Origin of the sequence: Micromonospora phaseoli (genome assembly GCF_900109115.1) — a bacterium.
GTDB classification, from domain to species: Bacteria; Actinomycetota; Actinomycetes; order Mycobacteriales; family Micromonosporaceae; genus Micromonospora; species Micromonospora phaseoli.
In genome coordinates, this window is sequence record NZ_FNYV01000014.1 from 114,470 (window position 1) to 157,081 (window position 42,612).

Annotated in this window: 41 protein-coding genes and 1 pseudogene (1 of these 42 running past the window's edge); 13 read left to right on the forward strand and 29 right to left on the reverse strand. The window is 72.1% G+C overall.

Annotated elements, in window-relative coordinates; translation table 11 throughout:
* From BMY89_RS26615 to BMY89_RS26625, 3 genes are all read right to left on the reverse strand, one after another.
* A protein-coding gene (locus BMY89_RS26615) for a fumarate hydratase (RefSeq protein ID WP_092382819.1) crosses the window boundary here: on the reverse strand, nucleotides 1-1,545 show its 5' portion. Its footprint begins 120 nt before the window's first position; 1,545 of the gene's 1,665 nt are visible here — the first part of the coding sequence; the start codon lies at nucleotides 1,543-1,545; the stop codon falls past the left edge of the window.
* A 168-nt stretch (nucleotides 1,546-1,713) separates the two neighbouring features.
* Nucleotides 1,714-3,150 (reverse strand): outer membrane protein assembly factor BamB family protein, encoded by a 1,437-nt coding sequence (locus BMY89_RS26620; protein ID WP_092382862.1) that lies wholly within the window; start codon nucleotides 3,148-3,150, stop codon nucleotides 1,714-1,716.
* Nucleotides 3,151-3,290: 140 nt separating this feature from the next.
* Nucleotides 3,291-4,709 carry an MFS transporter gene (locus BMY89_RS26625; RefSeq protein ID WP_372433232.1) on the reverse strand — a complete coding sequence of 473 codons (1,419 nt, stop codon included), beginning with the start codon at nucleotides 4,707-4,709 and terminating at the stop codon, nucleotides 3,291-3,293.
* Nucleotides 4,710-4,763: 54 nt separating this feature from the next.
* Here BMY89_RS26625 and BMY89_RS26630 point away from each other — a divergent pair, with 54 nt between their 5' ends.
* The gene (locus BMY89_RS26630) at nucleotides 4,764-5,753 is read left to right on the forward strand and encodes an ArsR/SmtB family transcription factor (protein ID WP_092382820.1); all 990 of its coding nucleotides are present in this window, start codon (nucleotides 4,764-4,766) and stop codon (nucleotides 5,751-5,753) included.
* A 10-nt stretch (nucleotides 5,754-5,763) separates the two neighbouring features.
* On the opposite strand, the gene BMY89_RS26635 is transcribed toward BMY89_RS26630, so the two are convergent.
* Nucleotides 5,764-6,249: an Lrp/AsnC family transcriptional regulator gene (locus BMY89_RS26635; protein ID WP_092382821.1), complete on the reverse strand. Its 486-nt coding sequence runs from the start codon at nucleotides 6,247-6,249 to the stop codon at nucleotides 5,764-5,766.
* 142 nt (nucleotides 6,250-6,391) lie between these two features.
* On the opposite strand from BMY89_RS26635, the gene hppD reads away from it, so the two are divergent.
* The 4 genes from hppD to hisC all read left to right on the forward strand — a co-directional run bounded on the left by hppD (nucleotide 6,392) and on the right by hisC (nucleotide 10,413).
* Entirely contained in the window at nucleotides 6,392-7,597 is a 1,206-nt protein-coding gene (hppD, locus tag BMY89_RS26640; RefSeq protein ID WP_092382822.1) for a 4-hydroxyphenylpyruvate dioxygenase, read from the forward strand.
* 224 nt (nucleotides 7,598-7,821) lie between these two features.
* Nucleotides 7,822-8,349, forward strand: coding sequence for an RDD family protein (locus BMY89_RS26645; RefSeq protein ID WP_232521563.1), 528 nt, complete (start codon nucleotides 7,822-7,824; stop codon nucleotides 8,347-8,349).
* Nucleotides 8,350-8,371: 22 nt separating this feature from the next.
* The gene (locus tag BMY89_RS26650) at nucleotides 8,372-9,316 is read left to right on the forward strand and encodes an RDD family protein (RefSeq protein WP_092382824.1); all 945 of its coding nucleotides are present in this window, start codon (nucleotides 8,372-8,374) and stop codon (nucleotides 9,314-9,316) included.
* Nucleotides 9,313-10,413, forward strand: coding sequence for a histidinol-phosphate transaminase (gene hisC / locus BMY89_RS26655; protein WP_092382825.1), 1,101 nt, complete (start codon nucleotides 9,313-9,315; stop codon nucleotides 10,411-10,413). Before BMY89_RS26650 ends, hisC begins: the two co-directional genes overlap by 4 nt.
* Nucleotides 10,414-10,538: 125 nt before the next feature.
* Here the strand turns inward: hisC and BMY89_RS26660 are convergent, their stop codons facing one another.
* From BMY89_RS26660 to BMY89_RS26680, 5 genes are all read right to left on the reverse strand, one after another.
* A complete protein-coding gene (locus BMY89_RS26660) occupies nucleotides 10,539-11,792 on the reverse strand; it encodes an outer membrane protein assembly factor BamB family protein (protein WP_092382826.1) in 1,254 nt (417 codons plus the stop codon).
* A 114-nt stretch (nucleotides 11,793-11,906) separates the two neighbouring features.
* On the reverse strand, nucleotides 11,907-12,371 hold the full coding sequence (locus BMY89_RS26665; RefSeq protein WP_092382827.1) for an SRPBCC family protein: 465 nt from the start codon (nucleotides 12,369-12,371) through the stop codon (nucleotides 11,907-11,909).
* A 92-nt stretch (nucleotides 12,372-12,463) separates the two neighbouring features.
* Nucleotides 12,464-12,673: a DUF397 domain-containing protein gene (locus BMY89_RS26670; protein WP_092382864.1), complete on the reverse strand. Its 210-nt coding sequence runs from the start codon at nucleotides 12,671-12,673 to the stop codon at nucleotides 12,464-12,466.
* Nucleotides 12,674-12,849: 176 nt separating this feature from the next.
* Nucleotides 12,850-14,058 (reverse strand): fumarylacetoacetase, encoded by a 1,209-nt coding sequence (gene fahA / locus BMY89_RS26675; RefSeq protein ID WP_092382828.1) that lies wholly within the window; start codon nucleotides 14,056-14,058, stop codon nucleotides 12,850-12,852.
* The gene (locus BMY89_RS26680; protein ID WP_092382829.1) at nucleotides 14,055-14,921 is read right to left on the reverse strand and encodes a hypothetical protein; all 867 of its coding nucleotides are present in this window, start codon (nucleotides 14,919-14,921) and stop codon (nucleotides 14,055-14,057) included. Before BMY89_RS26680 ends, fahA begins: the two co-directional genes overlap by 4 nt.
* Before the next feature lie 83 nt (nucleotides 14,922-15,004).
* Between BMY89_RS26680 and BMY89_RS26685 the strand changes: the two genes are divergently transcribed.
* Nucleotides 15,005-16,171 carry a homogentisate 1,2-dioxygenase gene (locus BMY89_RS26685; protein WP_092382830.1) on the forward strand — a complete coding sequence of 389 codons (1,167 nt, stop codon included), beginning with the start codon at nucleotides 15,005-15,007 and terminating at the stop codon, nucleotides 16,169-16,171.
* Nucleotides 16,172-16,818: 647 nt separating this feature from the next.
* Here BMY89_RS26685 and BMY89_RS31590 read toward each other — a convergent pair.
* The 4 genes and pseudogenes from BMY89_RS31590 to BMY89_RS26705 form a co-directional block, all read right to left on the reverse strand.
* A pseudogene (locus tag BMY89_RS31590) lies at nucleotides 16,819-17,457 on the reverse strand (tetratricopeptide repeat protein); the annotation flags it as partial.
* 10 nt (nucleotides 17,458-17,467) lie between these two features.
* On the reverse strand, nucleotides 17,468-17,950 hold the full coding sequence (ispF, locus tag BMY89_RS26695) for a 2-C-methyl-D-erythritol 2,4-cyclodiphosphate synthase (protein ID WP_092382832.1): 483 nt from the start codon (nucleotides 17,948-17,950) through the stop codon (nucleotides 17,468-17,470).
* A gap of 16 nt (nucleotides 17,951-17,966) precedes the next feature.
* On the reverse strand, nucleotides 17,967-18,662 hold the full coding sequence (gene ispD, locus BMY89_RS26700) for a 2-C-methyl-D-erythritol 4-phosphate cytidylyltransferase (protein ID WP_092382833.1): 696 nt from the start codon (nucleotides 18,660-18,662) through the stop codon (nucleotides 17,967-17,969).
* A gap of 56 nt (nucleotides 18,663-18,718) precedes the next feature.
* On the reverse strand, nucleotides 18,719-19,204 hold the full coding sequence (locus BMY89_RS26705) for a CarD family transcriptional regulator (protein WP_007073334.1): 486 nt from the start codon (nucleotides 19,202-19,204) through the stop codon (nucleotides 18,719-18,721).
* 460 nt (nucleotides 19,205-19,664) lie between these two features.
* Between BMY89_RS26705 and BMY89_RS26710 the strand changes: the two genes are divergently transcribed.
* Nucleotides 19,665-20,342: a hypothetical protein gene (locus BMY89_RS26710; protein ID WP_092382834.1), complete on the forward strand. Its 678-nt coding sequence runs from the start codon at nucleotides 19,665-19,667 to the stop codon at nucleotides 20,340-20,342.
* Between the two features lie 67 nt (nucleotides 20,343-20,409).
* Here BMY89_RS26710 and BMY89_RS26715 read toward each other — a convergent pair whose 3' ends face one another.
* The 4 genes from BMY89_RS26715 to BMY89_RS26730 are packed head-to-tail and all read right to left on the reverse strand — an operon-like array spanning nucleotide 20,410 to nucleotide 23,084.
* On the reverse strand, nucleotides 20,410-21,015 hold the full coding sequence (locus tag BMY89_RS26715; protein ID WP_092382835.1) for a hypothetical protein: 606 nt from the start codon (nucleotides 21,013-21,015) through the stop codon (nucleotides 20,410-20,412).
* A gap of 26 nt (nucleotides 21,016-21,041) precedes the next feature.
* The gene (locus BMY89_RS26720; protein WP_092382836.1) at nucleotides 21,042-22,091 is read right to left on the reverse strand and encodes a type III polyketide synthase; all 1,050 of its coding nucleotides are present in this window, start codon (nucleotides 22,089-22,091) and stop codon (nucleotides 21,042-21,044) included.
* A 34-nt stretch (nucleotides 22,092-22,125) separates the two neighbouring features.
* Nucleotides 22,126-22,323, reverse strand: coding sequence for a hypothetical protein (locus tag BMY89_RS26725; protein WP_092382837.1), 198 nt, complete (start codon nucleotides 22,321-22,323; stop codon nucleotides 22,126-22,128).
* A gap of 23 nt (nucleotides 22,324-22,346) precedes the next feature.
* Nucleotides 22,347-23,084 (reverse strand): methyltransferase domain-containing protein, encoded by a 738-nt coding sequence (locus BMY89_RS26730; protein WP_092382838.1) that lies wholly within the window; start codon nucleotides 23,082-23,084, stop codon nucleotides 22,347-22,349.
* Between BMY89_RS26730 and BMY89_RS26735 the strand changes: the two genes are divergently transcribed.
* From BMY89_RS26735 to disA, 4 genes are all read left to right on the forward strand, one after another.
* Nucleotides 23,083-23,970 (forward strand): UbiA family prenyltransferase, encoded by an 888-nt coding sequence (locus tag BMY89_RS26735; protein ID WP_232521561.1) that lies wholly within the window; start codon nucleotides 23,083-23,085, stop codon nucleotides 23,968-23,970. The two genes, BMY89_RS26730 and BMY89_RS26735, sit on opposite strands and share 2 nt — an antisense overlap.
* Nucleotides 23,971-24,108: 138 nt before the next feature.
* Entirely contained in the window at nucleotides 24,109-24,849 is a 741-nt protein-coding gene (locus BMY89_RS26740; protein WP_092382840.1) for a hypothetical protein, read from the forward strand.
* A 45-nt stretch (nucleotides 24,850-24,894) separates the two neighbouring features.
* Entirely contained in the window at nucleotides 24,895-26,391 is a 1,497-nt protein-coding gene (radA, locus tag BMY89_RS26745) for a DNA repair protein RadA (protein WP_372433230.1), read from the forward strand.
* Between the two features lie 101 nt (nucleotides 26,392-26,492).
* On the forward strand, nucleotides 26,493-27,671 hold the full coding sequence (gene disA / locus BMY89_RS26750; RefSeq protein ID WP_092382841.1) for a DNA integrity scanning diadenylate cyclase DisA: 1,179 nt from the start codon (nucleotides 26,493-26,495) through the stop codon (nucleotides 27,669-27,671).
* Between the two features lie 42 nt (nucleotides 27,672-27,713).
* Here the strand turns inward: disA and BMY89_RS26755 are convergent, their stop codons facing one another.
* The 3 genes from BMY89_RS26755 to BMY89_RS26765 all read right to left on the reverse strand — a co-directional run bounded on the left by BMY89_RS26755 (nucleotide 27,714) and on the right by BMY89_RS26765 (nucleotide 29,679).
* Nucleotides 27,714-28,430 carry a hypothetical protein gene (locus tag BMY89_RS26755; protein WP_092382842.1) on the reverse strand — a complete coding sequence of 239 codons (717 nt, stop codon included), beginning with the start codon at nucleotides 28,428-28,430 and terminating at the stop codon, nucleotides 27,714-27,716.
* Between the two features lie 146 nt (nucleotides 28,431-28,576).
* Nucleotides 28,577-29,143 (reverse strand): peptide deformylase, encoded by a 567-nt coding sequence (locus tag BMY89_RS26760; RefSeq protein WP_092382867.1) that lies wholly within the window; start codon nucleotides 29,141-29,143, stop codon nucleotides 28,577-28,579.
* 23 nt (nucleotides 29,144-29,166) lie between these two features.
* A complete protein-coding gene (locus BMY89_RS26765) occupies nucleotides 29,167-29,679 on the reverse strand; it encodes a glycine cleavage system transcriptional repressor (protein WP_092382866.1) in 513 nt (170 codons plus the stop codon).
* A 97-nt stretch (nucleotides 29,680-29,776) separates the two neighbouring features.
* Here BMY89_RS26765 and BMY89_RS26770 point away from each other — a divergent pair, with 97 nt between their 5' ends.
* Nucleotides 29,777-30,679: an HhH-GPD family protein gene (locus BMY89_RS26770; RefSeq protein ID WP_092382843.1), complete on the forward strand. Its 903-nt coding sequence runs from the start codon at nucleotides 29,777-29,779 to the stop codon at nucleotides 30,677-30,679.
* A gap of 52 nt (nucleotides 30,680-30,731) precedes the next feature.
* On the opposite strand, the gene BMY89_RS26775 is transcribed toward BMY89_RS26770, so the two are convergent.
* The 4 genes from BMY89_RS26775 to lysS all read right to left on the reverse strand — a co-directional run bounded on the left by BMY89_RS26775 (nucleotide 30,732) and on the right by lysS (nucleotide 36,742).
* A complete protein-coding gene (locus BMY89_RS26775; RefSeq protein ID WP_092382844.1) occupies nucleotides 30,732-31,385 on the reverse strand; it encodes a C39 family peptidase in 654 nt (217 codons plus the stop codon).
* A gap of 406 nt (nucleotides 31,386-31,791) precedes the next feature.
* Entirely contained in the window at nucleotides 31,792-34,326 is a 2,535-nt protein-coding gene (locus tag BMY89_RS26780) for an ATP-dependent Clp protease ATP-binding subunit (RefSeq protein WP_092382868.1), read from the reverse strand.
* Between the two features lie 438 nt (nucleotides 34,327-34,764).
* Nucleotides 34,765-35,115, reverse strand: coding sequence for a histone-like nucleoid-structuring protein Lsr2 (locus BMY89_RS26785; protein ID WP_170147633.1), 351 nt, complete (start codon nucleotides 35,113-35,115; stop codon nucleotides 34,765-34,767).
* 118 nt (nucleotides 35,116-35,233) lie between these two features.
* Nucleotides 35,234-36,742 (reverse strand): lysine--tRNA ligase, encoded by a 1,509-nt coding sequence (lysS, locus tag BMY89_RS26790; protein ID WP_092382846.1) that lies wholly within the window; start codon nucleotides 36,740-36,742, stop codon nucleotides 35,234-35,236.
* 91 nt (nucleotides 36,743-36,833) lie between these two features.
* Here lysS and BMY89_RS26795 point away from each other — a divergent pair, with 91 nt between their 5' ends.
* Nucleotides 36,834-37,571 (forward strand): class I SAM-dependent methyltransferase, encoded by a 738-nt coding sequence (locus BMY89_RS26795; RefSeq protein WP_092382847.1) that lies wholly within the window; start codon nucleotides 36,834-36,836, stop codon nucleotides 37,569-37,571.
* Between the two features lie 190 nt (nucleotides 37,572-37,761).
* Here BMY89_RS26795 and BMY89_RS26800 read toward each other — a convergent pair whose 3' ends face one another.
* From BMY89_RS26800 to BMY89_RS26820, 5 genes are all read right to left on the reverse strand, one after another.
* Nucleotides 37,762-38,520 (reverse strand): type III pantothenate kinase, encoded by a 759-nt coding sequence (locus BMY89_RS26800; RefSeq protein WP_092382848.1) that lies wholly within the window; start codon nucleotides 38,518-38,520, stop codon nucleotides 37,762-37,764.
* Nucleotides 38,521-38,539: 19 nt separating this feature from the next.
* Entirely contained in the window at nucleotides 38,540-39,436 is an 897-nt protein-coding gene (gene nadC / locus BMY89_RS26805; protein ID WP_092382869.1) for a carboxylating nicotinate-nucleotide diphosphorylase, read from the reverse strand.
* A 26-nt stretch (nucleotides 39,437-39,462) separates the two neighbouring features.
* Entirely contained in the window at nucleotides 39,463-41,157 is a 1,695-nt protein-coding gene (locus BMY89_RS26810; protein ID WP_092382849.1) for an L-aspartate oxidase, read from the reverse strand.
* Between the two features lie 61 nt (nucleotides 41,158-41,218).
* On the reverse strand, nucleotides 41,219-42,115 hold the full coding sequence (locus BMY89_RS26815; protein ID WP_092382850.1) for a septum formation family protein: 897 nt from the start codon (nucleotides 42,113-42,115) through the stop codon (nucleotides 41,219-41,221).
* A 146-nt stretch (nucleotides 42,116-42,261) separates the two neighbouring features.
* Nucleotides 42,262-42,612: transposase (locus BMY89_RS26820; RefSeq protein WP_139218016.1), on the reverse strand; the 351-nt coding region annotated here is incomplete at its 5' end.

Here is a 42,612-nt window from a genome sequence, read left to right on the forward strand (position 1 = left end):
GCCCAGCTCCGCGTACTCCAGGACCTCGACGTGCTTGATGCAGTCCTGGGCGAGCCGGGCGGCGGGGCCGCCGATCGAGCCGAGGTAGAAACCGCCGTGCTGCTCGCAGGAGCGGGTCACCTGCGCCGACCGGTTGCCCTTGGCCAGCATCACCATCGAACCGCCCGCGGCCTGGAACTTCTCCACGTACGCGTCCATCCGGCCGGCGGTGGTCGGGCCGAACGAGCCGGAGGCGTAGCCCTCCGGGGTCTTCGCCGGGCCGGCGTAGTAGACGGCGTGGTCGCGCAGGTACTGCGGCATCGACTCACCCGCGTCCAGCCGTTCGGCGATCTTGGCGTGGGCGATGTCCCGGGCCACCACCAGCGGACCGTTGAGCGACAGCCGGGTCTTCACCGGATACTTCGACAGCTCGGCGCGGATCTCGTCCATCGGCCGGTTGAGGTCGACGCGTACCACCTCGGTGGCGTCCAACTGCGCCTCGGTGACCTCGGGCAGGAAGCGGGCCGGGTCGGTTTCGAGTCGTTCCAGCCACACACCCGACGGGGTGATCTTGGCAACCGCCTGCCGGTCCGCCGAGCAGGACACGGCGATCGCCACCGGGCACGACGCGCCGTGCCGGGGCAGCCGCACCACCCGTACGTCGTGGCAGAAGTAGCGCCCGCCGAACTGCGCGCCGATGCCGAAGTTGCGGGTCAACTCCAGCACCTCGGCCTCGAGCTCCAGGTCCCGGAAGCCGTGCGCGGTCATCGAGCCGGTGGTGGGCAGCGTGTCGAGGTACTTGGCGGAGGCGTACTTGGCGGTCTTCAGGGCGTGCTCGGCGCTGGTGCCGCCGACCACCACGGCCAGGTGGTACGGCGGGCAGGCGGAGGTGCCGATCAGCCGCAGCTTCTCCTCCAGGAACTGCATCATCCGCGTCGGGTTCAGCAGCGCCTTGGTCTCCTGGTAGAGGTAGGACTTGTTGGCCGAGCCGCCTCCCTTGGCCATGAAGAGGAACTTGTAGGCGTCCGGGTGGCCGTCCGGGTCCTCCGCGTACAGCTCGACCTGGGCGGGCAGGTTGCTGCCGGTGTTGCGCTCCTCCCACATGGTCAGCGGGGCGAGCTGGGAGTAGCGCAGGTTGAGCCGGGTGTACGCCTGCCACACGCCGCGCGAGATCGCCTCGGCGTCGCCGCCGTCGGTGAGCACGTGCCGGCCGCGCTTGCCCATCACGATCGCGGTGCCGGTGTCCTGGCACATCGGCAGCACCCCGCCGGCCGCGATGTTCGCGTTACGCAACAGGTCCAGCGCGACGAAACGATCGTTCGGGGAGGCCGCCGGGTCGTCGATGATCGACCGCAGCTGGGCCAGGTGCGCGGGGCGCAGGTAGTGCGCGATGTCGTGCATCGCCTCGGCGGTCAGGGCGGTGAGCGCCGCCGGTTCCACGGTGAGGAAGCGGCGCCCGCCCGGACCGTTCACGACGTCCACGCCCTCGTCGGTGACCAGGCGGTACTCCGTCTGGTCGGGTCCGGTCGGCAGCAGGGGGGCGTACGAGAAGTCAGCACCGCTCATGACTGCACTCCGCTTCGCTGCGTGCCGCCATGAGGCATCACCGCACTGACTTGATGATTCGCTCGCTGGCGCTCGCTCATGACGGCAAAGCCTAGGGCAGACGGGTCGATCAGTCCCACCCGCCGGGTGGGGTACCGCGGCGGCGCTCCCATCCACCCCGGTGAGGGGTCACTTGCCGGGATCGGGGGCGGCGCACAACTCGTTCTTCGGACCGCAGCTGTCCTGCGGTGCCGGGGTGTTCCCGGCACCGGGGGCGGTGCCGTTGCTCCCGTTGTCGCCGCCCGCCGGGTCTGCGCCGGTCCCGCCGAACCGGAGGTAACCGATCTCCCGCCCCTCCCCGATCACCATCCCGGCCGGGCCGACCGCGAGGGCGTTCGCCGAGGTGCGCAGCATGGCCAACTCCCGTCCGGTGCGCGGGTCGAGGGCGACCAGCCGGTTGGGCTTCTGGTCGGCGACGATCGCGGCGTACGGGGTCAGGGCGGCGCCCGCCTTCTCCCCGACCGGCCGCTTCCAGCGGACCCGGCCGGAGCCGAGTTCACGGGCGGAGACGGTGGCACCGTCGGCGGCGCGCACCACCGCGTAGCGGTCGTCGACGGCCAGCACCCGCTCACCGTTGGCGGCGACCAGCAGCAGCCGTCCGTCGTAGGAGTCGAGCACCGCCTCCCGGCCGTCGGGGGAGACGCCGAGCAGTACGTTGCGGGCGCCGTACGGGTCCTCGCGCTGCACACAGCCGGCGCTGTCGGCGGTCCGCAGGTTGATTCCCGCCTGCTGCCACGCCTCCTGACCGGTGGCCGAGTCCCGACCGGAGATCGCGAAGTAGCAGTTGCCGTCCTGCGAACGGGCCGTGATGCGCAGCAGCCGTCCACCGACCACGGTGAGTCGCTCGTCGCGGCCGGGCTCGACGTTCTGGAGCACCCGCCCCGTCGCGGTGTCGACCACGTGCACCCGGCCGTCGACCGGGAAGCCGAGCAGCGGCGGTACCGCCTCCGGACCGGCCACCTCGCCGTCGACCCGGGCGGTGGTGAGCCGGCGGGTGCCGAGCAGGTTCGGGTTGTCGGCGAACAGGCCGGCGCTGACCCCCGGCAGGAAGGCCGTCCACAGCGGCGCCGTCCCGCGCGGATCCCAGGCGCTCAGGGTGCAGTCGGTGGCCGCCACGCAGCGCGCGTCGAGCAGCAGGTTGCGGTACGTCCAGACGGCCACCGCGTCGCCGTCGCGCCGGCGGGTCACCCCGGTGGTCGGGTCGAGTACCTCGTACCCCTTGACCAGCAGCCGGCCCACGACGACCACGGCTTCCGGCCCGGCCCCGGTCACCGCGCTCCAGTCCGCCTTGCGCTCCCAGAGTTGGGTGCCGGCGGCCAGACTGCGGGCCTCGACCCGGGTGCGCTGCTCGATGACCACGGCCTCGCCGGCGATCGTGACGCTGCGTGGGGTGCCGCCGATACGCTGCTGCCAGGCCACGTCCGGCTCGGAGATCGGCTGACGCCGGTTGACCCACTCCCACATCCCAGGAAACGGGTTCCAGACTCCGGCCGCGGCGAGCACTACGACGGTGATCAGGCCGAGCAGCAGCCAGCCACGTACGCCGAGGCCGCTCCCCTTCGCCACCGGGACACGGTAGCCATCCCCGCCCGCCACCGCCCGCACCGCCCCGCGTGTCGCGCAAGGAAGGGCCCCCTGTTAACGCCTGACGTACCAGAAGGGGCCCCGCTTAACACTCGGAGGTACCAGACGGCAGGCGGGCACGATCAGGCGCCGGGCCGGGCGTGAGCAGCCGACGCGCTCGGGCGGCCGGGCGTGAGGATCGGCCACAGGAGCAGCGTCGCGACCGCCGACGCGGCACCCGCGATCGCCATCACCAACCCCGGGGCCAACACCTCGCTCAGTGCGCCGGCACCCGCCGCGGCCAGCCCCTGCCCCGCCATCATGCCCGTGCTGACCAGTCCGAACGCCTGCCCCCGGCGCGCCTCGGGAACCGCATCGAGGAACCGTCGGGCCAGCCCCAACTGATAGGCGAAGCCCGCGGTGGCCACCGCGAACAGGGCCGCGGCGGGCAGCAGCGCCGGCCCGGCCACAAACGCCAGCATCGGTACGCCGAGCAGCAGCGCGAGCCACGGCGTCAAGCGCTCCCGGCGGGCCGGTGCCACGAAGCGGCCCACCAGCAGGTCGCCGACGAGCATGCCGCCCGCGCCGGCCATCAGAAGCACGCCGGCGCTGGCGCCCGGCCCCAGGTCGGCCGCGTACGGCACGGCCACCCCTTCCGCGCCGACCAGCAGCGAACCGGGTAGCCACTGGGCGAGCAGCAGCCCCCGGATCCGACGGTCGGCCAGCAGCGCGCGGTTGACCCGCAGGGTCTCCCGGACGGCACCGACCGGAGCCGCCGTCCCGTCCGGCACCGCCCCGGCCACTGCCGACGCAGACCCGGCCACTGCCGACGCAGACCCGGCCACTGCCGACGCAGACCTGGCCACTGCCGACGCAGACTCTGCGGGCACCGGCACCGAGCGGGCGGCGGCCTGTGCTGTCCGGGCGCGGGCCGGACGTCGGGCCAGACCCAGGCGCGCCAACAGCGCGGCGAGGCCACAGGTAACCGCCGTCAGCCAGAGCGCGCCGTACGGGCCGACCAACCCGAGCAGCAGGCCACCGACGGCGAACCCGGCCACCTGGGTGCCGCCGGCGGCCACGCTGAGCAGCGAGCGTCCCAGCACGTACGCGTCGCCGTGCAGCACCTCGGGCAGCAAGGCGGTCCGTGAGGCGCTGCTGACCGGGCCGAACAGGGCCACGACGGCGACCAGCCCGAGCATCGCCGGCGGGGACAGCACGCCGGTGGCGAGCACCGCCACCGTGGCGAGCCGCACCAGGTCGTAGCCGACGATCACCGCCCGGGCCGGCCAGCGGTCGGCCAACGCCAACAGGAACAGCCCGCCCAGGGCGTGCGGCAGGAAACCGGTCACGTAGGCCAGCGCGGCGAGCAGGCCGGATCCGGTCCGCTCGTAGACCAGCACGGAGAGCGCGAGCATCTTCACCGTCTCGCCGATCATGAAGACCCCGAAGCTGGCGAAGATCACCCGGAACTCGACGACTGCGAAGACGTCCCGGAAGGTGGCCGGCCGGTCGGCCAGCACGGGAGACGCGTTCATGCTGGTGTTGTCCACGGCGGCCAGCATGGGGCGTACCCTCGATCGGCACTATCCTTTCGCCACGGAACGAAAGGTCACGTGATGCGGATCGAGGTCACCCCGGCCGACGTGGCAGCCAGCCGGTACGCCATCTCGCCGCTGGGCGAGGCGGTCTCCGCGCTGCGGCTGCACGCCGGCCAGCGCGCCACGGTCGGCCTGGCCCCGTGGGTGGCCCGGACCCGACCGGCCTACGAGCGGCTGCGGCGGGAGTTGCCGGCGGTGGGCGCACTGCTGGCCCTGCTGCGCCGGGGTGGCTACAACGCCGACTTCATCCAGCCGCCACCGGACGGCACCGCGCGGGACTTCGCCGGCGAGCTGGCCGTGGTCCGGGCGACCCCACTCGCCCAGGCCCGCGACGAACTGGCCCGCAACCTCGCCGGACCCCGCCCCACACCACCGGCGTACGCCCGCCGGATCTACCAGTCACCGACCGTGGTCGATCAGCTCGCCGACGCGATCGAGGCGGCCTGGACGACACTGGTCCAGCCCGACTGGCCACGCCTGCGGGCGGTACTGGAACGGGATCTGCTGCATCGGGCCGGACGGCTGCTCGCGTACGGCTGGGGGGCCGCCATCGCGGACCTGGACCAGCGGCTGCGCTGGCTTCCCGGCGGTGACGTCGGCGCGATCGAGGTCACCAACAACGACCCGCAGACCCACGCGCTGGCCGGCCGAGGACTGCTCTTCGTCCCCACCGTGTTCGGCGCCCTGATCACCTACGTCGAAAGGCCCTGGCCGTTCGCGATCGTCTACCCGGCCTCCGGGGTGGCCGAACTGCTCGGGCCGCCCGACCCCGGCCGCACCGACGACGCGCTGGATCGCCTGGTCGGGCGTGCCCGGGCGGCGGTACTGCGGTCGCTGGCGGTGCCCGCCACCACCAGCCAGCTCGTCGCCCAGCTGGGACTGAGTCTGGGTGGCGTCGGCGACCACCTGTCGGTGCTGCGCGACGCCGGCCTGGTCACCCGCGTCCGGGCCGGCCGGTCCGTCCGCTACCGGCGTACCCCGCTCGGCGACGCCCTCACCGAGAGCTGAAACGCCCGCCCTACCGCACGGCGGAGCGTAGGAGAGGCAGGACGCGGTAGGGGATCTGCTCGGCGAGGGCGATGATCGTCGAGGCCCGGGTGATCCCCTCGTACGCGACGATCTGGTCGATCACCCGCTGGAGGTCGGTGTTGGAGCGCGCCACGATCCGGCAGAGCAGGTCACCTGAGCCGGTGATGGTGTGCGCCTCCAGTACCTCCGGGATCGCCGCCAGATGGCGGGTGACCGGGTCGTGCCCGTGCCGCTGGCTGATCTCCAGGGTGACGAAGCTGGTCACTGTGAAGCCGAGCGCGGCGGGGCCGAGATCCGGCCCGAACCCGGCGATGACGCCCCGCCCGACCAGCTTGTCGAGCCGGGCCTGGATGGTGCCCCTGGCCACCTGGAGCCGGCGCGAGCACTCCAGCACCCCGATCCGGGGTTCCTCGGCGAGTAGCTCGATGAGTCTCGCGTCCAGCTCGTCGAGCTGTACAACCTGACCAGTGCTCATGCGCAAACACCATACCGTTTGTGCAACCTGACCAGCGTAGGTGGAGTGTGTTGCTCAGTGAGGCCGCTCACCGCGATGCTCGGCGCAGCAACACACGATCCCGTCGGCCCACCAGGCCGGCCGGTACGCGAGGGAGGCCACCATGACCCAGGCGATCGACCGACCCCAACCGGCCGAGGAGGTCGACGTGGACGCCCTCATCGGCGCCGTCGACCACGACACCAGCAGTGATCCCTTCCCGGTCAAGGGCCTCGACCACGTGCGTTTCCTGGTCGGGAACGCCAAGCAGGCCGCGCACTACTACTCCACCGCGTTCGGCATGACCTGCGTGGCCTACCGGGGCCCGGAGCAGGGCTACCGGGACCACGCCGAGTACGTGCTGACCAGCGGCTCCGCCCGCTTCGTACTCACCGGCGCGGTCCGGCCGGACGCCGACGGCACCGATCACGTCGCCCGGCACAGCGACGGCGTCAGCGACATCGCGCTGGAGGTGCCGGACGTGGACGCCGCGTACACCCACGCCACCGCGCAGGGCGCCACCGGCCTCGCCGAGCCGCACGACGTCACCGACGAGCACGGCACGGTACGGCTGGCCGCCATCGCCACCTACGGCGACACCCGGCACACGCTGGTGGACCGGTCCGGCTACCGCGGGCCGTTCCTACCCGGCTTCGTCTCCCGGGGACCGATCGTGGACCGGCGGCCGATGATCGACGCCGGGGTGCAGCCGAAGCGCTTCTTCCAGGCGGTCGACCACGTCGTCGGCAACGTGGAGCTGGGCCGGATGGACGACTGGGTCGAGTTCTACCGCCGGGTCATGGGCTTCACGAACATGGCGGAGTTCATCGGTGACGACATCGCCACCGACTACTCGGCGTTGATGAGCAAGGTCGTCGCGAACGGCACCCGCAAGGTGAAGTTCCCGCTCAACGAGCCGGCCATCGCCAAGAAGAAGTCGCAGATCGACGAGTACCTGGAGTTCTACCAGGGCCCGGGCGCCCAGCACATCGCGGTGGCCACCAACGACATCCTGGCCAGCGTGGACGCGATGCGGGCCGCGGGTGTCGACTTCCTGGACACGCCGGACTCGTACTACGACGACCCGGAGCTGCGCTCCCGCATCGGTGAGGTGCGGGTGCCGATCGAGGAGCTGAAGGCCCGCAAGATCCTGGTCGACCGGGACGAGGACGGATACCTGCTGCAGATCTTCACCAAGCCGGTACAGGACCGCCCGACCGTCTTCTTCGAGCTCATCGAGCGGCACGGTTCGCTCGGCTTCGGCAAGGGCAACTTCAAGGCTCTCTTCGAGGCGATCGAGCGGGAGCAGGAACAGCGCGGCAACCTGTAACACTGTCGGGCGTGACCCAGCCTCCAGCGCACCCGACACCGCCGGCCGGCGGGCCCCCGGCCGGCGGTGTCGCGCCGCCCACCGGCCCACCCCCGGTTCCGTCACGGTGGGCCCCGCCCGTCCAGACGCCTCCGGGACAGCCGGGCCCGCTGGGGCAGACTCCCCCAGCGGGCTGGCCGCCGGGGCCTCCCCCGCCCGGATGGGCTGCCGGTCCGCCACCACCGGTGCTGGGTCCGGGCGGCCAGCCGCTGGCGAGCTTCAGCGACCGGCTGCTGGCGTACCTGATCGACACGGCCATCGCGACCGGCATCATGATGGTGCTGTTCGTGCCGCCGATTCTGATCATCTGGTTCCGGATGTTCGACGAGATGACCCGGGCCAACCCGGACGGCACGTTCGGCCCGACCGAGCCGGAGGTGTTCGGGGAGTTCTTCGTGCTGATCGTGTTGCTGCAACTCGGGCTGTTCGCGCTGATGCTGGGGCTCTACTGGCTCTACCACGTGGAGTACCTCAAGCGGACCGGGCAGACCCTCGGCAAGAAGGTGATGAACCTGCGCGTGGTCCCGCTCGATCCGACAAGCACGCTCGACCGGCGCACGGCCGGGAAGCGGTACCTCGTGCAGTTCGTCGGCGGGTCCCTGGTGCCCGGCGGCAGCTACGTCGACGGACTCTGGCAGCTGTGGGACAAACCCTGGCAGCAGTGCCTCCACGACAAGTTCGCCGGAACCGTCGTCGTTAAGGTGTCGAGGTGAATGAGCGCAGCGAGGCCACGTCATGAGCGTGGCACCCGGTTGGTACGTCGACCCCGCCGACCCGCAGACCCGCAGGTACTGGGACGGCGAGGGTTGGCTCGGCGCGCCCATCCCGGTCGACGCCACACCGCCCGACGGCCCACCGCCACCCGAGCCCGAGCCGACGCCCGAGCCCGAGCCGACGCCCGAGCCGACACCCCAGGCCGAGCCGACACCCCAGGCCGCCGGGCCGGCCTCCGCGCCCCCCGCCGCCGGTCTCCCGCCCGGCAGCACCCCGCCGACTGACTGGCGCCAGGGCCCACCGCCCGGCTGGCAGGCCGGCGACGCACCGCAGGGCCCGCCGCCCGGCTGGCCGTACCCGACCTGGCCCGGGCGCCCGCCCGCGCCTCGGCCGCACGGAATGCCGCTGGCCTCGTTCGGTACCCGGCTGGGCGCCCGCCTGATCGACTTCGGCGTTGTCTTCGCGCTCAACGCACTGGTGAACGGCTGGTTCGTCTGGCGCTACCTGCAGGAACTCTCCCCCGCCTTCAACGAGTTCTGGCGCCGGGTCCAGGAGCAGGACCGCACCACCGATCCGCTGCCGGCGGCGGGCGACCAGGCCGGCGCGCTCATCGTGGTGATCCTGCTGATCGCCACCGCACTCTGGCTGGCGTACGAGGTGCCGTCGATGGCGGCCAGTGGGCAGACCTTCGGCAAGCGGCTGCTGCGCGTCAAGGCGGTGCCGGTCGAGGCGGACGCGCCGCTGGGCTTCGGCCGGGCGCTGCGCCGGTGGAACACCCTCGGCCTGCCCACCCTGCTCTGGTACTGCTGCGGCCTCGGGCTGCTGCTCCAGCTGGTCGATGCGCTCTCCCCACTCTTCGACCACCCGATGCGGCAGGCCCTGCACGACAAGCGGGCGCAGACCGTGGTGGTCCAGCTTCCCCACACCCCCGACGATCGCGCCAACCCCCCGGGAGAGACCCCATGACCGATGGACCACGGCGGCCGACAGTGCGACTGACCCGCGCCGACCTGGACGCGTTGCCGAACTACGTGCCCGGCCGCAGCCCGGCCGACCTGGCCCGTGAGCTGGGCCTGCCGCAGGCGATCAAGTTGGCCAGCAACGAGGTGCCGTACGGCCCGCTGCCCGGCGTGGTGGAGGCGGTCGCCGAGGCCGCGGCCGGAGTGCACCGATACCCCGACATGGGCGTCGTCGCGCTCCGCCAGGCGCTCGCCGAGCGGTACGGGGTGGACCTCGACCGGGTGGCCACCGGCTGTGGCTCGGTGGCGCTGGCCGAGCACCTGGTGCGGGCCACCTGCCTGCCCGGCGACGAACTGGTCTACTCGTGGCGGTCGTTCGAGGCGTACCCGATCATCGCGGCGACCAGCGGCGCGACCAGCGTGCAGGTGCCCAACGACGCCGGGCACGGGCACGACCTGGCGGCGATGGCCGCCGCGGTGACCGATCGCACGCGGATGATTCTGGTCTGCAACCCGAACAACCCGACCGGCACCGCCGTACGCCGGGCCGAGCTGGACCGTTTCCTCGATGCCGTGCCGGACGACGTGCTGGTGGTCATCGACGAGGCGTACCGGGAGTTCGTCACCGACCCCGAGGTGCCGGACGGGCTGAGCTACGCCGACCGGCCCAACGTGGCGGTGCTGCGCACCCTTTCCAAGGCGTGGGGTCTGGCTGGTCTGCGGATCGGCTTCCTGGTCGCGCAGCCGGCGGTGGCGGCGGCGGTACGCAAGGTCGTCACCCCGTTCTCCACCAGCATGGCCGCCCAGGCCGGGGCGCTGGCCGCGCTGGCCCAGGCGGACGAGGTGCACCGGCGGTGTGCGCTGGTGGTGGCCGAGCGGGAGCGGGTCAGCCAGGCGCTCGGCAAGCTCGTCCCGGATGTGCCGGCCAGTCAGGCGAACTTCCTCTGGCTGCCGCTGCGGGACCAGGCGGTGGAGTTCGGCAAGGTGTGCGAGTCGCGCGGCGTGATCGTCCGTCCGTTCGCCGGCGACGGGGTACGGGTCACCATCGGCACGCCGGCCGAGAACGACGCCTTCCTGGCCGCGGCCGAGGCGGCGCTGGGCTGAGCCGCCCCGGCGTCCACGGTCAAGCCGCTGATCGGTACCGGGCCGGTCCACCATCCCCCAGTGGACCGGCCCGGAAGCTCTCCGCAAGATTACGTCGCTTTTGTCCGCATTTAGGGGACTTGCAGCTATCCGGTCGCGGCGATGATCAACGCCTCGGCGGTGAGGTAGTACCGCTGGTCGTCCCCGTCGAGGTCGACCGGGCGGCGCAGCCGCTCCACCACCACGTACCCGTCGGTCGCGTACGCGTCGCCCGGTGCCCATCCCGTGCCGTCGGACCCGATGTCCAGCACGAACCGGGACCGCTGCGCACCGGTCGTCGAATCCAGCGTGACCAGCTCGTTCTCCTCGGTCAGGACGTGCACCCGGCCGGGCTGGACGGCGATCACCTGGCCCGGGCCGACCACCGTCCGCCAACGCTGCGTGCCGTCAGCGGCTGAACGACCGACGAGCACTCCGTCGGCCATGCCCACCGCCGTCCGGTCGACCAGCTCGGTACCCGGGCCGTCCAGCGCCGGCGCCGGGACCGGGCCGCCCGGGCCGAGCAGCCAGCCCTGCGCCGCCACGTCACCCGACCCGGCGGTGCGCAGCGCGGCGCAGCCAGCGCCGGCCGATCCGCAGCCGAGCGGTGTCGCCGCCAGCTCGTCACCGGCGCCCGGGGGACGCCACCGGGCGTCCACCACCCCGGTCGCCGCGTCACGGAGTTCGACCACCGTCGGCCCGTCACAGCCGTCCATGGTGAGCAGTTGGCCGAGGGAGCTTGTGCCCACCGGCTCACGGCAGCCGGAGTCCACCTCGGCGCGCCACAGCTGCCCGCCGTCGGTCAGGTCGAGCGCCCGCACCTCATCGGTGCCGGCGGTGACCACCACCTCACGACCGTCGGCGACCCTGCTCACCGAGAGCTCCCTCGGCTGCCAGACGGTGGCCGTGCCGGTGCGCCGCACCGCGCGCTCGCGGCCCGGTTCCGGCCCGTCCGCCCGCCAGGCGACCTGACCGGTACGCGCGTCGAGCGCCACCAGTTGCCCGTCGGACCACCGGCTGACCACCGTGGTGCCACTCGCCACCACCGCGTCCAACGTCGCCGGCCAGCGCCGGTAGGACCAGAACGGCGTGCTCCGGTACCGGCTGTCGACCGGGCGGTCGGCGTAGACCTGGCGTGCCGCCGCGTACACCCGCAGCCGGCCGTCCACGATCAGCGGGGCGACCGGCAGCCGGCCCACCACCCCGGCCTCCGGCACGTGCAGCGCCGGATAGTCGCCCCGGGCGGTGGTGCTGACCTCGGCCGGGGCCAGTACCCGGTACGCGATGATCGCGGCCGCCGCGGCGACACCGAGCGCCGTCACCGCCGCCACGACCCGCCGCCGACCCGTCGCCCACCCCATGCCGCACCTCCGCACGGCACCCTACCCAGCCGGCGCCGTCGGTCTGATGCCGGTCGCGGCAGCTCGTGGGCGGGGCGACCCGGGTCGGATCAGCCAGCGGGACAGGTCGGCGGGTCAGGCCGCCTCGGCGTGACAGGCGGCGGCGGCCAGCGCGGCGAGCTCCTGCCGCAGCACCTTCTCTGTCGCCCGCGCCGCCAGGCCGCCGAGCAGCAGCGCGACGGCCCGTCCGGAGGTGGCGGCGGGCTGCGCCCGGACCGTCACAGTCACCACGGCACAGCGACGCCGGCGACGCTGCACGTCACGCAGCGTCCAGGTGATCCGGTAGTCGACGCCGTCACCCGGCGAGCCGAGCACCAGCCGCCGTGGCGGCTCGGCCGCCAGGACCACGAACTCCTCGGTCAGCGTGCCGCCGTCGGGCCGGCGCCGGGTCTCGCGCCAGGACGTTCCCGGACCGAACCCCCCGGGGGTCAACACCTCGACCGGCCCGCCGTCGGGTGCACGCCGTGGCAGGTCGATGAGCACGGGCCACAGGTCGGCCGCGCTTGCCCCGACCAGACCCCTGACCGCAACAGTCGACATGCCACCTCCCGTGGCACCGACGGTACGCGGCGTGAACGCGGCTCGGGGGCCCCTGGACGGAGAATCCTCCGCCGGAGACCCCCTTTGCGACGTCAGGCGACGAACTGCCCCGCCCGGATCGCGTCGACGAACGCGGTCCAGCCCACCGGGCTGACCACCAGCGCCGGCCCGGCCTGGTCCTTCGAGTCGCGTACGCCCACCACACCGTGGACACCGGCCAGATTGTCGGCCACCTCCACACAGAGGCCCTGGTCGTTCGATCGGCTGCTGGTCCGCCAGACCGCGCCCACCAGATCATGCATCGTCGTCATCTCCCTCAGCTTTAGACGTCTCGCCAGCCAGGGCCGGACCGACCGGAACGGGGGGCACCATTCGGTCCGGCGCGGCATGGCGACAGGAATTCCGAGGCGATCAACGACGACGGTGACGGTCCTCGATCGCACAGCCGGTGCGATCAAGGGCCGGTGTCGGGTTCAGGTCACTCAGCAGGCAGAACCGTGCCCGCCACCTCGCCCAACTCGATGACGAGGCCATCACGCCCGGGGGCGGTGGCAGTGATCGTCACCGTGTCGCCGTCGGCGAGGAAGGTGCGTTCCGTCCCGCCGACGGTGACCGGTTCGGTGCCGCCCCAGCTGAGTTCCAGGAACGAGCCGACCTCGTCGCGCCGGGGGCCCGAGACGGTGCCGGAGGCATACAGGTCACCGGTGCGCAGCGAGGCGCCGTTGACGGTCAGGTGGGCCAGTTGCTGGGCCGGCGTCCAGTACATGCCGGCGAACGGCGGCCGCATGACCGGCTCCCCGTTCCAGTTCACCGTCAGCCGCAGGTCCAGCCCCTGGTGCGGCTCGTCCCGCAGGTAATCGGCGACCGACGGATCCTGCTCCGGCCCCGGCACGAAGGCATGCCGCAGCGCGTCCAGCGGGGTCACCCAGGCGGCGACCGAGGTGGCGAACGACTTGCCCAGAAACGGTCCCAGGGGCTGGTACTCCCAGGCCTGGATGTCCCGGGCCGACCAGTCGTTCACCAGCACCACGCCGAAGACGTGATCGGCGAAGTCGGCGGCGGCCACCCGGCGGCCGAGCGGACTCGGCACACCGACCACGAATCCGACCTCGGCCTCGATGTCCAGGCGGGCCGAGGGGCCGAAGACCGGTCCCTCGCGGCTGGGCCGCTGGCCGTGCGGGCGCACCACCGGGGTGCCGGAGACCACCACCGTGCCGGCCCGCCCGTGGTAGCCGATCGGCAGGTGCTTCCAGTTCGGCAGCAGCGGCGGCTGGCCCGGGCGGAAGATCAGACCGACGTTGGTCGCGTGCTGCTCGGACGAGTAGAAGTCCACGTAGTCGGCCACCTCGAAGGGCAGCTCCATCCGCACCTCGTCCAGCGGAATCAGCAGCGGCTCCACCGCGGCCCGGTGCGCCACGTCGGTGAGCAGCTCGGTGATCCGCTGTCGCACGGCGGTCCACTGCGGGCGGCCCAGCGCCAGGAAGGTGTTGAGCGTCGGCCGGCCCAGCGCCCCGCCGGCCAGCACCAGATCGGCAGCCTCCGCGCCGGCCAGGTCCAGTACGAGATCCCCGACGCGTACGCCGATCCGAGGCTCGCCGTCACCCACCCGGAAGACCCCGTACGGCAGGTGGTGCACCCCGTACCCGGACCCGTCGGTGCCCGGCACCCAACTCTTGCCAGCGGTCATGCTTCGTATCCCCCGTTCACCAGCCCCAGCCGGATCAGATCGGTCAGCGGTTCGGTAATGCTGCACGAGCCGAAGCCCACCCACAGGGGGCGCGCCGAGTCGTGTCGCCCGTCGGTGCATTGGACCAGCGGTCGCTCGTCGCGCACGGTGAGCAGTTCGGCGACGGTGTCCACCGCCGCCCCGTCGGCGGCGGCCAGGGTCGCGGCGAGCACGTTGCCGAACCCGTGATGGGTGAAGCCGGTCTCCGGGTCCACCTGCCGAACCGCGTGGTGCAGCCCGGCGGTCAGCTTGAACGGCAGATCCCGGTCCCGGCAGGCGCAGATCACCGCGGCCAGCTCGGCGGGCGTCGGGAACAGCTCGACGGCCAGACCACCGGTGCGGAACTTGGCGGCGACCGGCAGCCCGCCGGCCCGAGCGTCGGCGAGGGCATCCAGGGCGCCCATCAGCCCGAAGGTCAACGGAATCTCCGCGTAGACGGAGACGCCGTCCAGTCGCTCGGTGAGCTTCACCAGCTCCGCCAGGCCGGGCTGCGGGTCCTCGCCGCGCCGGGCGACCGGCGCCTCGATCTGCCGGGCGCGAACACCGAGGGGAGGCAGGAACGACAGCGCGAAGGGCAGCCGGCCGAGGCCGGTGTCGCCGATCAGCCCGATGGCGAGGCCCTCGGCCGGGTCGACCAGGCCGCTCAGCTCGCCCGCGGTGACCGCCGAGGCGGGTAGCAGCAGGGGGCCGACCAGATCGGCGTACCAGGCGGCACGGTGCCGCCGGTGCGCGGCGACGGCGTCGGGCAGCGACGCGCTGCCCGGCGGGAACACGGCGGCGTCGTCGACCAGGCCGGCGACGAGTGCGGGCAGCTGCGTTGACACGAGACAAGAATGTACGGGACGCTACAAGAAGCGGACAACAGCGTCCGATTATCGGACGCGCTGATGGGTGACCGGGAGGCGACATGCCGTACTACCGCAGCGTCGGCGAGCTGCCACGCAAGCGCCACACCCAGTTCCGGCAACCCGACGGCAGCCTCTACACCGAGGAGCTGATGGGCCAGGAGGGGTTCTCCTCCGACTCGTCCCTGCTCTACCACCGGTACCCGCCGACCGCGATCGTCGCCGCCGAGGAGTTCACCCCGCCGTCGGTGCCCCGGGTGCCCAACCTGCCGCTCAAGCCCCGGCACCTGCGCACCCACAAGCTCGACGGCAGCGGAGCCGACCCGATCCTCGGTCGCCGCTACCTGCTCGCCAACGACGACGTGCGGATCGCCTACGTCCTGGCCGACCGCCCCTCCCCGCTGTTCCGCGACGCCACCGGCGACCAGTGCCTGTACGTCGAGTCGGGCACGCTGCGGGTCGAGTCGACCTTCGGTGTGCTGGACGCGGTCGCCGGCGACTACGTGATCATCCCGACCTCGACCGTGCACCGCCTGGTGCCCACCGGTGACGCGCCGACCCGGCTGCTGGCGATCGAGGCGTCCGGGCACATCGGCCCGCCCAAGCGCTATCTCTCCGTACGCGGCCAGTTCCTGGAGCACTCGCCGTACTGCGAGCGCGACGTCCGGGGACCGGACACTCCACTGCTGGTCGACGGCACAGACGTGGAGGTACTGGTCCGCCACCGGCGCGGGTGGACCCGTCATGTCTACGCCAACCACCCGTTCGACGTGGTCGGCTGGGACGGGCACCTCTACCCGTGGGCCTTCTCCATCCACGACTTCGAGCCGATCACCGGCCGGATCCACCAGCCGCCGCCGGTGCACCAGACCTTCCAGGGCCCGAACTTCGTGATCTGCTCGTTCGTGCCCCGCAAGGTCGACTACCACCCGGACGCCATCCCGGTGCCGTACCACCACCACAACGTCGACTCCGACGAGATGCTCTTCTACACCGGCGGCAACTACGAGGCCCGTCGCGGCTCCGGCATCGAGCAGGGTTCGATCTCGCTGCACCCGTCCGGCTTCACCCACGGCCCGCAGCCCGGCGCGGCGGAACGCTCCATCGGGGTGGACTACTTCGACGAACTCGCCGTCATGGTCGACACCTTCCGCCCGCTCGACCTCTGCGACGCCGCACCCGAGTGCGAGGACGAGGCGTACGCCTGGACCTGGGCCCGCCGCCCCTAGGGCGGGTCTCGGGGCGGTCAGGCCACCGGGCGGGAGAACACCGCCGAGACCGCGATGGAGGCGGCCGCGATGGCCAGGACCAGCGACCACGGGCTGCCGGACAGGGCGTAGAGCAGGATCAGCGCGGGGGCGACGCCGGTCGCGTAGACGGCGACGGCGAGCGTGCGGTCGGTGCGCCGCAGCACGGGCAGGACGGTCCGGCGCAGGTCGGGCAGCCGCGCCGCTTGCTGCCAGAGCAGGACGCCGCCACCGGCCGCGGCCAGCACCGCCACCAGCCGGGAGAACCCGGGGCCGGTCGCGGCCGAGCAGGCGACCAGCACGGCGGCCACCAGCGACCAACCGGAGCCACGGAGCACGAACTGCCGCAGGCCGGCCGGCACGGTCCGGCGCGCGACGACCGGCCCCACGTCGGCCGAGCCGATCTGGTCCGTGCCGAACGACCCGGTCGCATCGAAGGCGGACGGCTCCCGGCGCTCATCCCGCCGGCCAGGCTCGTACGGGCCAGCGCCGGTACGGTCCGCATCAGTCGCGCCGGCACGGTCCAGATCGGGGCGGGAAACCTCGGGGCGGGAAACATCCGGTCCGGCTGCATCCGGGCGGGGCGACTCGGAGGAGGGCGGCTCGGAGCGGGGCGGCTCGGGCGGGGCCGGGTTCCCGACCGCGGCCTCGGCCAGTCGCTCCAGCATCGCGGTCCAGCGTCGCTGCTCCAACCGCAGCACCCCGACCTCGTCGCCCACCTCGGCCAGCCTCGGGTCGAGCCGCAGCGCCTCCCGGTAGGCCCGCTCGGCCAGGTCGTACAACCGCATGTTGGCCGCGACCAGACCCAGCACCAGATGCGCCTGCGGCTCCTCGGGGGCCAGCTCCACCCCGTGCCAGGCCGCGTTCAACGCGGGCTGCCCGTTACGGGAGCCGGCCAGGATCGCCGCCGCGCTCCGCTGGGCGTACGCGTCCTCGGGGCCGAGCGCCAGGATGTCGTCGGCGGTACGAGCCGCCTCCCCGTACCGTTCCAGGTCACCGAGGGCCAGCCCACGGACGACGAGCGGCGGAATCTGCCCCGGCGCGGCGGCCACGGCGGCCTCGGCCGCAGCGAGCGACTCGGCGGGCCGGCCGGCGGCCAACTGCACCCGGGCCAGCATCGTCGACACCTCGGCGGCGGCGGGGTCGAGGGCGAGAGCGAAGCCCAGTTCGGCCACGGCCTCGTCGTAGCGGCCCAGCTCGGCGAGGAGCGTGGCGCGTTCGAGGTAGCCGTCGGCGGCGGGCGGATCGGTGGGCACGTCGGCGGACATCGCGGCGAGCCTAGGCGCTCGGCTGCTCGTACACCAGGGCAACGGCGATCCCGGCGAGCCCCTCACCACGCCCGGTGAACCCCAGGCCGTCGGTGGTGGCGGCAGCGACGGTGACCGGCGCGCCGACCGCCTCGGAGAGCACCCGCTGGGCCTCCTCCCGGCGCGGGCCGATCTTCGGACGGTTCCCCACCACCTGCACCGACACGTTTCCGATGGCGAAGCCGGCGGCGGTCACCCGACGGGCCGCCTCGGTGAGCAGGGCCACCCCGCTGGCCCCGGCCCACTCGGGCTGCCCCACCCCGAAATTGGCACCGAGATCACCCAGACCGGCGGCGGAGAGCAGCGCGTTGCAGGCGGCGTGTGCGGCCACGTCCGCGTCGGAGTGGCCGGCCAGGCCGTCCTGCTCCGGCCAGTGCAGGCCGGCCACCCAGCACGGCCGGCCGGCCTCGAAGGCGTGCACGTCGGTCCCGATGGCCACCCGAGGAACGATCATGACCCGAGGGTACGCGCTACCGCTCGGTCACCAGCAGGTGCTCGGCCAGCGCCAGGTCGAAGGGTCTGGTGATCTTCAGGGCGTGCTCCGAGCCGGGTACGCAGAACACCGGCACGCCCTGCTTCTCGACCAATCCGGCGTCATCGGTGAGGGCGTCCGCGGCGACGGCGTGCGCACCGCTCAGCACCGCCCGACGGAACCCCTGCGGGGTCTGCACGGCGCGTAGCGCGGACCGGTCGACGGTGCCGAGCACCAACTCGGCCGCGTCGACCTCCTTGATGGTGTCGACGATCGGCAGGACGGGGATCACCGCGTCATGGCCCGCCCGGACCGCGGCGGCCACCGACTCCACCAGCTCGGGCGGGACAAGTGCGCGCGCCGCGTCATGCACCAGGACGATGTCCGGTCCGGGCGGCACGGCGGCGAGCGCGGCGGCCACCGAGGCCTGCCGCTCCGCCCCGCCGGGCACCACCGTCACCGGGGCGACCGGGGCGAGCAGTTCACGTACGGCGGAGACCTCCGCCACCGGGGCGGCCACCACGATGGTGTGCACCGACCCGGCCGCGGCCAGCCGACGGACCGCGTGCACCAGCAGCGGCTCCCCGGCCAACAGCCGCAGCGCCTTCGGTCGACCGGGCCCCAGGCGTACCCCGGCACCGGCCGCAGGCACGAGGACCGCGACGTCACCGCGCGGATTGAGCTGCGCGGTCACGTCGCGGTCCTCGATGGTTTCTTCGCTACGAATCGGGTACGACGATGCTGTGCCGACTAGGCCTCGGTCAGGACCTTGTCGAGCAGCGTCTCCGCCTCGTCCTTGGTGCTCTTCTCGGCCAGCGCCACCTCGCCGACGAGAATGTCGCGGGCCTTGGCGAGCATGCGCTTCTCGCCCGCGGACAGCCCCCGCTCCCGCTCGCGGCGCCACAGGTCGCGGACGACCTCGGCCACCTTGAGCGGATTACCGGAGGCCAACTTCTCCAGATTTGCCTTGTAACGCCGCGACCAGTTGGTCGGCTCCTCGGTGTGCGGAGCCCGGAGAACGTCGAAGACCTTGCCGAGGCCCTCTTCGCCCACCACCTCGCGCACACCCACGATCTCGGCGTTCTCGGCCGGTACCCGGACCGTCAGGTCACCCTGCGCGACCCTCAGGACGAGGTACTGCTTGGGCTCGCCCTTGATGACCCGAGTCTCGATTGCCTCGATGAGTGCGGCCCCGTGGTGGGGGTAAACAACGGTCTCGCCGACACTGAAAACCATAGGTTCGAAACCCCTTTCGCTGTGTCTAGGGTAACACGCTCAGGCACCGATGTCTCACGACTGTCCTGACCGTTGGCGCAGCTCAGGGGCCCTGTGAGAGGTATTTCTTCGGCTTGACAGACGGCCCAGCCGATGATCCGAACACGCTCCGTAACCTAGGGATGACCACCGGAACACGGTCATCGTCAAGATCGAGATCCGAGACGCAACCGTCGAGATCCGTCGACACGAGCGCCCAGCTTCCCGTGGCGCAAGGGCCAGGCTTCCGGGGGCACAACCGCCCAGATTCCGAGGCGCAAGCGCCGAGGTCCCTAGGCACCAGCGCCATGATCAGGGGCTATGCACCCTTCCCATGGTATCCCCCCTCACCCAGGTCTGGGCAGCAGTAGCGGGACCGGGCCCGATGCGGGACGCTGAAGGGGTGCCGCGCCGCGCACCCGCAAGGTTCCAGGGGGTCGTAATGGGCAAGGCTGACGCCGACGGTCCCGGACTACCCGACCTGCCTCCCGAGTGGGGCCGGGTGGTCGTCCCGGACGACGCCTCCGCCCTAGCCGACGAGGCCGAACAGCTCCGTCGCGAGCGACGTCGCCGTACGGCGGGCCACCATCGCCGCTGGCGTCCGCCGGCCGGCCCCGTACTCGTACTGGTCATCGCGGTGCTGACCACCATCGCCGGCCTGGCGGTCGTCACCTGGCCTCGGGCCGGCCGCTCGCCCGGACCCGCCACCAGCACTCCCGACCCGGCGCCGGCGCAGCTGACCGGTCGCCCGCTACCGGCTCTGGACCTGGTCGACGTCGAGCAGTCGCCGGTGGCCCTGCGCGGGCTGCTGCCGGCCGTGGTGCTGCTGGTGGACGGGTGCGCCTGCCCCGGCGCGGTCGCCGAGGCAGCGGCGATGGCGCCGGCCGGAGTGAACGTGGTCACGGTGGCCGGCGTCCACCCGAGGGCCGCACCCGCCGGCACCCGGGTACGGGCGCTCGCCGACCCGGCCGGCGGTCTACGCGCCTTCCTGCACTTTCCGGCCAGCCAGGGAGCGGTGACCGCCCTGCTCGTCGACCGGTCCGGGCGGATCACCCTGGTGGTGCCCGAGCTCGACTCGATCGCTGATCACCAGGCCGAACTGGTCCGGCTGGCCGGCTGAGGCCACCCGCCGCGATCGGGGGTGGACCCGCTCGAAGGCGGGAGGTCGCCGGGCGGGGCCGCGCCGCTCAGCGCAGGGCGATCAGTCGGGCCTGCACCTTGACCGCCGCCGCACCGGCGGGCGAAAGAGCCACCCGGACGGAAGCGCCCGTACCGATGACCTCCGTCGTGGCCACCGCGCCGTCGCAGGCGGCGGTCAGCGGATCGGCCGCCCGGGCTCCGGTGACGACGACCAACAGGTCACCCGGGCCGGTGCAGGTGAACGTCAGCAGGTGCCGCTCGTCGTGGGCGATCCTGGTCTGCCGGACTACCGCCGCGCCGGGGCCGAGCTCCACCCGCTCGGTCCACACCACCTCGCCGCCCGCCCATCCCCGGCCTGACAGATCAGAGACCGTTCCCCCGGCGGTGTTGTCGATCTCGCCAATCAACCCGCCCGTACCCGGATCAACCCGGAAGAAGGAGGCGCCGTCGGGGTGCTCGGGCGTCATGACGCCGGTGACCGGGTCCTCCCGCCAGTAGGTAGCGGCCGTCGAGGAGCCCTGCGCGGCGACCCCTGCACCGGTCAAGGTTGGCGGTGCCTGCGCCTGCCACCACCAGCCGCCGAGGGTCAACGCCACCACTGCGCCACCGACCAGTACGGTGCCGCGCAGCCGGTGGCTGACATCGACGTCCATAACCGAAGGGTAGCTCGCCCGGCTGATCAGGGATGGCGTTCCAGCAGCGCGGCGTACAGGGTGAGCCCGGGGCCGAAGGCCAGCATCATCACCCGGCGCGGAGATGGCGCGGACCGGAGCAGCCGGTCGAGGATCAGCAGCACCGTCGGCGACGAGCAGTTGCCGTGCTCGTCCAGGGTCTGCCGCGAGGCGGCCAGCGCCGCCGGTGCCAGGCCCAGCTCCCGCTCGACCACGTCGAGGATGCGCGGCCCGCCCGGATGTACGGCCCAGCCGTCCACCCCGGACACATCCGTGCGGTGCCGGGCCAGCAGGTCGTCGACCAGCCCTCGGACGTGGGTCGACAGCACCTGGGGCACCTTGGGCGACAGGCCCATCCGGAATCCGGTGTCGGTCACGTCCCAGGTCATGTGGTCGGCGGTGGAGGTGTCAGTCACCGAGGCGACCTCACGCACGGCGTACCCCCGGCCGCCGGGAACGATCACCACCGCGACCGCCGCATCGGAGAAGAGGGCGTGCGACACGATCTGCTGGGTGTCCACCCGGGCCGACGAAGGCTGCAGGTGCAGGCTGGTCAGCTCGTTGCAGAGCAGCAGCGCCGGACGCCCCCGGGCGGTGACGAAGTCGCTCGCCGCGCCCAGCCCCGGCAGAGCCGCGTAGCAGCCCATGTGGCCGACGAACATCCGCTGGGTCGACGGGGCCATGCCCAGGTCCCGAGCGAGCAGAATGTCCAGCCCGGGCGTCGCGTACCCGGTGCACGAACAGACCACGAAGAGCCCGATGTCGCCGGCGTGCAGGCCGGCCGTGGTCAACGCCCGGCCGACCGCCTCCTTGCCCAACGGCAACGCCTCGACCTGGTAACGACGCATCCGCCGCTCGGTCGGCCAGTCGGAGACGTCCTCGATCAGCGGGCTGACCGCCGCCTGCCGGCGGGTGACGCCGGAGTTGGCGAAGATCCGCTGGGCGAGCGCCCGGGTGGTGCCCGAGTAGTGCTGGGAGAAGAACTTCTCCCACAGCTCCTGCTGGTTCGCGGAGGGCGGATGGGCCGTGCCCAGGCCCGCGATCACCGGTACGGACACGGTTCCACCTTCCTCTCGCTCGGATTCCCCACACTCACCAACGAGGGGTCGATCCATCACGGTCCGGGTCGCCGCCAACAGCCGCGATGCCCAACGAGTCGTCGGCCGGGAACGAGCCGTCCCGGTCGTGCGCGGCGGCCCGGGCCGCCAGCCGGGGTGCCAGCCGCCGCGCGGTGGCCATTGCCCGCGTACTGCCGCGCTCGCTCAATAGGACCCCCTCCTCTTCGCCCATTCCCATACCCCCACCCGGATCAGCTATCCGCCGCGCACCCCGCGGCCCTGGTAGAGCAGAGCCGTCGACCGGGTCGGCACGATGCGCGGCGCCTGATCGGCGGGGGCGCCGCCGCCGCGAACCTGACGGACCAGCCAGCGCAGCAGCCCGGGCACGCCCGGACGAATGCCGCGTACGCGCAGGTCCACACCGTGCCGGGCACACTCGGCCACCAGTTCGCGGTCGTCCACGAACAACCGTGGATCGTGGATGCCGCGCGGCACGGTGGGCAGCCGCTCGGCGATGTGCACGGCGACCAGCCGGCACAGTGCGGTGTCGTTGAGCGTGTCCAGCACCAGCAGGCCGCCCGGACGCAGCAGGCGGCACGCCTCGGCCACCGTCGCGCGCCAGTCCGGGACGTGCTCCAGCAGCTCACCGGCGGCCACCACGTCGGCGCAGCCGTCGGCGAGCGGCACCGCCGTGGCGTCACCGTTGACCGCCGTGACGCCGTGTGTGACCGCTTGGGCCAGGGCCGATCGGGTGAGGTCCACGCCCACGTGCCGGTAACCCCTGCCGGCCAGGTGCGGGGCGAGCAGCCCGGCACCGCAGCCCAGGTCGACCAGGAGTGCGCCGGGCCGCACCGCTGGCGGCACCAACGCCGCCCGTGCCCGCGCCAGCCAGTGCAGCATGGCGAACGCGCCATCGGGCCGCCACCATTCGCCGGCCAGGTCGTCGTACTGGCGCGGATCGTTGCGGGGCAGGCTCAGGCCAGCGTCACGCATGGCAACGAGCGTGGCACGACTCCCCGGTAACGACCAGACTTCCGTTATGTCGTCAACGGTGTTAGGGCTGGTCAGGGCGAGCCATCCGGAACCGACCGCTGCGGTCACCACAGTGGCCGGTCTGCTCGCGGTCGGCGTCGGCCATCCACCCGGCGCAGTGGTCGCGGTGGCGCTCACCGTGGCGGCGAGCCAGTTCGCGGTCGGCTGGACGAACGACCTGCTCGACGCCGACCGGGACGCCGCAGTAGGGCGCACCGACAAGCCGGTGGCCTCCGGCGCGGTCGGCCGGGACACGGTCGCCGTGGCCGCCACGCTGGCCGCCGGCGCCACCGTGGCGCTGGCGCTGACCACGAACCCACTGGCCGCGCTCTGCGCCACCGTCGCCCTGGTCTCGGCGCTGCTCTACAACTGGCCGATGAAGTCGACGCCGGGCTCGGTGCTGCCGTATGCGGTCTCCTTCGCGGCGCTGCCCGCCTTCGTGGTGCTGGCGCTGCCCGGGGCACCGGCACCGCCGGTCTGGCTGGTCTCCGCCGCGGCACTGCTGGGTGCCGGCGCGCACTTCGCCAACGTGCTGCCCGACCTGGCCGACGATGCCCGGACGGGGGTCCGCGGGCTGCCGCACCGGCTGGGCCCAAGGGGCAGCCGGGCCGCCGCGGTCGGGCTGTTGATCGCGGCGACCGGCACGCTGGTGCTGGGGCCGCCCGGGCCGCCGTCGGGCGTGGGGCTCGCGGCGATCGCCGCCGCCGTCGTGATCTTCTTACTGGCCTGGTACGCGGGCCGAACCGCCGACCGGGCGGCCGCCCGACCCGTGGTCGCCTTCCGGGCGGTGATGCTGGTCGCGCTGATCGACGTCATCCTGCTGGTCACGAGCGGTCGGCTCGTCTGAGCCTCACTCCCGCAGGTGGCAGCTCAGGGTCGGCGTGCGGGTCTCGATCAGCCCCAACTACCCTGGAGCGCGGTCTGCACGGGCATGGCCAGCGGGTCCGGCGGCGTAGCCGGTGTGATCGTGACGAGGAGGACCGACGTGACGCGCTCGATCAGGGGTTCCCGGCGGGCTGCCGTGCTGCTGCCCGGGATCGCGGCGGCAGCGGGGCTGCTGCTGTCGGGGTGCGGCGCCGGCCAGATCTCCGAGACGGCCAACAAGGTGCCGTCGATCCAGGGCGTCAACATCCAGGCCGGCGGCGGGAAGTACGGCGTACGCAGCGCCCTCGTCGCCTACCCCGGCGTCGAGGGTTACCAGGCTGGCGGCAACGCCGTGCTCAACGTGGTCTTCTACAACGACTCCCCCGATCCGGTCACCGTGACCGTGACCTCGCCGGACGCCCGCGAGGTGGTGCTGACCACGGTCGACGCCGCGACCAACCCGTCGCCGACCACCTCCCCGTCGCCGGAGGAGTCCCCGGAGGGCTCACCCTCCCCGGACGGATCACCCTCCCCGGACGGATCACCCTCCCCGGACGGATCACCCTCCCCGGACGGATCACCGTCGCCCAGCCCTACCGAGTCCCCCTCGGCCGGCCCGGCCCGGATCGAGATCCCGTCGCTCAGCTACGTACAGCTGAACACCGAGGGTGAGCAGGTGCTCCAGCTCGTCGGTCTGAGCGGGGCGCTGCTCGCAGGCCAGAACGTCACGCTGACCTTCGACTTCGGCGGCGGCGACACGGTCACCACTCCCGCGCCGGTCGCCGTGCCACTCAGCCCCGCCCCGCAGCCGTCGCCGATCATCGAACGGCACACCGAGTACGAGGGCGAGGGTGGCCACTGAGCCGGTTCCAGAGTTTTCCGGCGGCGCCGCCGGCGTGGTGAACCCATGCCGGCGGCGCTGTCGTCGTACCGGGGGTTTAGCGTCGCTCAGGTGAGCATCTCCCGATCGACCCCCTCCCGGGCCACGACCGGTGGGCGAGGCAGGGCCACCCCCCGCGAGCCCCGTCCCGCGTACGAGTGCGACGCCTGCGGTCACCAGCCACCGAAGTGGGTCGGGCGCTGCCCCGAGTGCGGCGAGTGGGGCTCGGTGATCGAGTGCACTGTCACCGGCCCGACCGTCTCCGGGCGGGTGGTCAGTTCCCGGATGCCCGCCGAGCCGGCCCGACCCATCGCCACGATCAGCGCGGCGCCGGCCCGGGCGCGGCCCACCGGGGTGAGCGAGCTCGACCGGGTTCTCGGCGGCGGCCTGGTGCCCGGAGCGGTGGTGCTGCTCGCCGGGGAGCCGGGGGTCGGCAAGTCGACCCTGCTGCTCGACGTCGCCCAGCAGTGGGCGGCCGGGGCGGGCAGCCCGTCACTGGTGGTCAGCGGTGAGGAGTCGGTCAGCCAGGTGCGGCTGCGCGCCGAGCGGATGGGTGCCCTGCACGACCAACTCTTTCTGGCCGCCGAGAGCGACCTCGCGGCGGTGCTCGGTCATCTCGACGCCGTCAAGCCCGGCCTGCTCGTCCTCGACTCGGTGCAGACCATTTCCACCACCGGCACCGAGGGGGTGCAGGGCGGGGTGACCCAGGTCCGGGCCGTCACCGCCGCCCTGGTCGCGGTCGCCAAGGAACGCGGGGTCGCGACCGTGCTGGTCGGCCACGTCACCAAGGACGGCCAGGTAGCCGGCCCGCGGGTGCTGGAGCACCTGGTCGACGTGGTGCTGCACTTCGAGGGCGACAAGCACTCTTCGCTGCGGATGGTGCGCGGGGTGAAGAACCGGTTCGGTGCCGCCGACGAGGTCGGCTGCTTCGAGATGCACGAGGGCGGCATCAGCAGCCTCGCCGACCCTTCCGGGTTGTTCCTGACCCGCTACTCCGAGCCGGTGCCGGGCACCTGCGTGACGGTGGCGATGGAGGGCCGCCGGGCACTGGTCACCGAGGTGCAGGCCCTGATCGGCGCGACGGTGGCGGGCTCTCCCCGGCGTACGGTCTCGGGCCTGGACTCGGCCCGGCTCGCGATGGTGCTGGCGGTTCTCCAGCGCCGTACCGAACGACTCACCCTGCACGACCGGGAGGTCTTCGCGGCCACCGTCGGCGGCATCCGGGTGGTGGAGCCGGCGGCCGACCTGGCCGTCGCTCTCGCCGTCGCCTCCGGTGGGCTCAACCTGGCGATCGCCCCGCACCTGGTGGCGATCGGGGAGGTCGGTCTGACCGGCGAGGTACGACGGGTGGGGGCGGTGCCACGCCGGCTGGCGGAGGCCGCCCGGCTCGGGTTCCGACTGGCCCTGGTGCCGCCCGGCTGCGGGCCCGCGAGCACCGGCGCCGGTCCCGAGCAGATGCAGGTGATCGAGGTCGGCGACGTTCGCTCGGCGTTGCAGGCCGCGGCCCGGGCATCGGCGGAGTGAGCCGCGTCTCTGGTGGACGGGCCGGACGGGTGGGGCGGAATCGTGACACATCACAGTAACCACGAGAGCACCCACCGCAGGGCAGTCCGTAGACTGTGCCCGTGCCGATCGACCGCGATACCACCAAGCCTGCCGGCGCGACACTCCACGCCCGCACCGGCCCCGTGGGCTCGCCAGCCCGTCCGATCAGTGTGAGCGTGACCGGGGGCGGCGGCACCGGCGACCCGCTCCGCGCCAACCTGGCCCTGATGGCGCCGGGGACCGCGCTGCGTGACGGACTCGAACGCATCCTGCGCGGCCGGACGGGTGCGCTGATCGTGCTCGGCTACGACAAGGTGGTCGAGGGCCTGTGCACCGGCGGCTTCCCGCTGGACGTCGAGTTCTCCGCGACCCGGGTCCGCGAGCTGTGCAAGATGGACGGCGCGGTGGTGCTCTCCAGCGACGGCACCCGGATCGTCCGGGCGGCGGTGCACCTGATGCCCGACCCGACCATCCCGACCGAGGAGTCGGGCACCCGGCACCGCACCGCGGAGCGGGTCGCCCGGCAGACCGGCTACCCGGTGATCTCGGTCAGCCAGTCGATGCGGATCATCAGCCTCTACGTCAACGGCCAGCGTCACGTGCTGGACGACTCGGCGGCGATCCTCTCCCGGGCGAACCAGGCGCTGGCCACCCTTGAGCGGTACAAGCTCCGCTTGGACGAGGTCTCCGGCACCCTCTCCGCACTGGAGATCGAGGATCTGGTCACCGTGCGCGACGCGGTGGCCGTGGTGCAGCGGCTGGAGATGGTCCGCCGGATCGCGGACGAGATCGCCGGGTACGTGGTCGAGTTGGGCACCGACGGTCGGCTGCTGGCCCTGCAACTGGACGAGCTGATGGCCGGCGTCGACGCCGACCGCACCCTGGTCATCCGGGACTACCTACCCACCGGCCGCAAGCCCCGCACGCTTGACGAGGCCCTGGTCGAGCTGGATCTGCTCAGCGCGACCGAGCTGATCGACCTGGTCTCCGTCGCCAAGGCGATCGGCTATCCGGCGGCCTCCGACGCGCTGGAGGCCGCGGTCAGCCCCCGGGGGTTCCGGCTGTTGGCCAAGGTGCCCCGCCTTCCGGTGGCGGTGGTGGATCGGCTGGTGGTCCACTTCGGCAGCCTCCAGCGGTTGCTGGGTGCCACGGTGGAGGACCTACAGACCGTCGAGGGCGTCGGTGACGCCCGGGCCCGCGGCGTACGCGAGGGGCTGTCCCGCCTCGCCGAGGCGTCCATCCTGGAGCGCTACGTCTGACCGGGCCGGGTGACCCCGCCGACGTCCGCCGTGGGCACTGCCCTAGCGGACGACGAGCTTCGCCGGCTGACTCAGCTTGGTGCCCACCCGCGCGAAGACCTCGTACGTCCCGGACTGCACCTCGGGGCCGTTCGCCAGGCCGTTGGCGCACCGACTGCTGTCCCTGCCGTTCCAGCTGACCTGGTAGGCGCGTTCGAATCCGGGGGTGAAGGACTGCACGTCCGAGCCGGCGGCGGTGCCGCAGGTGTCCGACGACCAGATCACCTCGGCGCCGGACTTGATGTACAGCTCCTGGGCGGTCGCGCCGACATCGCGGCTGCACGTGCGGTCGGAGCGGTTGCGGACCTTCAGATGGAGATCGACGGCGGCACCGGCGGCGACCTGCCCGGGAAGAGCCGTGGCGGTCACCGAGAGCTCCGTGTCTGCGCAGGTGCCCTCGTCCGACGCCGGGTTGACCGCTGGCGGATCGTTACTCAGGCTCGGCTCGGTGTCGGGGTCGTCCACCGGGGTGGACGGGTCGGCACCGGCGTCGCCCGACGGGGGTGCACCGGTCTGCGGGGTCAGCACCGAGCCGGTGGGAGTCGGCGTGCCGGTCGCCACGCCCGGGTCGGACTCACCGTTGCCGGTCGCGTCGTTGCCGCCGTCCTGCCCGTTGCACGAGTAGAGCAGGACAACCAGGAAGAGCAGAACCGCGCCGAGCACGACGGCGCGACGCCGCCAGTACACGGTGGGAGACAGGGGGCCGACCGTCAGACGCATGATGCCCCACCGTAGCGGCGTCGTGGGCGACGGGCGGTAGCGACGCGCCGTGGCTCACGCCTCCCTTCCGAACCCGACGCTCCTATGTCGACGGTCGGAGATGAAACAAGCCCCATCGGGTCACCGAGCGTGACGGATCGTCGGGCTCAGAGGTAGACCTTGCGTTGGTAGATCGCGTGGGCGCCGGCGACCCGATCCAGGAAGAGCAGGCCGGCACAGTGGTCGATCTCGTGTTGCAGCGCCCGCGCCTCGAAACCATCCGTCACCAGCTGTACGACCTTGCCGCTGCCCGGCAGCGCGCCCTCGACCACCAGCCGGCTGGCGCGCTTGACGTCACCGGTCAGGTCCGGCACCGACATGCACCCCTCACGGCCCGCCTTCCACCGGGTCGCCTCGACCACCCGGGCGTTGCAGAGAGCGAACGTGCCGTGCAGCGTCACCGCCTTGGGGTGGCCGGTGACGTCCACTGCGAAAACCTGGGCGGCCACCCCCACCTGAGGAGCGGCCAGGCCCACGCAGCCGGGTGACACCCGCATGGTGGCGATCAGGTCGGCCGCCAACTGCACCGTCTCCCCGGCGGTCGGGTCGACCTCCGCGCCCGCCCGGCTGAGCACCGCGTTCGGGGCGGAGACCACCGGGATCACCCGCCCGGCGCCGAGCACCTCCGGCACCCAGTCGCCGAGGCCCGCGTACGTCTCGGCCGGTGGGTCCAGGTCCGGCTGGTCCGGTACGCCCGTCACAGCAGGTCCGGTTCGGCGGGCCGGAGGGTCACCTCTACGCCCAGACCGGCGGCGGCCTCGGCCAGCCGGCCGGCAAGCGCGTCGGCCGCCCCCGGTGGCAGCTCGACCTCGGCGACCACCACGTAGAGCGAACCCACCAACCGCGTGCTCAGATCGGTGACGTTGCCTCCGGCGTCGGCCAGCACCCGGGTCATCGCGGCCACGATGCCCATCCGGTCGGCGCCGTGCACCGCCATCACGTGTGGCTCGCCGGCCGAGGCGGTCGCGCCGTCGGGCGTCACCGCGCGTACGGTGGCCAGCAGCTGGCCGTCGGCGGCGAGCGGGGCCAGCGCGGTCTCGACCGCCGCGGCGGTCGGGCCGACGCAGATCAGGGTCATCGCGAAGTGCCCCCGCAGCCGGGTCATGGTGCTGTCGGTGAGGTTGGCCCCGAGGCGGGCGAGCACCTCGGCGACGTCGGCCACTATGCCGGGCCGGTCCCGGCCGATGACGGTGATCGCGAGCTCGTTCATCCGGGCATTCTGCCCGATCCGCACGACCTGCCGGCGGCGGCCCGCCCGGAGGTGTCCAACCGACGGGACCGACAGGCGTGACATCATCGGCGGCGCGATGACAGACACGACCTTCGCCGGCCAGGTGAGCCGGTGGTACGAGGAGAACGCCCGGGACCTGCCGTGGCGCAAGCCCGAGGTGAGCCCATGGGCGATCCTGATCAGCGAGGTCATGCTCCAGCAGACCCCGGTGGCCCGGGTGTTGCCGGCCTGGCAGGCGTGGCTGGACCGCTGGCCGACCCCGGCCGCCCTGGCCGGTGACAGCCCGGCCGAGGCCATCCGGATGTGGGGGCGGCTCGGCTACCCCCGCCGGGCGGTACGCCTGCGTGACTGCGCGGTGGCCATCGTGGAGCGCCACGGCGGCGAGGTGCCGGACCGGCTGGAGCAGCTGCTCGCCCTACCCGGCGTGGGCACGTACACGGCCCGGGCGGTGGCCGCCTTCGCGTACGGCCAGCGACACCCGGTGGTCGACACCAATGTGCGGCGGGTGGTCTGCCGGGCGATCGCCGGAGAACCGGACGCCGGTCCGGCCACCCGGCCGGCGGACCTGGTCGCCACCGAGGAGCTGCTACCCCCCGAACCGGCGGCAGCGGCCCTGGCCAGCGCGGCCATCATGGAGTTGGGCGCGGTCATCTGCACCGCCCGATCGCCCCGCTGCGACGCGTGCCCGGTCAACGCGATCTGCGCCTGGCGCGCCTCGGGACGTGTCGCCCCGATCGGCCCCACCCGCCGACCTCAGCGGTACGCGGGAACCGACCGCCAGGTACGCGGCCTGCTGCTCGGGCTGCTCCGGGAGTCGACCGGCCCGGTGCCGCACCAGCGCCTGGACCAGGTGTGGGCGGACGACGTGCAACGGGCCCGGGCGTTGGCCGGACTGGTCACCGACGGATTGGTCGAGCCGATCGGTGAGGCGTCGTTCCGGCTGGTCGGGGATGGTCCGCTGGCGCCGGTGACAGACTGAGGGCCGGCCCCGTGCGGGGCCGGCCCTGTCGTCGGAGTTGCTGGCTGTCGGCTCAGGCGGAGTAGCCGCGGCTGGCGATCCAGTCGGCCAGCGCGTCGGTGCTGATCCAGTACTCGGCCTGGGCGGGGTTGGCCGAGTCAGCGATCCTCACCTGGTCGCCGCTGTCCCGGTAGCCGGTCACCGAGATGTAGTGGCCGCCCTCGAACGAGTGGCTCACTCCGTCGGTGTCCGTGGCTGTCCCGATGATGTTGGCGACCACACCCCGGCCGTCGTCGACGGCGCGGATGATGTCGGTCCGCAGCCGGTCGGTCTGGGCGTCGTCCGCCGCCCGACCGGGGATCTCCACCGTACGGTAGACGTCCTTGCCGGCCTTCTTGTTCAGCGCATCGGTGATCAGGTGCGCGGAGTCGGTGCCGCGCTCGGTGGTGCCCATCTCCCGGGCCAGATCGTCCTGGGAGACGTCCTTGTTCATGGTCGTCAGGGCGTTACGCACAGCCGCCGGACCACAGTAGTAGAAGTTCGGCTGCGCCTCGTAGCGCACGTTCAGCTGCCGCTCGCCATTGCCGTGCCCGCGCTCGGCGACGGCGGCCAGCGGGTTGGCGCTGTGCGGAGCGGCGATCGCGCCCACCGGTCCGGCGACCATCCCACCAGCGCAGACGGCACCGGCGGCGGTCAGGGCTGCCTTACGAATCAGCGTAGTCATGATCGTTTACCTTCCGTCTCGGGGGATCGACACGACACCTGGAAGCGAGGGTGCGGATACCGCGTCGGGAGGAAGCGCCCGGTGCTTGCGTTTGTGCAGCTGGGCATCTTGGGCGCCGGTCGGGGGTGCAACGACTCCGGCATGTCGAGCATTCCGGGTCGCCTCGAAGGCGGGCCGTTGCGGTTACCCCCTGTACAACGACCCCTGGCGGGGGCCCATGCCCCGACAAACCGTGGCGGCGGTCACACCAACCGAGCCACGGGCGATGCGAGGTTTGTCACGTTTGATGAGTTATGCGGAGTTAGCATGCTTTTCCGCCACCTGGCGGGTGGCTGACCGCTCGCGGTGCCAGCGCACGACGGCGGCCCGGTGGCAATCGCCACCGGGCCGCCGCTGTGGTGCCGGAGAACTACTCGTCCGCGCCTGCGGGCGCCGTGCTGCCGCCGAGGTCGGCCGGGACGGCGTCCGGCACCTGGGCCGGTCGGTCGGAGCCCCGGAAGACGAGCTTGGACTTGTCGATGTCGTTCGGGTCGCCCTCGCAGTCCACCACGACGATCTGACCCGGGGTCAGCTCGTTGAAGAGGATCCGCTCGGAGAGGTTGTCCTCGATGTCGCGCTGGATCGTGCGGCGCAGCGGCCGCGCGCCCAGCACCGGGTCGAAGCCCTTGAGCGCCAGGTACTTCTTGGCGTTGTCGGTCAGCTCCAGGCCCATGTCCTTGTTGCGCAGCTGAGTCTCGATGCGCTGGATCATGATGTCGACGATCGACAGGATCTCGTTCTGACGCAGCTGGTGGAAGACGATCGTGTCGTCGATCCGGTTGAGGAACTCAGGCCGGAAGTGCTGCTTGAGCTCGTCGTTGACCTTCTGCTTCATCCGGTCGTAGTTCGAGTCGGAGTCCTCCGACGCCTGGAAGCCCAGCGAGACCGCCTTGGCGACGTCCCGGGTGCCCAGGTTGGTGGTCAGGATGATGACCGTGTTCTTGAAGTCCACGATCCGGCCCTGACCGTCGGTGAGGCGCCCGTCCTCCAGGATCTGGAGCAGCGTGTTGAACACGTCCGGGTGGGCCTTCTCGATCTCGTCGAACAGGACCACCGAGAACGGTCGACGCCGCACCTTCTCGGTCAGCTGTCCACCCTCGTCGTAACCGACGTATCCGGGCGGAGCACCCACCAGGCGGGAGACCGTGTAACGGTCGTGGAACTCGGACATGTCCAGCTGGATGAGGGCGTCCTCGCTGCCGAACAGGAACTCCGCGAGGGCCTTGGACAGCTCGGTCTTACCGACACCGGACGGTCCGGCGAAGATGAACGAGCCGGACGGACGCTTCGGGTCCTTCAGGCCGGCCCGGGTACGCCGGATCGCCTTCGAGACCGCCTTGACCGCGTCCTCCTGGCCGATGACGCGCTTGTGCAGCTCGTCCTCCATGCGCAGCAGGCGCGAGGTCTCCTCCTCGGTCAGCTTGTAGACCGGGATGCCCGTCCAGTTGCCCAGCACCTCGGCGATCTGCTCGTCGTCAACCTCGCTGACGACGTCCAGGTCACCGGCCTTCCACTCCTTCTCCCGCTGTGCCTTCTGGCCCAGCAGCTGCTTCTCCTTGTCGCGCAGCTGAGCGGCGCGCTCGAAGTCCTGCGCGTCGATCGCGGACTCCTTGTCGCGACGAACCTGGGCGATGCGCTCGTCGAAGTCACGCAGGTCTGGTGGCGCGGTCATCCGCCGGATCCGCATCCGGGCGCCGGCCTCGTCGATCAGGTCGATCGCCTTGTCCGGCAGGAACCGGTCGGAGATGTACCGATCGGCCAGGGTTGCGGCAGCCACGAGCGCGGCGTCGGTGATGCTCACCCGGTGGTGGGCCTCGTAGCGGTCCCGCAGGCCCTTGAGGATCTCGATGGTGTGCGCCAGCGAGGGCTCACCCACCTGGATCGGCTGGAACCGCCGCTCCAGCGCGGCGTCCTTCTCCAGGTGCTTGCGATACTCGTCCAGCGTGGTCGCGCCGATGGTCTGCAGCTCGCCACGGGCCAGCATCGGCTTGAGGATGCTCGCCGCGTCGATCGCACCCTCGGCGGCACCCGCACCCACCAGAGTGTGGATCTCGTCGATGAACAGGATGATGTCGCCGCGGGTGCGGATCTCCTTGAGCACCTTCTTCAGGCGCTCCTCGAAGTCACCGCGGTAACGCGAACCGGCCACCAGCGCGCCCAGGTCGAGCGTGTAGAGCTGCTTGTCCTTGAGCGTCTCGGGCACCTCGCCCTTGATGATCTTCTGGGACAGCCCCTCGACCACCGCCGTCTTGCCGACGCCGGGCTCACCGATCAGGACCGGGTTGTTCTTGGTACGGCGGGAGAGCACCTGCATCACCCGCTCGATCTCCTTCTCGCGCCCGATGACCGGGTCGAGCTTGCCCTCTCGGGCCGCCTGGGTCAGGTTCCGGCCGAACTGGTCCAGCACCAGGCTGGTCGACGGCGCGGCCTCACCCGGCGCGGTGCCCGCCGCAGCTGGCTCCTTGCCCTGGTAGCCCGACAGCAGCTGGATCACCTGCTGGCGGACCCGGTTCAGGTCGGCGCCGAGCTTGACCAGCACCTGGGCGGCGACGCCCTCGCCCTCGCGGATCAGACCGAGCAGGATGTGCTCAGTGCCGATGTAGTTGTGGCCGAGCTGCAGCGCCTCGCGCAGCGACAGCTCCAGCACCTTCTTGGCCCGCGGCGTGAACGGGATGTGCCCGCTCGGTGCCTGTTGGCCCTGGCCGATGATCTCCTCGACCTGCTGGCGGACGCCCTCCAGGGAGATGCCGAGGCTCTCCAGGGCCTTCGCCGCGACGCCTTCACCCTCGTGGATCAGGCCCAGCAGGATGTGTTCCGTACCGATGTAGTTGTGGTTGAGCATCCGGGCCTCTTCTTGGGCCAGGACGACAACCCGTCGCGCTCGGTCGGTGAACCGCTCGAACATGCCCTCGTGCTCCTCACGTGCCGTGCGCACTCGATCTTGGTGGTCAAGACTTCGGCGGGGCCGGATACGCGAGCGCCCGGGACGGGCGTACGCGCCTCTTTACTCTATCGCCGCGAGCCGACTCGGCTGACCTCGTGTGTCTGCCTCGTCGGCCCGGTACGCGTCGTTTTGCACAACCATCCACGCTCAACGGGTGTTCCGGGCATGGCATCTGTACGCGCAGAGCGAAATTCGGCCGGCAGCCGAGGACCCCCGGGGACGCCGCCGGAGGCGCTGCGGCGCGCCGACGACGCCCTGCGGCGCCCTCCACAGGCTGTGGACAACGCATCCACTGGCTGTGGACAACGCCCCGCCGACCGGAATCAGTCCCGAAGACGGCGACGCCGGCCCGGAGCGCTGCTCCGGGCCGGCGTCGTGGACGACCACGACCGCCAGGTCTCAGTGACCGGCCTTCGAGTGGTACTCCTCGACGATCTCCTGCGGGATCCGGCCCCGGTCGGAGATGTCCTTGCCGGCCTTGCGGGCCCACGCCCGGATGGCCTTGTTCTGCTCCCGGTCGGCCGTCGCACCACCCCGGCCACGGGCGGCACGCCCGCCGACGACCACACCCCCGCGACCGACCTTGGTGCCGTGGGCGATGTACGGGGCGAATACGTCACGCAATTTCTCTGCGTTCGAACCCGACAGGTCGATCTCGTACTGAACACCGTCGAGCGCGAACTTGACGGTCTCGTCCGCGTCCCCGCCGTCCAGGTCATCGACCAGCTTGTGAATGATCTGCTTGGCCACGTCCCACATTCCTTTCGAGCAGGGTTGCTTGCGCCTGCCAACTGCAAGAGCACAATAACCTGTGAGATGCTTGCCGCGTCAATAGGATGCGGCAACGACCCGGCAGATTCTTGTACGACTACTCGGGGCGGACCAAGGGGAAGAGGATGGTTTCCCGAATTCCCAGGCCGGTCAGCGCCATCAGGAGCCGGTCGATTCCCATTCCCATGCCACCGGACGGTGGCATTCCGTACTCCATCGCCCGGAGAAAGTCCTCGTCCAGTCGCATCGCCTCGTCGTCACCCCGGGCGGCCAGTTGCGCCTGCGTGACCAGCCGTTCCCGCTGCACCACCGGGTCGACCAGCTCCGAGTACGCGGTGGCCAGTTCGAAGCCGAGCACGTAAAGGTCCCACTTCTCGGTCAGCCCCGGCTCACTGCGGTGGCCCCGGGTGAGCGGGCTGGTCTCCTCCGGGTAGTCGCGGACGAAGGTGGGTGCCTCGAGACCGGGTACGACCAGTTCCTCGAAGAGCTCCTCGGCCAGCTTGCCCGGCCCCCACTTGGGGTCGACGCCGAGGCCCACCTTGTCCGCGTACTCGACCAGGCGGCTGCGCTCGGTGTGGACGCCGACCTCCTCGCCGAGCGCCTCGGAAAGGACACCGAACAGGCTGACGGAACGCCACTCACCACCGAGGTCGAACTCCCGCCCGTCAGCATGGCTGACCACCGTCGACCCGCTGACCGCGATCGCCGCCTGCTGCACGAGATTGCGGGTCAACTCGGCCATGGTGTTGTAGTCGCCGTACGCCTGGTACACCTCCAGCATCGCGAACTCCGGCGAGTGCGAAGAGTCGATGCCCTCATTACGGAAGTTGCGGTTGATCTCGAAGACCCGCTCGACGCCGCCGACGACGGTCCGCTTGAGAAACAGTTCCGGCGCGATTCGGAGATACAGATCGGTGCTGAGTGCATTGCTGTGGGTCACGAAAGGCCGGGCGGTCGCGCCACCGGGAAGCAACTGCAACATCGGAGTCTCCACCTCGATGAAGCCCTGCCCGTGCAGTGAATCGCGCAGACTGCGTACCGTCGCCGCCCGGGTACGCACCATCTGACGCGCCTGCGGACGGACGACCAGGTCGACGTAGCGCTGCCGGACCCGGGCCTCCTCGCTGAGCGGCTTGTGGGCCACCGGCAGCGGGCGCAGCGCCTTGGCGGTGACCGCCCACTGCTCGGCCAGCACGGACAGCTCGCCCCGGCGACTGGTGATCACCTCACCGGTGACCCCGACGTGGTCGCCGAGATCGACCAGGCGCTTCCAGTCCTCCAGGCGTTCCGCGCCGACCCGGTCCAGTGACAGCATGGCCTGAAGTTCGGTGCCGTCGCCCTCCCGGAGGGTGGCGAAGCAGAGCTTGCCGGAGTTCCGGACGAAGATCACCCGGCCGGTGATCGAGACACGGTCGCCGGTGGCGGTGTCGGTGGGCAGGTCCTCGTAGCGCTGGCGCACCTCCGCCAACGTGGCGGTACGCGGGTAGCTGAGCGGGTACGGCTCGACGCCGTCGGCGAGCATCCGGTCCCGCTTCTCCCGGCGGACCTTCATCTGCTCCGGAAGGTCGTCGGCGGGGTCGACTGGTACGGGGCTCTGCTGGGTCACGGCATGCTTCCTCGACGGGAGAATTCGGACGGGGTCAGGCCCCGAGCGTACTCAAGCGCCCGGTCGACCGTTACTGGATAGCCTGCCGGTCATGACCGACCCCACTGCCGCCCTCTCGTTCGGCGTGGCCGCCGCCGAGTACGACCGGTTCCGGCCCCGCTATCCGGAGGCCGCCCTGCGCTGGACGCTCAGCGGCCTCGACCAACCCGCCGAACTGGTCGATCTGGCCGCCGGGACCGGCATCCTGGCCCGTGGCCTGCTCGCCCTGGGCCACCGGGTGACGGCCGTCGAGCCCGCCGCCGGCATGCGTGCGCAGGCGGCCTCGACTGTCGGTGTACGCATGCTGGCCGGCAGCGCCGAGTCGATGCCGCTGCCCGACGGGTACGCCGACGCCGTCCTCGCCGGCCAGGCGTACCACTGGTTCGACCGGCCCCGCGCTCACCCCGAGATCGCCCGGGTGCTGCGGCCCGGCGGGATCTTCGCGCCGATCTGGAACGTGCGCGACGAGGGGGTCGCCTGGCTGGCCGAGCTGAGCCGGATCGCCGAGATCGGTGACACCGTCGACCACCTCCGGCAGAGCGTGACCGACTTCGGCGCGAACTTCACCCCACCCGAGTGGGCCGAGTTCCGCCACACCACCACGCTCACCCGGGACGAACTGCTCGGCCTGGTCCGCACCCGCTCCCACTACCTCACCGCCACCCCCGACCGGCGCGCCGAGGTCGACCGCGCGGTCCACGCGCTGCTCCAGACCCACCCAGACCTGGCCGACCAGGAAACCATCACCCTCCCGTACACCACCCTGGTAGCCCGCGCCCAGAAAACCTGAACCAACCCACGACCCCCACCAGACCGCAACAGCCAGACGAACGCCCGCCACACAGACCCCACCACCCGCCCAGCGGACGGATGACGCGTGCCCACCGGAGGGTTCCGGGCAGTCCGACCGGCGCAGGGATCAAGCCTGACCGCCCGGAGCCGGTCGGGCTGCCCGGAACCCTCCACCCAAGACAAACCCGTCAGACGTTCCGCTCGTACACCATGCGCAACCCGATCAACGTGATCATCGGCTCGTGGTGCGTGATCGTCCGGCACTCGTTGAGCACCAACGACGCCAACCCGCCGGTGGCGATGACCGCCTTCAACCCGCCCAGCTCGGCCGTCATCCGCTCGACGATCCGATCCACCTGCCCGGCGAAGCCGAAGTACAGCCCCGCCTGGAGGCATTCGACGGTGTTCTTGCCGATCACCGATCGAGGTTTGGTCGCCTCGACCTTGCGCAGCTGGGCGGCGCGGGCGGCGAGCGCGTCGAAGGAGATCTCGATGCCGGGCGCGAACGCGCCACCGAGGAACTCGCCCCGATCGCTGATCACGTCGAAGTTGGTGGTGGTGCCGAAGTCGACCACGATCGACGGCCCACCGTAGAGGGTGTACGCGGCCAGCGTGTTGACCACCCGGTCGGCACCGACCTCCTTGGGGTTGTCGATGGCCAACTGCACCCCGGTGCGTACCCCGGGCTCGACGATCACGCTCGGCAGCTCCCCGTAGTAGCGGGTCAGCATGGTACGCAACGAACGCAGGGCGGCCGGGACGGTCGAGCAGGCGGCCACGCCGGTGATTTCCACCGCGTCCCCGGCGAGCAGTCCCCGGAACATCAGGCCCAGTTCGTCGGCGGTCGAACGGGCGTCGGTCTTGATCCGCCAGGAGTGCACCAGCTTGTCGCCGTCGAAGGTCGCCAGCACGGTGTTGGTGTTCCCGATGTCGATGCAGAGCAGCACGCACGCAGCCTAGACGGGCTCACTCCGTGCGCAGGTCCAGGGCGATGTCCAGGATCGGCGACGAGTGGGTCAGCGCGCCGACGGAGAGGAAGTCCACCCCCGTCGCACCCACCGTCGCGGCGTCGGCGAGGGTCAGCCCGCCGGTCGCCTCCAGCTCGGCCCGGTCACCCACGGCGGCCACCACGGCGGCGAGCGTCGCCGGGGACATGTTGTCCAGCAGCAGGAATTTGGCGCCGGCCTCGACCGCCTCCACCGCCTCGGCGAGCGTGTCCACCTCCACCTGCACCGGCACGTCCGGAAACGCCTCCCGGACCCGCCGGTAGGCGGCGGTGATCCCGCCTGCGGCGTACTTGTGGTTGTCCTTGATCATGGCGACGTCGTGCAGGCCCATCCGCTTGTTCGTGCCGCCGCCCGCGCGGACCGCGTACTTCTCCAGGGCGCGCAGGCCCGGGGTGGTCTTGCGGGTGTCGAGGACCATCGCCTTGGTGCCGGCGAGCGCGTCCGCCCAGGCCCGGGTGTGGGTGGCCACCCCGGACATCCGGCAGAGCAGGTTGAGCGCGGTCCGCTCGGCGGTGAGCAGCACCCGGGTGGGGCCGGTCACCGTGGCCAGCACGTCGCCGCGGGCCACCCGCTCGCCGTCGCGGGCCACCGACGACACCTCGACGGTACGGCCCATCCCGGTCACCTCGCCGGCCAGCTCGAACACGGCGGCGGCGACCGCCAGCCCGGCCACCACGCCGCCGGCCCGGGCCACCAGGTCGGCGGTGTCGGTCTGGGTTGCCGGGATGGTCGCGACGCTGGTGACGTCGAGCCGGTCCGGGCCGAGATCCTCGACGAGAGCGTTCTCGATGATCCGGCGCACCTGCTCCGGATCCAGCCCGGCCCCGCGCAGCTCTCGTTCGGTGTCGGCCGTCATGCCGGCCCTCCGTTCCGCTCGCTCGATCATGGAACCTCCTCCCACCGGGTGACCAGCCGGCCCTGTTCCCCGATGGCGCCGATCAGGTGGCCGTGCCACTGCTCGTCGGCCGAGCCGAAGTCCTCCCGCCAGTGGCAGCCCCGGGTCTCCCGGCGGGCGTACGCCGCGCCGACCAGCGCGGCGGCCACCGTGATCAGGTTCGTGGCCTCCCAGTCGGCGGTACGGGGAGTGCCGCGACCGGCACCCAGCTCGACCAGTTCGGTCGCGGTCGCGGTGAGCGTCGCCGCCGAGCGGAGCACGCCGGCGCCACGGGTCATCGCGCGCTGCAGCAGTGGCGTCGACGCGGCGGGCACCACCCATCCGTCGTTGCCGCGCCAGGCGCCGGTGTCCGCGGGACGGGCCTGCTCCGGCAGTCCGGCCGCGATGTGGTCGGCGATCCGCCGGGAGAAGACCAGCCCCTCCAGCAGCGAGTTGCTGGCCAGCCGGTTGGCGCCGTGCACACCGGTGCAGGCGACCTCGCCGCAGGCGTACAGGCCGGGGATGGAGGTCCGGCCGTGCAGGTCGGTGCGGACGCCACCGGAGGCGTAGTGCGCGGCCGGCGCGACCGGGATCAGCTCGGCCGCCGGGTCGACGCCGATGGCCAGGCACGATGCGACGATCGTGGGGAAGCGCCGGGCCAGGAAGTCGCCGCCGAGGTGGCGTGCGTCGAGGTACACGTGGTCGTCGCCGGTGGCCAGCAGCACCCGGTGGATGCCCTTGGCCACCACGTCTCGCGGCGCCAGCTCGGCAAGATCGTGCTGGCCGAGCATGAAGCGCTTGCCGTCGGCGTCGACCAGGTAAGCGCCCTCGCCCCGCAGCGCCTCGGAGACCAGCGGCTGTTGGGCGTGGCCGGCGCCGGGCACCCGGGAGTGCTCCGGCACGATCAGCGCGGTCGGATGGAACTGCACGAATTCGATGTCGGTGACCGCCGCCCCGGCCCGCATGGCCAGGGCGACCCCGTCGCCGGTGGAGACGGCCGGGTTGGTGGTCGCCGCGAAGATCTGGCCCATGCCGCCGGTGGCCAGTACGACCGCCCGGGCCAGCAGGGCACCGACGCCGTCCTCGCTGCCCTCGCCGAGGACGTGCAGGGTGATTCCGCACGCCGGGCCCAGCCCGTCGGGGCCGTCGCCGGGCGCCCGCAACAGGTCCAGCACCAGCGCGTGCTCGACGAGCCGGATCCACGGGTCGCGGCGTACCGCCTCGTGCAGGGCCCGCTGCACCTCCGCGCCGGTGGCGTCGCCGCCGGCGTGCACGATGCGGTCGGCCCGGTGTCCACCCTCCCGGGTCAGCATCAGCGAGCCGTCGACGTTGCGGTCGAACTCGGCACCGAGGCGCATCAACTCGCGCAGCCGGGTCGGCCCCTCCTCCACCAGCACGCGTACCGCCGCCGGGTCGCAGAGGCCCACGCCGGCGATCTGGGTGTCGGAGGCGTGCATGGCCGCGCTGTCGGCGGGATCGAGCACCGCGGCGATGCCGCCCTGCGCCCACCGGGTCGACCCCTCGTCGATCTTGACCTTGGTGACCACGGTGACATGCAGGCCCGCCTCACGCAGGTGCAGCGCGGCCGTCAGCCCGGCCACTCCGGAGCCGACCACGATCACGTCGGTGGTCTCCACCCAACCGGGGGCCGGAGCGGCCAACAGGCTCGGCAGCGCCGGCAGGCCGACGGTCAACAGGTCCATGTCCCCAGTCAACCCGAATGCCTCTCGGCTCGGGCGGCGGGGGCGGGACGAGTGGTTCCGGCTACTTCGTCCGTACCGGCAACCCGGTCGGACCGGCACCCTTGAGCGAACCGGTCACGCTGCGATCGCTGAGCCACAGGTAGCAACGCACGCCCCGGTCGCCGACCCGCCATCGACCGGCACCGGGCGGACGTACCACCACGTCGCTGCGGAAGACCAGGTCGCCGTCGTCCGGCAGGCCGGCCCACCGGGCGAGGACGGAGCGGCAGCCGGCGTAGAACGGCGCCCACTGCGCGGTGCGCGTCGGGTACGGCCGGTCCGGCGCCGGCCACACGCCGGCGAACTCCGCGTCGTGGCGCTCGGCACAATCCACCGGCACCAGGCTCTGCACCACTCCACCCCGGCCGGTACGCGCCTGCTGGCAGCCCAGCCGCAGCGCTGACGCCGTCCGGAGCGTGTCGCGCAGTGAGCCGGTACGCAGCACCACGGCGGCCCCCGACTCCACCGTGTCAACCTCCATCAGGTCGCAGCGGTACCACCGCGAGCCGGCCACCCAGCCCGGTCCGGACGGCACCGCGACAGCCAGCCGGAGCCGCCCGGCCCGCCAGTTGTCGCCGACGTAGCCGTTGGCCCGGCTGTCACAGTCGGCGAAGGCGGTACGCAGCTCGGTCGACGTGGTCGACGGTGGCTCGCTCACCACCCCGGGAAAGGCACCCACATGTACGGTCTCCACCCGGTGCGGCGCGGCACAGTCCACCGGCTCGTACGCCCCGAGAGGCACCGCTTCGACGAAGTCGGCCTCGTGGCAGACCCCGGCGGCCGGGGTGAACGGGCCGGGTGGCGGCAACGCCTGCCAGTCGTCGACCAGGTCACCGTCGAGCCCGGCGGACGCCGCGCAGCCCGCGAGCAGCACCGCCGCGGCGAAGGCCGCGATCAGGGTCCTCGTCGCACGCTTCATGGCGCCGCCTCCCCCAGTCAGCGGCCGTCGCCCGACGGCACCCTCAGAGTAACCAGAAATGACCTTCCGGTGACAGACCGGAATCGCACCCCAGACGTCGCTGCTGGTGACGCCCCCTGCCGGCGGGCAGGGTGTTAGGGCGTGTTTCATAAGTGGCTGCGTAGCCAGGTGTCGATGGTGGCGATGATGATGGTGGCTTCGTAGCGGACGGCGAGTTTGTCGTAGCGGGTGGCCAGGGCGCGGTGTTGTTTGAGTTGGTTGATGCCGCACTCGACGGCGTGGCGTTGCTTGTAGGTGTGCGGGTTGAAGGCGGGTGGTCGGCCGCCGCGTGAACCTCGGGCTGCCCGGTTACGGACCTGGTCGGCTTTGATCGGGATGGTGGCCTTGATGCCCTTCGCGCGTAGCCAGGCGCGGTTGGCCGCGGAGCTGTAGGCCTTGTCGCCCAGGACCCGATCTGGTCGGGTCCTGGGTCGGCCTCTTCCTGGGCGGGGCACCCG

Coding starts and splice junctions, on each gene's coding strand:
- BMY89_RS26630 (WP_092382820.1), top strand. CDS start 4,764: ATGCGGATCGAGGTCACCCCGGCCGACGTGGCAGCCAGCCGGTACGCC.
- BMY89_RS26625 (WP_372433232.1), bottom strand. CDS start 4,709: ATGCTGGCCGCCGTGGACAACACCAGCATGAACGCGTCTCCCGTGCTG.
- BMY89_RS26650 (WP_092382824.1), top strand. CDS start 8,372: ATGAGCGTGGCACCCGGTTGGTACGTCGACCCCGCCGACCCGCAGACC.
- BMY89_RS26765 (WP_092382866.1), bottom strand. CDS start 29,679: ATGAACGAGCTCGCGATCACCGTCATCGGCCGGGACCGGCCCGGCATA.
- BMY89_RS26770 (WP_092382843.1), top strand. CDS start 29,777: ATGACAGACACGACCTTCGCCGGCCAGGTGAGCCGGTGGTACGAGGAG.
- BMY89_RS26780 (WP_092382868.1), bottom strand. CDS start 34,326: ATGTTCGAGCGGTTCACCGACCGAGCGCGACGGGTTGTCGTCCTGGCC.
- hppD (WP_092382822.1), top strand. CDS start 6,392: ATGACCCAGGCGATCGACCGACCCCAACCGGCCGAGGAGGTCGACGTG.
- BMY89_RS26810 (WP_092382849.1), bottom strand. CDS start 41,157: ATGGACCTGTTGACCGTCGGCCTGCCGGCGCTGCCGAGCCTGTTGGCC.
- BMY89_RS26685 (WP_092382830.1), top strand. CDS start 15,005: ATGCCGTACTACCGCAGCGTCGGCGAGCTGCCACGCAAGCGCCACACC.
- BMY89_RS26665 (WP_092382827.1), bottom strand. CDS start 12,371: ATGTCGACTGTTGCGGTCAGGGGTCTGGTCGGGGCAAGCGCGGCCGAC.
- BMY89_RS26635 (WP_092382821.1), bottom strand. CDS start 6,249: ATGAGCACTGGTCAGGTTGTACAGCTCGACGAGCTGGACGCGAGACTC.
- BMY89_RS26705 (WP_007073334.1), bottom strand. CDS start 19,204: ATGGTTTTCAGTGTCGGCGAGACCGTTGTTTACCCCCACCACGGGGCC.
- BMY89_RS26715 (WP_092382835.1), bottom strand. CDS start 21,015: ATGGACGTCGATGTCAGCCACCGGCTGCGCGGCACCGTACTGGTCGGT.
- fahA (WP_092382828.1), bottom strand. CDS start 14,058: ATGACCGCTGGCAAGAGTTGGGTGCCGGGCACCGACGGGTCCGGGTAC.
- BMY89_RS26735 (WP_232521561.1), top strand. CDS start 23,083: ATGGCAACGAGCGTGGCACGACTCCCCGGTAACGACCAGACTTCCGTT.
- nadC (WP_092382869.1), bottom strand. CDS start 39,436: ATGACGGCCGACACCGAACGAGAGCTGCGCGGGGCCGGGCTGGATCCG.
- BMY89_RS26795 (WP_092382847.1), top strand. CDS start 36,834: ATGACCGACCCCACTGCCGCCCTCTCGTTCGGCGTGGCCGCCGCCGAG.
- BMY89_RS26730 (WP_092382838.1), bottom strand. CDS start 23,084: ATGCGTGACGCTGGCCTGAGCCTGCCCCGCAACGATCCGCGCCAGTAC.
- ispF (WP_092382832.1), bottom strand. CDS start 17,950: ATGATCGTTCCTCGGGTGGCCATCGGGACCGACGTGCACGCCTTCGAG.
- BMY89_RS26670 (WP_092382864.1), bottom strand. CDS start 12,673: ATGCATGATCTGGTGGGCGCGGTCTGGCGGACCAGCAGCCGATCGAAC.
- hisC (WP_092382825.1), top strand. CDS start 9,313: ATGACCGATGGACCACGGCGGCCGACAGTGCGACTGACCCGCGCCGAC.
- BMY89_RS26710 (WP_092382834.1), top strand. CDS start 19,665: ATGGGCAAGGCTGACGCCGACGGTCCCGGACTACCCGACCTGCCTCCC.
- BMY89_RS26725 (WP_092382837.1), bottom strand. CDS start 22,323: ATGGGCGAAGAGGAGGGGGTCCTATTGAGCGAGCGCGGCAGTACGCGG.
- BMY89_RS26755 (WP_092382842.1), bottom strand. CDS start 28,430: ATGCGTCTGACGGTCGGCCCCCTGTCTCCCACCGTGTACTGGCGGCGT.
- BMY89_RS26660 (WP_092382826.1), bottom strand. CDS start 11,792: ATGGGGTGGGCGACGGGTCGGCGGCGGGTCGTGGCGGCGGTGACGGCG.
- BMY89_RS26815 (WP_092382850.1), bottom strand. CDS start 42,115: ATGAAGCGTGCGACGAGGACCCTGATCGCGGCCTTCGCCGCGGCGGTG.
- radA (WP_372433230.1), top strand. CDS start 24,895: ATGCCGGCGGCGCTGTCGTCGTACCGGGGGTTTAGCGTCGCTCAGGTG.